Consider the following 57,671-nt stretch of genomic DNA (forward strand, 5'->3'; position numbering starts at 1 on the left):
GCGCCCGTCGTGGGCTGCGACATCGGCACACCGAGCAGGAGCGCGGGGTCGGGCCGGCGCAGGCCGAGCAGCCAGAACCCGCCGTCGGCGGCGGGGCCGAACACGGCGTCGCGGGTGGCCAGCGCGGCCAGCGCGCCGGCCAGGAGCGCCGGGGTGACCTGCGGGGTGTCCATGCCGATCAGGACCACGGGCAGCGGATGAGCCCGGTAGGCGTCCTCGAAGGCGGCGGTGAGCCGCTGGTCCAGCCCGATGCCCCGCTGCGGCAGGACGGCGAAGCCCGGCGGCAGCCAGGGGCCGGTGCCGCCGCGCAGCGCCAGCACCCGGTGGCGCGCCGGGGCGCGGGCCACCGTGCCCAGGGTGTCGGCCAGCGCTGCGGTGGCCAGAAGCGCGGCCTCCTCGGGGCTGAACGGCGGGGTGAGTCTGGTCTTGACCCGCCCGGCCACCGGTTCCTTGGCGATGACGACGATCTGACCGTCACACTCGTGACCGGCCCGCTCCCTACCCGCCCGGCCGTCCTTCCCCGCGCGGGCCGCGTCACGCCGCCCGCCGTCGCGGGCGGGTACGGTCTGCTGTGCCGCGTTCCGGTCGTCACGAGCGTGTGCGCCCCGCCGCGACGCGCTCGGGTCGCCGGTCATCGTGTACCGCCCGGTTCGCCCAGGACCTTGCGCATGTCGCCGACCGCGCGCAGCGTGCCGCGTACGGTGCCGGTGACCTTGGACCGTCCGGCGCGGGGCAGGTAGTCCACCCCGGTCTCGGCGATCCGCCAGCCCCGGTCGGCCGCCCGCAGCACCATCTCCAGCGGGTAGCCGAAGCGCCGGTCGGCCAGGTTCAGGGCCAGGAGGTCCGCGCGGCGGCAGGCACGCATCGGGCCGATGTCGCGCAGCCTCGTGCCGGTACGGCTGGCCAGCCGCCGGCCGAGGAAGGCGTTGCCCAGCCGCGCGTGCAGCGGCCAGGCCGCTCCCGGCACGGGGACCCGCCTGCCGAGCATCAGGTCGGCGTGACCCGAGACGACCGGCCCGGTCACCCGGGGGAGCTGGCCCGGGTCCAGAGACGCGTCGGCGTCCATGAAGCACACCACCTCGCCGGTCGAGGCGAGCAGTCCCGCGTGGCAGGCGGCGCCGAACCCGCGCCGGGGCTCGCTCACCACCAGCGCCCCCAGCTCGGCCGCGACATGCGCCGATCCGTCCGTGGAACCGTTGTCCACCACGATCGGCCGGTAACCGTCCGGCATGCGTTCCAGCACCCACGGCAGGGCCGTCTCCTCGTCCAGGCACGGGAGCACCACATCGATCTCCATGCTTGAGACGCTAAGGTCGGCAGGGCTTGTCAACCCTTACGGAGTGGTGACGTGTCGCGGGAAAATACCAGCTCATCCCTAATGTAGGAGGGTGATCAAACACTTCCGGCGGGGGGTCAGGGGCCTGCGTGCGGCGTGGGCGGGTGCCGTTCCCGGTGGCCGCCGGAGCGGGCCGGCGCTCGCGGTCTGGGCCTCGCTCGTCGTCGCGGCGTTCGCCGCCGGGGCCGTCCTGCACGCGCTGGGCATGCTGCCCATCGACCACCTGCCGCCCCTGCACGGGCACTTCCGCACGCCGTCGGTCTCGCTTCTGCCGCCCCTGCTCCTCGGCGTCCTCGCGGTCGCCGTGCTGCCCGCCCTGACCGCACGGCTTCGCTTCGGCGCGGCCCTGCTCGTCGCGTACGGCACCACCCTGGCCTGGACGGTGCTGCTGGCCGTCTCCGGCGAGGGACTGGCCCACCCGTTCACCAGCCGGTACGAGTACCTGGCCGTGCTGCCCGCCGTCGGGGACGACCCGCTGGGCTGGCTGGCCTCCTTCACCGAGCGGCTTCCCAGCTATCCCACCCATGTGCGGGGGCACCCGCCGCTGCCCGTGCTGGTGCTGTGGGCCCTGGCCAGGGTGGGGCTGCCCGGCCCGTTCTGGGCGGCGGTGCTGGTCGTGGTGGTCGGCTGCTCGGCGGTCGTGGCCGTAGTGCTCACCGTACGACGGCTCGCGGGAGAGGAAACGGCCCGGCGCGTGCTGCCGTATCTCGCCCTGAGCCCAGTCGCGGTCTGGATCGCCACGAGCATGGACGCCCTCTTCGCGGGTGTGGGCGCCTGGGGGGTGGCACTGCTGGTGTCCGGGAGCGCCCGGGGCGGGGCTCGCGTTCTCCCGGGGGTGGCGGCGGGAGTGCTGCTGGGGGCCCTGCCGTACCTCAGCTACGGCCTCGTGCCCTACCTGCTGATCCCGGTGGTCGCCGCCGCCGTCGCGCGGATCTCCCGCGCGACCGCGGTCGCCTGCCTGGCGGGGGCGGCGGCGGTCACGGCGGTCTTCGCCGCGGGCGGCTTCCTGTGGCCGTCGGGAGTGCTCGCCACCCACGCGGAGTGGGCCGCCGACCCCGGCGCGGCCCGGCCCTACCTCTACTTCCTGATCGCCAATCTGGCCGTACTGGCCCTGCTGGCCGGCCCGGCGACCGCCGCGGGCCTGGCGCGGATGACGCCCGGTGGCGTGCGCGCCCTGGTCGCGGCGGCGCTCGTGGCCGTGCTCGCGCTCGACGTCAGCGGGGTGACCAGGGGAGAGGTCGAGCGCATCTGGGTTCCCTACGCCACCTGGATCGTCCTGGCCGCCGCCTGGTCGCCGAGGTCGCCGAGGTCGCAGGAATCGCCGAAGTCACAGGGGGCACCGGGCCGCCGGTGGCTCGCCGTCCAGGTCCTGACCGGACTCCTGCTGCAGGGCCTCGTCATCTCCCCGTGGTGATCCACCGGACTCGCGTGCCGGTACCCGCCGTGACGGCCCGGTGAGCTCGCAAGCGCCCGGGACGGGTCATGACCACCCAGGGTCGGAACATGGACCCGGCATACGCGATGTCTTCGACCCCGACCTACCCGCGATCGACTTCACCGCGCCTTGACCGAGACGGCGTAGACGGCCAGCAGGCCGGAGGCGAGCGCTTGGGATCGTGGTGAGGCGTTTCGGGCGGTAGTCCGAGGCTGGACCATGGGGCACGGCGCTCTCGCCGATCTTGACGCTCGTTGACAGGTCCCTACAGGTGCGCCGGGAAGTCTGCTCGGTTCTCGAGTCTCGGGCTGGGGTCAGCCGGTCTGCCGGTGCCAGCGGTGCAGCAGGGCGGGGAGCTCGCCGAGCAGGAATTCGTAGAAGGCGTGCATCTGGGCCAGGCGCTGATGGGCGGGATCGTCCTCATCGGTGGCGGCGATTCCGGCGGCCGCGGCCTGGAGCATGGCCTGGATGACGGTGTTCTGGCTGGTGAACAAGGTGGCCCAGGCGTCGTCGCGGAGCCGGTAGTGCTCGCGGCGGTTCCCGGGGGCGGGCAGGCGTTCGATCAGCCCGACCGTCAGCAGGGATTTGACCGCGCCGGAGACCGAGCCCGCGCTGACCTCCAGCCGGCCGGCGATCCCGCCGGCGGTGACACTGTCCTGGTCGGTGAACAGGAAGATCGCCAGGGTGCGCGCGGCCATGCGCTGCAGCCCGCCCTCGGTCAGTGTCAGGGCCAGTCGTTCCGCCGCCTGCCACTGCTCATACCGGTCGTCCACGTGCTCGCCTCCTTGAGGAGAACCAGGATACCGAACAACCCGACTCTTCAGAAATTTCTGAAAATTCGGTATATTCCTTATATCGGGCTCTCGCGAGAGGTCCGATGGTGTGCCGGGAAGCCTGGTCGGCGATGTGACCTCCCATCAGCCTCGACAGGAAGTTGGCCGGCCATGACCCTGCTCAGCCGTATGTACGGCGTGCGCCCCGCCCCACGTCACCGGGTGCGTGTCCGGCGGAATGTGAAGACCCCCGCCTCCGACGGTGTGCGGCTGCCGGCCACGCGCCACTACCCGGCAGGCCAGCGGCGGCCGATCGCTCAATGTGGGCGACGGCGTCGTCCGGCTGCAAGAACCCGGCGTCACCCGGGCGGGCGATGTCCGGGGGGCCGACATGGCCCTGTGGCCGATAGCTCACCGCTTCCGGCGCGGCCACCGTATCCGGCCGCAGGTCTCCAGCGGCGCCCACCCGCGCTTCGGCCGCAACCCCGGCACCGGCGAACCAATCGCGGCCGGGCGCGGCCCGCGCGCCTCGGAACGCGAGACCTTCCATAACCACCAGCACCCGTCAGCCCTCCGGCTGCCCCTCACTCCAGGAGCATCGTGAAACTACTCGTTCTCGGCGGCACCCACCATGTGGGCCGCGCCATCGTCGAGGCCGCGCTGGAGCGCGGCGATGAGGTGAGCACGCTCAACCGCGGCCTCAGCCGCGCCCCCGCGCCCGGCGTGCGGGCACTCATCGCCGACCGCACCGACCCCGAGTCCGTACGGCTGGCGCTGGGTGACGGGGAGTGGGACGCGGTCGTCGACACGTGGGCCTGGGCGCCGCGGGTGGTGCGCGACAGCGCCCGCCTGCTGGCCGGCCGGGCCGGGCACTACGGCTACGTCTCCAGCCGAGGCGTGCACCGCTGGCCTTGGCCCGCGGGCGCCGACGAGCAGGCGCCCCTGGTCGACGGCGACCCCGCCAGCGGGGAAGCCGCCGACTACGCCGCCGCCAAGCGCGGCGGCGAGCTCGCCGTTCTGGAATCCTTCCCCGGAGCGGCGCTGCTGGCCAGAGCAGGCATGATCCTCGGCCCGTACGAGGACGTCGGCCGCATCCCGTGGTGGCTGCGCCGCCTGGAGAAGGGCGGGCGCGTCCTGGCCCCCGCCCCGGCCCAGACGCCTCTGCAGTACCTCGACGTCCGGGACCTGGCCACCTGGATGCTGCGCTCGGCCGAACGCGGCCTGAGCGGCGCCTTCACCACGACCGGCCCGCCAGGCGCGATCACCCTCGGCGACCTGCTCACCACGGCGCTGGACGTCACCGGCTTCGACACCGAACCGGTGTGGGCGCCGCCGGAACTGCTGCTGCGGCACGGCCTGCCGCTCGGCATGGAGCTCGGGCTACGGCTGCCCGACGGCAGCGCGCCGAGCGGCATGCACGACGCCGACGTCAGCGCCGCCCAGGCCGAAGGGCTCATCACGCGGCCGCTGCGCCAGACCCTCGCCGACACCTGGGCCTGGCTCCAAGCCGAAGGCGACCCGGTGCCCCGCGCCGATGCGCCCTCCCCCGACACCTGGCTCGACGCCGCCGCGGAACAGCGACTGCTCGACCAGCTCTCCCACTAAGGAACTCGACGACTTTCATGCGCGCCATCATCATCGGAGCCGGCATCGCCGGTCTGGCCACCGCCCTGCGTCTGCACCAGATCGGCTGGGACACCCTCATCGTCGAACGCGCCCCTGCCCGCCGAGGCGGCGGCTACGCGGTCACCTTCGGCGGCATCGGCTACGACGCCGCCGAACGCATGGGCATCCTGCCCGCCCTGCGAGCCAAGTCCTTCGACACCACCGAGCTCGTCTATCACAGGAGCGACGGCTCGCGCCGCTTCGCCCTCGATCGCGCCACCATCGCCGCCACCACCGGGCCGCGCTCGATCACCATCCTGCGCGGCGACCTCGAAGCCGTCCTGTACGAGAGGGTCCGCGACCACACCAAGATCTACTTCGGCGCCACCCTCACCGCCATCGACCAGGACGAGCACGCCGTCAGTGTCGCCCTGAGCGACGGCACCGTCGAGGAGGCCGACCTGCTGATCGGCGCCGACGGCCTGCACTCGGCCACCCGCGCCCTGCTGTTCGGCCCGGAGGAGGAGTTCCTGCTCGACCTGGAGCACAAGGTCGCCGTCTTCATGCTCGACCGGCGGCCCGCCACCATCGCGCCCGGCGCGACCGGCACCCTGTCCTCGCGCGGCCGTACCGCGGCGGTCATCAGCGTCGGCGACGGCCGCAACGTCGCCTTCTTCGGCTACCGCGCCGACCACGCCCGCCCGGACGAGGACGTCGCCACCCAGCTGGAACGCGTCTACGGCGACCTCGGCTGGGTCATCCCCGAAGCCCTCGCCGGGCTCCAGCGGGCCGATTCGGTCTACTACGACACCATCAGCCAGGTCGTGGCACCGTCCTGGAGCAGCGGCCGGGTGGTGCTGCTCGGCGACGCGGCCTGGTGCGTCACCCTGTTCGCCGGGTACGGCTCGGCGCTGGCCGTCGGCGGCGCCGACCGGCTCGGCACCGAACTGGCCGCCCACCCCGGCGACATCCCCGCCGCGCTGACCGCGTGGGAGGCCGCCATCCGGCCCGAAGCCGAACGCAAACAGAAACTCGGCCGTCGCGTCAAAGGCGTCTACGCCCCCGCCAACCCCGTGCTGCTGTGGCTGAGCCTGCTGCCGTTGCGGCTGGCCTCCCTGCCTCCCGTTCGGCGGTACATGACCCGTCGCTTCATCAAGGGCTGAGGTCGTGCGGCACCTGGCCGGGCGCGCGGCCAGGTGCTACATTTCAGGCGACTGTAGGAACGCGCCCCAAGCGGGGACGCGAACGTCGGTGAGCCGGGAAGCCTGGTCAGCCCGCGATCTTGAAATCGCGGAGCTAGGGCCTGTTCCAGGTTCAGATCACTGTTCGGTTGAACCGGCCATCTGATCACCCTCGGACTGGTAAACGTCTTGAGTGACGCGTGGCGATCCGACGGATTCCGAGTGGGAGTTGATCGAGCCGCACTTGCCGCTGGGTGAGCGCGGACCGATCCCTGACCTGCGCAAGCAGCTGAACGGCGTGATGTGGCGGTTCCGTACCGGAAGCCCGTGGCGCGACCTACCCGAGTGCTACGGCTCCTGGTCGACCGTCTATGGCCGCTTCCGGCAGTGGGCGCTCAATGGCACCTTCGAGACGCCGATGGAGCAGATGATCGCCGAGGCCGCCCGGCGCGGGCAGGTCGATCTCGGCCTGGTCAGCGTGGACTCCACCGTCGCGCGCGCCCACCACCACCACGCCGCCGGCATGGCGATCGATCCCAAGCTGCTCCAGGAGTTGGAGAAGGCCGCCGAGGAGGAAAAGGGACTGCGCCAAAGGGACAAACCGCCCCAGTGACGGCAACGGACGACACGGCCGACGCCGAGGCAGAGGCCATGCGCGTCCAGCGCCGCCGGGTGCGACGACGCCTCAAGGTCCGCCTCAAAGCCGCCGCCCTGGGCCGCTCGCGGGGCGGGCTGACCGTCAAGACGCACCTGTCCACCGACCGCCGCTGTCGCCCGCTGTCTTTCGTGGTGACGCCCGGCCAGGCCGCCGACAGCCCGCGCTTCGCCGCTGTCCTTGACCGCGTCAAGGTCCGCGGACCGGTCGGCCGGCCCCGCACCCGGCCCGACGCGGTCGCCGCCGACAAGGCGTACTCCTCCCGCGCCAACCGCGTCTACCTGCGCCGACGCAACATCCGGGCGGTGATCCCGGAGAAGGTGGACCAGGCCGCCAACCGGAAGAAGCGGGGCTCGCGGGGCGGCCGCCCAATCTCCCACGACGCCGGACTCTACAAGGACCGGAACACGGTCGAGCGCGGTATCAACAAGATCAAGGAGTGGCGAGGGCTGGCCACGCGCTACGACAAGACCCCCGCCAGCTACCTCGCCGGACTCCACTTACGCGGAGCGGTCATCTGGCTCCGTAGCCTCCACCCCGCAGCATGATCCGAACTCAGAACAGCCCCTGGTCCCGCTTCCGATAAAAATGCCCTTCTAGGCATTATGACTTAACGTCATGAATCTTGACCTGAAAGTCATCGAGGCGTGCTCACCCAGGTGGCTGCCCGGCCACCGAAGACGACCGGGGCGGCTGGGTGAGCGACGGCGCGAGGCGGGGTGCGGCGGCCGGCCGAACCGGCGTATGGGGCGCGTAACCGGCCGACCGTGTTCGCCGCGGAACCGGGGCCAAGTCCTTACGGGTCGCGAACCCTTCGCGCCGTTCTCCACCCGCCACTGGATCAGGCAATAACGTCGGCGGGATGAGGGTACTGGTAACCGGCACGGCCGGGTTCATCGGAAGTCATGTGGCCGAGCTGCTGGAGGCGGCCGGCCACGAGGTCACCGGTCTCGACCTCCGGCCCCGGGCCGGGCACCTGGTCGGCGACGTGCGCGACACCGAGCCGCTCACCCGTTCGTTGCGTGGAATGGACGCGGTGGTCCACCAGGCGGCGAAGGTGGGCCTCGGAGTCGACGTCTCCGATCTGCCGGACTACGCGTCGATCAACGTGTACGGCACCGCCGTACTGCTCGCGGCCATGGCGAAACACGACGTGGGACGGCTGGTCCTGGCCTCGTCGATGGTGGTGTACGGCGAGGGCGCCTACGACTGCCCGGGACACGGCCGGGTCCGGCCCGGCCCGCGTTCGCGGGAGGATCTCGCCCGCGGCGGGTTCGAGCCCCGCTGCCCGCGGTGCGGAGCGGAGCTGACCCCGGCCGTGATCGACGAGGACGCGCCCCTGGACCCCCGCAACGCCTACGCCACGACCAAGCTCGCCCAGGAGCACCTGGCCGCCAACTGGGCCCGGGAGATCGGCGGCACGGTGGTCGCGCTGCGCTACCACAACGTCTACGGGCCGAGGATGCCCAGGGACACCCCCTACTCCGGAGTGGCGGCGATCTTCCGATCCGCGCTGGAGGCGGGCAGGGCCCCCCGGGTGTTCGAGGACGGCCGCCAGCGGCGTGACTTCGTGCACGTCGGGGACGTGGCCCGCGCCAACCTCGCGGCCCTCGAAGCGATCACCCCCGCGGGAGCGCTGACGGCCTGCAACGTGGCCAGCGGGGAGCCGCACACGATCGGAGAGATGGCCTCCGCCCTCGCGGCCGAGCACGGGGGCCCCGCGCCGGTCACGACCGGCGAATATCGTCTCGGCGACGTGCGGCACATCGTCGCCGCCCCCGACCGCGCCGCGCGTGATCTCGGGTTCCGCGCGGGGATCGGGTTCGCCGAGGGAATGCGGGAGTTCGCCACGGCACCCCTGGGCGTCGGCACCAGTTGACTGACAGCAGCGTCAGCTCGGGTCAGCGGTCGTGGTCGGCGTTGCGCCACCACGTGAGGGTCGCCACCATGCCGGCTGCGCCGGTGGTCAGGACGAGCAGGATGCTGATGGGTCCTGGCGGGTCGTGGTTGGGGCCGGTGATGCCTGCGTACAGGCCGGGGCCCGAGTAGGGGAACCAGGCGCCGAAGCCGAGCGCGGCGACGATCTGGGCGGCGAAGGCCAGCACGAACAGCACGCCGACCGCGGCCAGGTAGCCGCGACCGATGCTGGCGGCCAGCGCCAGCGGCGTGGTCAGCGCGGCCGACAGCGCGGCGGCGGCCAGGATCCGCGCCACCCCGGCCGTGACCGCCTGCACCGACCAGCCGGGCAGGGCCAGCAGCGCGCCGAGCAGCAGGCCGCCGGCGGCCGTGCCGGCGGCGAGCAGCAGTGCCCAGGCGGCGGCGAGGGCGAACTTGGCGGTCACGATGGCGGTGCGGGAGGTGGGCAGGGCGAGCAGGTCCTTGGCGGTGTGGTCGCTGAACTCGCGGCCGAACAGCCAGATGGCAACCATGCTGTAGACCAGCAGGCCGCCGACGGCGACCGCTTGGGCCAGCAGGGCCAGGTAGCCGGGCCAGTCGGCGCTCGCGCCGGACAGCTGGGCCTTGTCGCCGAGCAATCCCAGCGCGCGGGCGCGGGCGGGGTCGGCCAGGATGAACATGAACAGGCCGCACACGAGGGTGACGAGGGTGAAAGCGAGCGCGGTGAGCCAGGGCAGGCGGCTGCGTCGCGCCTTGAGGAGTTCGCTCCACAGCGCCTCACGCATGGTCGGCTCCGACGATGCGCAAGAAGTAGGCTTCCAGGTCTTCTTCCACCAGGTGGAGTTCGGCGGGTGGCACGCCGGCCTCGACCAGGAGGGTGGCCACCTCCTCGGGTCGTGCCAGGGCGCGTTCGTCGGCCAGCAGCAGGCCGGGGTCGGGGCGGTAGCCGTGGTCGCGCAGTACCCGGTGGGCTGTCGCGTCGTCGCGGGTCGTCACCCTCAGGTGGCGGCGCCGGTGCGCATCCAGGCTGTCGGCGTCGTGTTCGGCCAGCATCCGGCCCTGGTGCAGGATGCCGATGCGGCCGTTCAGGCGGGCGACCTCGGCCAGCAGGTGGCTGGAGATCAGCACGGTGGTGCCGTGCTCGCGGGCCAGGCTGGTCAGCAGGGTGCGGATCTCCACCACGCCGGCGGGATCCAGGCCGTTGACGGGTTCGTCGAGGATGAGCAGTTCGGGACGGTGGAGGAGGGCTTTGGCCAGGGCCAGGCGCTACAGGTTGCCCATCGACAGGGTGCGGGCGCGCCGCCCGGCGTAGGGGGTCAGGGCCAGCCGTTCGATGATGTCCTCCACGTGCCGGCCGGGGTGTTTCAGCTGGCGCAGGCGGGCGCACAGGTGCAGGTTCTCGGCCACGGTCAGCTCGGGGTAGGCGGCCGGGGCCTCGACCAGGTAGCCGGTGCGGGCCCAGGTCAAACGCTGTCGGGCTGAATGCTGTCCGGCGGAGACGACCGTGCCGAGGACCCGGGCCGATCCGGCGGTGGGGGCGATCATGCCGAGCAGCATGCGGATCAGCGTGGTCTTACCGGCGCCGTTGAGGCCGAGCAGGGTGTAGATCTGGCCCGCTTGCAGGCTCAGGCCGACGTTGTGGACGGCCAGGACGTCGGTGTAGCGCTTGGTCAGGCCGGCCACTGCGATGACCGGGGCCGCTGAGCTGCCCATAAGGTGCTCCTTCATCGCTGGGTGATGAGCATGAACAGCGCCCAGATGGGCAGCGTGCCCTGCAGGAGGATGTCGCACCAGGCCAGCTGGGGATGGGCCTGGATGGCGTACGACATGGTTTTGATCGGCGTGAGGGGTGGTGGAGGCGCGTGGTCCGGCACGAGCGGCCGGGTGAAGCGGTGAAACAGCACCTGGGTCAGGGTGAGGCCGACCAGCAGGCCGGTGATGAAGCTGAGGTGTTCCAGCCCGACGGCGGCCAGCAGGGCGACCAGGACGATCATGAGCAGCAACAGGACATCGTCGAACCACCGCAGGAAAGCGCCGCCTTCGTGCACGGCGGCGATGCGCTTGATACGGGTGGCACGGGGGGTATCTCTCCAAGTGGTGCGCCACGAGGCGCTGATGTTCCGGATGGGGGTGGAAGACCGCCCATTCTTTCGTCGTCGTAGCGGCGAATCAAAGCTGGAGGAAGTCTAATCCGGGGGTTCGCCGGGGAGGACGGGAGCAGCCTCGACAAAGTCGCGTCGGTTCAGCACTACCGGATGGGCCGGGCGCGGTGAGCGAGACGGGAAGGTATACGCGAGGGTGACTATTCAGGTCACGGCGTGAGTGCGGGTATCCAGGGGTTGCCGAGTAGCGCGTCATGAAGGGCATGGGCAGCGCGCAGGCCGTTCTTGCGGACGGTGGAGATGTAGCCGCGGATGGCCAGGAAGGTCTGAGCGCCTTTGAGCGTGCGGAAGCCGCCGCTGACCTTGGTCTTCGCCTTGATCATGCGGATGGCCTGCTCGGCGACGTTGTTTGAGAACGTGACGGTGAAGTTGGCGGCGAACCGCAGCACCTCACTCTTACGGTCGTGTAGCCGCAGGGCCAGGTTCCGGGCCGGGCTCTGTTTGCCCGAGCCGCGGGGTGGATGCGCGGCCAGCGCGCGTTCGACCAGCTCGTCATAGCGGCGCGACAGATCGTCGAGCTTGAAATCAGGGAGCCGGTCCTGCCCGTTGGTGCGCCGGGCGGCCACCCACCGATAGCCGTCACCGAGCGGCAACACCAGCGCCTCGGCCCATCCATCGGCCCGCGCGGTCGGATCGAACTCGCCGATCCCGGTGGCCTCACGCACGATGTGCGCGTTGCACAAGGCGTGCGTGCAGCCGCCATAGGCCTGATAGGGACGGTAGGCGTCATGGATCGCGACCCCGGTGAAGCGGGGCAGGATGCCGAACGCGGTGATCGATTCGGCGCCGCGGCCGTGCTCGTCGATGTGGTAAGCGGTCAGCGTGGCGGTCGCGGCGACGTGCAGCCAATGGTTCTTGCCGTTCACGCGAGTGACACTCTCATCGAAGTGCGCGACCGGACCGGCCGCGATCGCATCGCGGATCCGGTCGTTGAGCGGGGCCAGGACCTGCGCCATCTTCGTGACCGCCTCGGCGACCCAGCCCGTCGACACCTCGATCCCCGCCAGATCGGCCAAAATCTCAGCGACCCGGCCCACCGGAACACGGTGCTGGGCCGACAGGTAGGCGGCCGGCGACCTCACGCGTGGCCCGTGGACAGCCGGGGCTGTCGCGAACATCGGGCCCTGAGCACGGGTGATGATCCCGCAGCCGGCACACGCGCGGGCGTGCAACTCGTGCGCGGTGACCTCGACCTTGACCTCGACCTTGACCTCGGGGATGTCGAACACCTGCCGGATCACCGGCGTGCCCGCCGGCGCGGCATCGGCCAGATCGGCCCCACAGCCCTCGCATTCAGCCGGAACATGGGGCACGCTCCGCGCCGGGTGGGCGACCTGCGTCAACGCGGTCCCCGGGGTGCCGGGCTGCTTGCCCGCCTTGCGCCCGCTCGTGCCCCGCATCGACCGTGGCGGCGGCTTGGTCAGCCCATCAGCCGACGGCGGCTGGGAGGAGTTCCGCGAGTTACGCCCCAATTGTCGCCGCAGATCAGCGTTCTCGGCACGCAGTTCAGCGTTCTCTGCTTTGAGCTGGGCATTCTCGGTCTCCAGCTCACCGACCCGCGCCTCCAGCACATCCAACCGGGCGGTCAGCGTCACGACCAGAGCCGCGAGCTCGCCGTATGACGGATGCTCACCCCCAGCCGGAATCACCCAAAGATCATCCCACGAGCTCGATCACACCCACGCCACGCCAGCCGCACGACGACAGGGACCTGAATAGTCACGTCAGTAGGACTAACCATGACGGAGAAACCGCTCCTGGCCTGCACTTTCAATCAGTAGAACAAGCCTTTGGCGTCGCACAGCCCGTCAGCGATCATGCCTCAGATGGGTGAGACAAACCACTGAATACCTAAGCTTGAGTGAGACTGCCTCAGCTTGAGTGAGACAGGACATCGGCGAACCGACGAATCCCAGCGACGAAACTCCATGCCTGTGAAGTGGTGGATCCCACTGACATCTCGCTGCAGATTTGCAGACCCCTCACAGACCCTAACTTGCGGGAATTCACATTCCCGGTAGTTACAGCCACATGAGGTAGACGCAACAGATCTTATTTATTGATTTTAAATTTCTGGAAAATCAGAAGTGTTACGCTGAGGCCATGCGAGAGTCAGGCACGGTGACGCCATGTAAGCGCTGCGGGACGCCGATCGAGCAGCAGCCGGGGCGAGGGCGGCCAAGGGCGTACTGCGCGCAAGGTGACTGCCAAGCGGTGGCCAAGCGCGAACGCGAGATGCGGCGGGCGACACCGGGGCTTGAGGGGGCGCTGGCCAGAGCCGAGGAATTCTACGAGCGCATGGAGAAGGGAATGATCGCGGCGATAGCGCCGCTGGCACAGGTACTGTCCGAAGAGCTGAGCCCCGCTGGGGTGGAGGCCAAGGTGAGCGCGGTGCAGGCCGAGGCGCACACCCGGGTGGCGATCGCGCGCACCGAGCGAGAACAGGCCTTCGAGCAGGTACGGCTGGCACGCGAGGCCTCCGAGCACGCCCGGCGCGAGCGGGATGCGATGACGCGCCAGGTGGAGGAGGCCAACGCCGAACGTGACACCGCACTGGCCGACGCGGAGACCGCCAGAGAGCAGGCGCTGGCCGCCCTGCACGAGGCGGCCGTCACCGAGCGCCAGGCCAAGCACGCCGAGCAGGAGGCCAGACGCAGAGCCGAGCAGGCCGAACGGGCCCGCGACGCCGCGGTACGGGAAATGGCCGAGCGGGTGGAGGCCGCCGAGGCCGAGACACGCGCGGCCCGGGCGCAGGCCGTACAGGATCGGCGGCAGGCCGAGCAAGCGCGCCTGGAACGAGATCGGGCGCACCAGGCGGCGGGGGAGGCCGAGGAGGCCAGGGCCCAGGCCGAGCGGGCCGCTGTGGCCGAGGCCGCCCGTGCCCAGGCGATCGAGGCCGAGCGGGATCGGGCGATGGCGCGAGCCGACACCGAGGCCCGGGCGCGTGGCGAGGCCGCGGCCGAGACCTCTGAGGCACGCGCCCAGGCGGCCCGGGCGCAAAAACAGGCGGCCGAGTCGGAGAGGCGGACGGCGCGGCAGCTGGTCGAGACCGACAGGCGCACGACCAAGGAGATCGCCGAGGCGCGTGAGCATGCCGCGGCGCTGGTGAGTAAGGCGCAGGCCGAACGCGACGAGGCGCGAATGCAGCTCGCCATGGAGCAGATGCGGCTGTTCGACCTGCGCGAGCAGGCGCAGGTGTTGCGCGCCGAGGCCGCCCAGCTACGAGAGCGCGCGGTGACCGCGGAGTTGCGGGCCGGCCTGGACCGGCCTGGACCGGCCTGAGTACGGGGTTGAGGAGTCCAGGAACAGCCGTTGGCGCTGAGAACGATCTGGCATCGTGGGTGGGCCGCCCGTAGTTTCCAGTCAACGCCCCCCATCGGCTGCCGCTGACCCGGCCCTCCGCTCCCGAACGTGTCCCCAGCCCCAAAGTAGGAATTGCGCTTGGAGCGGTTGCGCTCATGGGGTGTCGGGATTAGAAGGTTTAACGACATCCCCGCCGCGCCCGGCACCGAGCCCCGGAAAACCGGACTCCGGGTGACGAAACTCCCCTCCAAGCGGATGTTTTGGAGCTTGAATTGACGACAGGATTTCCCGACAGATAGAAGGAGGATCCGGCCTTCCCTGCCGTGCGCACGGCTTCGGGGATCGACACTCCAGGAGCGCTTGGTGCGGATCATCTACTCCCGCGTGTCTACCGCGACCCAGTCGCTGCTGCGCCAGCGGCACATCCTGACCGAGGCCGGCCTCCTGGTGCGGACCGAGGGCGTGGCCGAGGGGTTCCGCCCCGCCGAGGGCGTGCTGTTGTTCGAGGACCCGGCGACGACCTCGAAGATCCCGGCGCTGGAGCGGCCCGCGTTCGCCAAGGTCGCTGCGACTGCGCACCCCGGCGACGTCCTGACGGTGTCGGAGCTGTTTCGGCTCTGCCGCGATCTGGTTGACATCCACGCCGTCCGCGACTGGTGCGCCGCGCGGGGCGTCGCTCTGCGCGTCCTGTCCGGGCCCCTGTCGAACTTCCACGACCTCGCGGCCAATGACGCGACCACGGCGCTACTCATCAACGTGATCACCGCGGTGGGGCAGTTCCAGCGCGACCTGCAGAACGAGCTCACCGCCGAGGGGGTCACCGCGGCTGAGGGCGAGGGGCGTTTCCGTGGCCGCCCGCCCGCGCTGGACGGCGCACGACGCGAGGCAGTGAGAGCGGCCTTCCGGGGTGACGGCGCCTCGATCGCGGCCCTGGCGCGCGCCCGGGGCGTGAGCAGGGCCGCCGTGCGCACCGCGCTGGGCGACTTGCTACCCGACCAGCCTGGCCCGGTCGCCTGAGGATCCACCCACTCAAGCCCGCGCGTCAACCAAGATCGCTATGGCCGCTTTTCGGCCTATCACGGCCGTCCTCTCTGCAGGGGCAGCGGGCGGTTCTCCACGACGCTTTTCATGATCAGGGTGGAGGTGAGGCGCTGGACGCCGGGGAGGGGCGACAGGTGGTCGTCGTAGAGCTGCTGGAAGGCGGTCTGGTCGCGGGTGATGACGCGCAGCAGGTAGTCGGGGTCGCCGAACAGGCGCTGGGCTTGCAGGACGTGGGGGATGCCGGTGACGGCGTGCTCGAAGGCGGTGAGGGTGTCGCGGTCGGCGCTGCGCATGGTGACGAAGACCAGGGCCTCGAAGGTGAGGCCGAGGGCGTGGGCGTCCAGGCGCGCGTGGTAGCCGCTGATCGCGCCGGAGGTCTCCAGGGCACGCAGGCGCCGGTGGCAGGGCGAGAGGCTGAGGCCGATGCGTTCGGCCAGGTCGGTGACGGTGAGCCGCCCGTCGGACTGGAGCTCGGCAAGGATTGCACGGTCGACATCGTCCATGAGGAAGATTCTCCCTCATATCCGTTGTGAGGAGGGAGAACTTGGAAGCCTATTTCAGGTGATTCGACATAACCTTCTCAGCGGGGCTTCTCGTGGTGGGGTGCCCCGTGAAAAAAAGAGGGTGGATCATGCCGGTGGGTGCGGTGGCCGCGTTCTGGGCGGTGTCCTTGCTGTTCGTGATCACGCCGGGGGCGGACTGGGCGTACGCGATCACTGCGGGGCTGCGTCATCGCACGGTGCTGCCAGCGGTGGGCGGGATGCTGGTAGGGCACTTGATCGCGACCGTGGTGGTGGCCGCCGGGGTGGCGGCACTGGTGGCTTCTTCGCCTCTGGTGATGACTGCGCTTACCGCAGCGGGCGCGGCCTATCTGGTGTGGCTGGGAGCAGGCGCGCTGCGCCACCCCTCGACGCCGCGGGAAAGCGAGCAGGACCGGGCGTCCGGCTCGTGGGTCCGCCAGGCGGTCAAGGGGGCAGGTGTCAGCGGCCTCAATCCGAAGGTGTTCCTGCTGTTCCTGGCGCTACTGCCGCAGTTCACCGTCCCCGGCGCGGCCTGGCCGGTGGCGGCGCAGATCATGATGCTGGGCCTGGTGCACGTGGCCGGCTGTGGCGTGGTCTACACCGGAGTCGGCGCGGGAGCGCGCCTGGTGCTGCGTGCTCGCCCGGCCGCGGCCCTGTGGGTGACCCGCCTGTCGGGAGTCGCGATGATCGTCCTGGGCATGGTGCTGCTGGCCGAGCAGTTGGCCGCCTGACGGCCCGTCCACGGCCGAACGAAGGAGAGTGAGTACGGGATGACCGACGAGCAGACCACCCCCGAGGTGCAGGAACGCATCCGGGCCAGCTTCGAACGCCAGGGCCTGATGCGCCACCTCGGCGCACACTTGGCCCACATCGGCCCCGGCCAGGTCGTCATCACCCTGCCCGCCCGGCCCGAGGTCACCCAGCAGGACGGCTACATCCACGCCGGCGCCACCAGCGCCATCGCCGACAGCGCCGGCGGCTACGCCGCCTACACCCTCTTCCCCGACGACACCGCCGTCCTCACCGTCGAATACAAGATCAACCTCCTTGCGCCCGCGACAGGCGACCACATCGAGGCCATCGGCACCGTCCTCAAACCCGGCCGGACCCTGTCCATCTGCCAGCTGGAGGTCTTCGCCGTCGACGGCCAACAGCGCACCCTCGTGGCCGCGGGCCAGCAGACCCTCATCCGCCTACCCCAACACCCCGCACCCGAAGGACGCTGACCCCGGGCGAAGGTTCCTCAGCACAGCCCCGCCCACCTTGGCTGCGAAGGCATCGATGAAGACGGGTCAGGCGGCGAGGCCCAGGTCGATGCGGTGGCCCATGTCGATGTCGATGGTGCCGTAGAGGTTGGCGTTGGACCAGAACAGCGGGGACAGGCCGCGTTTGTCGGCGTCGGTCAGTCGCTGCTGCCAGGCGGGGTCTTTGAGGACGGACTGGACAAGCAGGGTGTTGATGAACACCAGCGCGGACTGCAGCAGGTGCAGGCAGAGCATGGAGACCTCCTGATGCTCCTTATCGCTGCCCGGCAGGGTGCCAGCGCTGCCGTAGAACAGGTCGGTGTTGGCTGAGTTCCAGTTCTCCACGACCTGCAGGCCCTCGTGGATCTCCCGGCGCAGCCCCTCGGAAGCGACGTATTCGGCGACGAACACGCTCTTGACCGCCTTGCCGAGTTCCTCGATGGCCTTGTAGGTGGGGTGCTTGGGGCCGCCGCGGGTGAAGCGGCGCAGCACCTGCTCAGCCTCGGCCGTGCCCAACCGCAGCGCGGTGGCGTACTTGACCATCTGATCGTACTGCTGGGCGATGATCTCCCAGTCGATCGGCTTGTCCGCCACCATGCCCTCCAAACAGGCCGGGACCTGGTCATCGGCGTCCGCCTTCACCAGCTTCTGGTGGGCGATCCTCTTGATCCGCGGCAGCAGCTTGAACCCCAGCAAGTGCGAGAACGCGAATCCCACCAGGGACTGGCCATGACTGTCTGTGTACTGGCGGTCGATGGTGGCGTCGGTGCAGTGCCGCAGCACGCCCTCCATCATCGCGGCGACCTCGGAGGCGTTGCAGGAGCGAAGCTGGGAGTAGACGCACACCGACTTGCGGTCCACGTGCCAGTAGATCATCACGCCGTGGCCGCCGTACCGGGCGTGGTACTCGGTCATCAGGTTCGATGACCACGACCCGAACTTCTTCGAATCCGAGGCGCACGCGGTCCCGTTGCCCCACCACAGCGGGTCCCGCATCTTCAGGGTGGCGTTGACCAGGGTCGCGATCGCCGCGCGGAGGTTGTCGCGGTTGACGAACAGGTGCCGCGTCGCCCGCAGGGCCGCTTCGGTCTCGCCGTGGCGGCCGCCGTCGGCGACTCGTTTGATCCCTACGTTCGTGCCGAGCGCGTACAAGACCAGCAGCAGCCGTTTGCGGATCACCTCCCGCGGAGTCGCCTCCCTCGTGGCGGCCGTGGTGAAGGCGTCGGTGAAGTCAGTGACGAAGTCGGACTCCTTCAGGAAGTCCAGCAGGTCGATGATCCCCCAGCGGGCGGCGACCTCGGTGTGCAGCGCCCGCAGGTTCTCCGGGACCTTCAGTTTGCCCAGGTCGGGGATGTGCCAGCGCGGCTCGCCGCGGTGGGTCTTCACCTTCGTGCCGCCGGCCTTGTTCCTGCTGACCGCCCGGCCGCACGCCGCCATCGAGGCGCGCATCGCCTCCTTCAGCGTGGCGATGAACACGCTGCTGTCCATAGGCTGGCGCAGATTCTCGTAGTGGACGTCCCGGTTGTCCTCGAAATCGGTCGGCAGGTCTTCCTCGGGGTTGCGCCAGCGGCGGGCGCCGGCGACGTAGATCTCGCGGCGGCGCAGCGCGTCCTTCAGCGACACGATCACGCACAGCTCGTAGGAGGCCCGCTCGATGATGCCGTCGGCGTCGACGACCGCTTCCAACCAGCCGTCCGGTACTACCCCTTGGATGGGGACGTTCTCCGTTGCGTCGTAGTGGCGGGTGGTGTTGGGGATGTCGGCGTAGCGCTGCAGCAGGTCCAGGGCATCCATCACCGGCCGGTAGGCGGTGTTGTTGCACTTGAACTCGATCGCGGCCAGCAGCTTGGGCAGCATCCGCCGGTAGTAGGAGGTGTAGGAACTGGTCAGAACTGTCCGTACCCGCGCCCGGTAAGCGCGCTGGTCGGCCTTGGCCTCGGCCACCAGTGCCTGCAGCGTCGCCTCCCCACCCGCAACGGCCGGGAACACCACCTGACGGACCGTGCCCTCCGGGGCCCGCAACGACGCCTCGGCGATGGAGAACAGCTTCTCGGTCTTGCGGTGCACCTTCTTGGCCTCGGCCTCGATCGCCCGCTCGACCTTCCGCTCCGCCCGAGTGTTGATCTTCGAGACCAGGCCGATGAACAGATCGACCAGCGCATCGGTGATCTCCGTCGTCCGCGACCACGCCAATGCGGCCACCAGCGTCAGGCGGATCGGCGGCTGGTTCGTGGCGAAGTCCGACGGATGCGAGGCCATCGCCCGCGCCCGCCAGGAGGCCACCAGCCGATCCGAATACCCGCCGAACAGATCCACTGCCAGCCCCAGAGCCTTGGCCCGCCGGAGCTTGACGATCTCCTCCAGTAGCGTCTCCAGGCCCAGCCGTCCGGGGTCGGACTTCAGCTCCAGCAGGAACCCGTCCTCGCCCGTGGCCAGCTCCCACAGCGACCGCGCCGAGTCCGCCGACAGCCCGTTCAGCACATGCTGGCAGAACTCCCGCTCGAACCGCGCCCGGCCCGCTCCTGCGATCCGGTCCACCCGGCCCGGCGGCTCGATCTTCAACGTCCGGCAGCGAGCCAGCAGCGCCGCCCGCAGGCCCTCGTCGGTGAACACCATCGGGCAGATCTTGTCCGCCAGCCACTCGGCCAGCACGTCCTCATCCGCCCGGGTCGACTCCCGGAACCCCAGCGCCTGACGCACCTGCGCCCGGTGATACTCGATCGTCGACCCCGACCACCGGTACTCCGCGAACAGCGCTGGATCGACCTTCACCTGCCCCGCCATGTAGTCGACCGCGGCCTTCGGGACCTCGCCTCCGTGCCGGGGGAACCGGCCCTCCTGCTCGAAGAACTTCAGCAAGAGGCTGAAGCCCAGACGCGTCGCCCCCGTCTTGTTCCCCACCAGCCCCCAGTCACCGTCCAGCAGCGTCCACGCCGCGATCAGCTCCTCCGGCTCCCACTCCCGACGCACCCGAACCCACCCTCCACCCGACCGTCTCCGACACGAATACGATCAAGCAGAAACCCCGACCAACCAGCCCCATTCACCCACCCGCAACGACTACGAACCGTAATCGTTATCACTCACTTAGCTACTTTGGGGCTGGGGACAGCTTCGGGAGCGGAGGGCCTTTGTGGACGGCTCCGGCTGGCAGGGGGTCTATGAGGCTCTCAGGGCCGACGGCTACAACGTGGCCGTCGTGCAGAACCCGACGCTGTCGCTGGACAGCGATGTGGCCGCCACCCGGCAGGTCATCGACGCGCAGCCCGGCCGGGTCATCCTGGTCGGCCACTCCTACGGCGGTGTCGTGGTCACCGAGGCCGGCAACCACGGCAAGGTCGCCGGGCTGGTGTATGTCGCCGCGTTCGCCCCCGACAAGGGCGAGTCGGTGAACACCCTGATCGCCGACCCGCCGCCGGGTGTTGCGGTCCCGCCGATCCTGCCGCCGGTCGACGGATATCTGCTCTTGGACCGCGACAAGTTTGCCGACGCCTTCGCCGGCGACCTTCCGCGCGCCCAGGCCGAGTTCCTGGCCGATTCGCAGATCCCCTGGGGCCTGGACGCGGCCGGCGGCGCGGTGGCGACGCCAGCGTGGCGCACTAAGCCGTCCTGGTACCTGGTGGCCACCGACGACCGTATGATCCCGCCACCCGCCCAGCGGGCGATGGCCGAGCGCATCGGCGCGCACACCGTCGAGGTCGCTGGCAGTCACGCCGTCTACGTTTCACAGCCCGTCGCCGTCGCCGATCTGATCAAGCAGGCCGCCAGTGGCTGACCGACGCCCGGACACTGCACCCGCCTGGCGCCCGCGGAACAGCCCCGACCGGAGCCCGGTCGGCAAGCGCCGGTCGCCCCCCAGCTTCGCTGCGGGTCCCAGCCCTCACCGTGGGCGCCTCCATGATCAGCCCGAGCTGGTACGGGCAGGGACGCAGGTCACAGATCAGGATTCCTCAGGGTTCGGGCCGCGTGTGCCCGCTGTCGGGTTGCCGATCCGTTGATCATCGGCGTTCCAGCTGGCCAGGAGGCGGATCGCGTCGGCTTCGGGGCTGCCGGGTTGTGGGGTGTAGACGTTGATGATCTGGTTGGAGACGGCGTCGACGCGCAGGGCCTCGTAGGGCAGTGTGATCTCGCCGATGATCGGGTGGCGGAAGGTCTTGGCGCCGGCTCGGGCCGCTCGTACGTCGTTGTCTGCCCAGCGGGTACGGAACTCTGTGCTGCGGGTCGCGAGCTCTCCGATCAGTTCGGTGAGGTCGGGGTCGTGGGGGTGGAGGCCGGCCTCCACCCGCAGGATCGCCACCGTGCCGGCTGTGATTCGATCCCACTCGGGAAACAGATCCCGCGCCCGGGGCTCGTCGAGAAACAGGAACCGGGCACTGTTCGTCCGCCCAGGCATATCGAACACAGGTGCCAGGAGAGCGCGCCCCAGGGGGTTGGCGGCGAGGATGTCGAACCGGGCGTTGAAGACCACTGCGGGCAGATGGTCCAGCGAGTCCAGTAGCACCCGGACACCGGGGGTGATCAGGTCCCTCGCTGCGCTGCGGCGCCGCTGGCGGGTCGCGGGGGACAGCGCGGCGAGCAGCCGGTCGAGGTGGGCGCGCTCATCGTCGTCCAGACGCAGCACTGCGGCAACGGCGTCGACGACTCCGGGAGAGGGCCCGGTTGCCTGGCCGCGTTCGAGCCGCACGTAGTACTCCGGGCTGACCCCGGCGAGCAACGCGACCTCCTCCCTGCGCAGGCCCTTCACCCGGCGGCGGGTGCCCTGCGGAAGGCCAGAGTCGGCGGGCGTGACGCGGGCACGGCGGGCGGTGAGGAACTCGCGAACCGCCGCCCGGGCGGCCTCCTTCTCATCCATGAGATCAAGGGTAGGCCCGGTCCGCGCCCGGAAGGGGTCCCTGCTAGTACCCCTCTTGGCAGTGGCTGTCGGGACGCGGCGGATCGATGTTGGCTGGAAGACGAACGAGATCGAGATCGACTCCCGGATGTCACGGCCGCAGCCCTCTGCATCCCCTGCACCTTCCTTTTCCATAGACACTTTCGAGAAATGAGACTCTGATGCAGCACGCCATGTTGGGGAACCTGCGGGTTTCCCGGATCGGACTGGGCACGATGTCCATGGCCGGCACCCTGCTGTCCGGCGGTGGCCTGGACGACGCCGAATCCGTGCGCGCCGTCCATCGCGCGCTCGACCTCGGCGTCACCCATCTCGACACCGCGGAGAGCTACGGCCCGTACCACAGCGAGGAAATCGTCGGCCAGGCGCTGGAGGGCCGGCGTGACCGGGTGGTCCTCGCCACCAAGTTCGGCATCCTGTCCCATGTCGGGGACGGAACCGACATGTTCGACAGCAGTCCGGCCAATATCCGGGCCGCCGTCGAGGGTTCCTTGAAGCGCCTGCGCACCGACCGGATCGACCTCTACTACCAGCACCGGGTCGACCGCAACACCCCGATCGAGGAAACCATCGGCACCGTGGCGGAGCTGGTCGCCGAAGGCAAGGTCTTGAGCATCGGCTTGTCCGAGGCATCTGCGGACACGATCCGCCGCGCCCACGCCGTGCACCCGATCTCCGCGCTGCAGACCGAGTACTCCCTGTGGACCCGCGACGTTGAGGCCGAGCTGCTGCCCCTGCTGCGGGAGCTGGGCATCGGCCTCGTCCCCTACTCGCCGCTCGGGCACGGATTCCTGACCGGCCAGATCCGCACGCCGGAGGAGATCCCCGAGGGCGACTGGCGTAAGACCAACCCGCGGTTCATCGGCGATGCCTTCTACCAGAACCTGCAGCTCGTGGAGGAGGTACGGGCCATCGCGGCCGAGGTCGACGCCACGCCGGCGCAGATCGCACTGGCCTGGCTGGTGGCCCAGGGCGGGGACATCGCCCCGATCCCCGGCAGCCGGCGCGTCGCACGCGTGGAGGAGAACTCCGCCGCCGACGGCGTCGTGCTGACCGCGGGTCAGCTGCAGCGGCTCGACGCACTCACGCCGGCCACCGGCGCCCGGCACGACGACTTCAACGAATCCACGATCGACCGCTGAACCCCGGCCCCAACACGGATGCCGCAGCGAACCCCGACAACCGACCCGAATGCGGCTCTCGACGCACGAGAGCCTTCGCCTCAAAGGAGAACACCATGTCCGCAGCCACCTCACTGACCGAGCAGAACCGCGCGGTCGTCGAAGGCATGTTCGCCGCAGCGAACAAGGGCGACTTCGAGGGAGTCCTCTCCCACCTGTCTGACGACATCGAGGTCATCGAACCGCTGTTCCTGCCCTTCGGGAAGACCTACCGCGGCAGGGAGGGCTTCCTCGCCCTCGCCCAGGTCCTGCCGAACTATCTTGACGTCTCTTCGATCACGCTCCACTACACCATCGCCGACGGCGACCGCGTCGCGGCATGTGTCGGCATCACGGACGTCAGGACCGGAGAGCTGACCCGGTTCATCGAGCAGTTCACCGTGAAGAACGGCAAGATCGTCGAGAATCGGCTGTTCTACCACGACGCCGCCTCCATGGTCGACAGGCCCAAGGTCGCCTAGCCCGCACGCGAACTCGCTGGCCGCCGCCCGTGCCGCCGCCCCCTTCCCGTCCATCAGACGAGGAAGGGGCCGGGCCGCCTCCCTAACAGGTCCAGGTGCCTACCTCCTGCGGGTGGCGTGGACGCGGGCGTCGGCTCCCCTTCATCTGATGCACGTTCTTTCGAGATTCCCCGACGAGAAACGAGTTCTGTGATGCAGCACGCCATGCCAGGGGGCCTGCGGGTTTCCCGGACCACCCCGCTTCGCAATGAGGAGATCGGCTCATGAGCGGCCAGCGAGCGCTCCAGCACTGGATTGGCGGCGCCGAGGCCGCCGGCGACGGGCAAGAGCGCATCGATGTCGTGAACCCGGCCACCAACGCAGTGATCGCCGACGCGCCGGCGGGTACCGCGGCCGATGTCGACCGTGCTGTCGCTGCTGCGCAGCGCGCGCTCCCGCAGTGGTCGGCAGTGCCGGCCAGTGAGCGGGCCGCCGCGATCGCCAGGATCGCCGACGGCATCAAGGGCACCATCGACAGCTTCGCCTCAACCGTCACCTCCGAGATGGGCTCGCCGATCTCGTACGCCAAGGTCATGCAGGCCGAGCTGCCCTCCCAGGTGGTGAGCAGCTTCGCGGCGGTGGCCGACGGCTTCACCTGGGAGGAGGAACTGGGAAATGCGCTGGTCGTGCGCGAGCCGATCGGTGTGGTTGGTGCGATCACGCCGTGGAACGCCCCTCTTTACCAGACCGTCGCAAAGGTCGCGCCGGCGCTGCTCGCCGGCTGCACGGTGGTACTCAAGCCCAGTGTGGCCACCCCGCTCACCGCCGCCCTGTTCGCCGAGGTGACCGCGGCGGCGGGGATCCCGGCTGGTGTTTTCAACGTCGTGTACGGCGCCGGGTCGGTCGTGGGCGAAGCGATCGCCGGCCACCAGGGCATCGACATGGTGTCGTTCACCGGGTCCACCGGCGCCGGCAAGCAGGTATCGATCGCTGCGACCAACACCGTCAAGCGCGTGGCGCTGGAGTTGGGCGGCAAGTCGGCCAATGTCATCCTCGATGACGCCGACCTGCAACGCGCCGTCGACATCGGCCTCGAGTTCGCTTGGCTGAACGGCGGCCAGACCTGCGCGGCGTGGACCCGGATGCTGGTGCCCGCGCACCGGCACGACGAGATCGTCGAGCTCGCGGTGGCCGCCGCCGCATCCTACGGCGTGGGCGACCCGACCGACCCGGCCACCCGGATCGGCCCGATGTCCTCCACCGCCCAACAGGGCCGGGTGTCCCGCTACATCGAGCGCGGCATCGCCGACGGGGCCACGGTCGCGTTCGGCGGCTCCGGCCCGGTCGAAGGCCTCGAACACGGCGCCTACGTCCGCCCGACGATCTTCGCCAACGTCGCGCCGGACGCCGTCATCGCCCAGGAGGAGATCTTCGGCCCGGTGCTCTCGGTGATCCCCTACGCCGACGAGGACGAGGCCGTCGCCATCGCCAACAACTCCATCTACGGACTGGGCGGCGCCGTGTTCGGCGAGCCGGACCACGCGCTGGCCGTTGCCAAGCGTATGCGCACCGGCCAGGTCATTGTCAACGGCGGCGAATTCAACCTCACCGCGCCGTTCGGCGGATACAAGCAGAGCGGCAACGGCCGCGAGCTGGGCCGGACCGGGGTCGAGGAGTTCCTCGAACTCAAGGCCATCCACCGCTAGGAAGGGCCAAGTGGCGCGGCCCACACGCGAGCCCCGCCACCGGCCACCGACCGGACCGCCCCTCCCGTGACCACACCCAGCCGAGCGAACCGCCCGTCGCATCGCATATCCCACTCCGTAATCGAGGCCAGCGGCATCACGCACGTCGCGAACGGAGAGCTGACCCAACTCATCCAGGCATTCAGCCCAGGGTCGCGTAAGGCACTCCCATTGGCCCATCACCTACAGCGTCTGCTCACCCAGTACACGAACAGCTAGACGTGCTGGAAATCACCGGGCTGTGGCAGACAGGGCGAGCACGCACGCCGGAAACCCTCACCGCGGCGGAGCCGACGGCCACGCGCTGCCTGAGGGGCGCGATGCCCGTTGTGCCGGCAAGGACCTGGGACCCGACCCATCGCATCCGCCCATTTCAGCGGCGAGAAAGACAGCGTCGTGGACAACACTCTCATGCCGTTCATCCGTGAATTCGCCAAGGCGCCAACCGTGGTCGCATCGGTGATACCCAGCAGCAGAGCTCTCGCCCGACAGATGGCATCGCCGATCCCATCAACGGGGCAACCGGTCGTCGTGGAGCTCGGCCCCGGTACCGGCGCATTCAGCCGGACCATACAAGAGCGACTCGACGGTCGAGGCCGCCATATCGCGCTCGACGTCAATGAACGTTTCACCGCCCTGCTGACCCAACGCTACGCCGGCCTCGACGCGGTCACAGCCGATGCCCGTGACGTCGCCGCCATCCTTGCCGACCGCGGCCTCGGTCAGGCCGATGCCATCGTCAGCGGCCTGCCATGGGCGGCATTTCGGCCCGAGCGACAGCGTGAACTGCTCGACGCCATCGTGGACTCCTTGTCGCCACAGGGCGCCTTCACGACCTTCGCTTATATCCATGCCCGCCGGTTCATCCCGGCTCGCCGACTGCGCAGATCATTGACGGACCGGTTCGAGGAAGTCGTCCTCGGGCGGACTGTCTGGGCGAATCTGCCTCCGGCCCTGGTGTATCACTGCCGTCGCCCCCGGCCGCACCAGCAACACCACCGCACCGCCGACATACCAGGCCACACTGCGTCACCGATCGAACCGGTGCCGGCGATGCCAGCGACCGCATGATCTCGCCGCCCGCCCAACGCGCCATGTCCGAACAGGCCGGTGCCACAGTATCCGAGACCGCCAGCAGCCACGCCGCGTACGTATCCTGCCCGGCCGTCGCCATCGCCCATGTCGCCCAAGGCAGCAGCGGCCAGCCCTAGCCGCATTCCGGCCCCCGCGTACCACTTCCCCCGACTTGCCCGGCGCTCCGCCGGGCGAACCCCCGGTCCTGTCCGACCTACCTTGAAGGAGCCTTCTCATGAGCCCGCAACCAACCCGGCGCACGGTGCTCGCCACCGCGGCTGCCGCCGCCGGCACAGCGGCACTGGGGCCGCTCGCCTCACCCGCCTCCGCCACCGACCACACGGCGTCCAGACCCAGACCGACCGTGGTGCTGGTGCACGGCGGCTTCGCCGACGCCACCGCCAGCTGGAGCGACGTCACCGCCCAGCTGCAGGCACGCGGCTACCGGGTGATCGCCCCCGCCAACCCGCTGCGCAGCCTCCCCACCGACGCCGCGTACCTGTCCAGCCTGCTGGACAGCATCGACGGCCCGGTCGTCCTGGCCGGACACTCCTACGGCGGCGCGGTCATCACCAACGCCGCCGCCGGCCACGCTAACGTCAAGGCCCTCGTCTACGTCGCCGCGTTCGTCCCCGACACCGGCGAGGCACTGGGCGAACTCATCGGCCGCTACCCGGGCAGCGAGATCCAGGCCGCCCTCACCCCCGTCCCGTACCCGAACCCAGACGGCACCACCGGCACCGACCTCTACCTCCAGCCCGACAAGCTCCGCCAAGTTTTCGCCGCCGACCTGCCCGCCTCCACCACCCGGATCATGGCCGCCACCCAGCGCCCGTTCAGCGCCGCCTGCTTCAGCGACCTCACCCAGGCCGCCGCCTGGCACACCACCCCCTCATGGGGCCTGATAGCCACCCAGGACAAAGCGATCCCCCCGGCACTGCAGCGCTTCTTTTACCAGCGCGCCGGCGCCCGCACCGTGCAGGTCGCCGCCTCCCACTGCGCGATGGTCAGCCACCCGGACCTGGTCACCCGTCTCATCACCAACGCAGCCAACGCCACCGACTGAACAGCCCATCCATGAACACGCCCCCTCGGAAGCCGACCTGGCGCAAGCCCCCTGGGGGCGGCTCACACGCAGCGGGCCGAGCGAACCGAACTCACTGGGCGAGGATGGGGCTTGAATATCCGTGCGCGCCCGGGCAGGTTTGCGATCTTCAGGCCCGACGAGCGCCGGCGGGCGGCAGTAGGTGCCATCCGCCCTGACGAATCCAACGCATAACAGCGGTTCGGATAATCGACTGCGCCAGCTATGGCGCTCATCCGACGACGTGCAGGCCGCCGCGGCGCACCTCGCCGGCAGCTTCGGCGCCAGGCCGCACCTGATCGGAGGGCGCGACACCGGGCACGTCGCCCGGCGCGTCCACGGCATCGGAACCGTTCTCGAAGGGGCGGGCAGGCCCGTCCCTTCGAGAACGGGCAGCCACAGCTGTACCGAGGGCGGGCTCCAGCGCATGGCCGCGCGCACTCTGGCGGTCTTCCTGTTCACCGATCAGGACAGTGTCACCGCCGGCGAGATCGCCGAGCAGCTGGAGGCCAGCGCGGGTCAGTCTCGGGCGCGATCAAATCGCTGCTCACGGTCGGACTGATCGAACGCCTGCCCGCACCCGGCAGCCGCCGTGAGCACTACCGGCTCCGCGACGACGCCTGGGCCACCCTGTTCACCAACCAGAACACCGTCATCCAGGCCATGCTCCAGGCCGCGACCGCTGGAATCGCCGCCACCCATGAGGGCGACCCCGCCCATCAGCGCCTGGCGCAGATGCACGCCTTCTACCAATTCCTGCTCGGCGAGCTCCCCGCCCTGCTGCACCGCTGGCACCAGCAGACCGGCTGACCCAGCCCGAGACTCGACAAGCGGTAGCCGCGGCAAGCCCGCGGCGAGAAATTCGCGGATCTTCGTGGCACTGCGGGAGTCGTCAGGGGCCGAACCAGATCATGTGGCTGTCGGCCTGACGCTCGAAACGCCTCACCGCAAGCTATTGCTGGCCGGGGGCGCGCAGCGGCCGGAAGTTGCCCTCGCGGACGGCTTCGGGCAGGGAGAAGTTGTAGCGGCCCAGGAAGTTCAGCCACTCAAAACCGAGCGGGGACAGGCGGGCGATGTCCGCGGTGACGACCTTCCTGCCCTCGGCGCGGATCTGCTCCAGCGCCCGAGCCGTGTAGACCGTGTTCCACAAAATGCAGACATTGGTCATCAAGCCCAAAGCTCCTAGTTGATCTTCCTGGCCTTCCTTGTACTTCTGCCGCAGCTCACCCTTCTGCCCGTGGAAGATCTTGCGGGCCAGGGTGTGGCGGGCTTCTTGCCGGTTCAGCTGGGTGTTGACCCGGCGGCGCAGCAGCTCGTCGTTGAAGTAGGAGGCCAGGTAGACCGAGCGATCCAGTTTGCCCAGCTCCATCAGGGCGCGGCCGATCGGGGTGGGGGTGCCGCCGCCGGTCAGGTAGCGAAACAGCTCGGCCGGGCGGACCGCGCCGGTGTGCAGCGAGCCGGCCACGCGCAGCAGGTCGTCCCAGTGGTCGTTGATGAGGCCGATGTTCACCCGGGTTTTGATCATCGTGTTGAGACGGCCGTAGAAGGCGGCCGCATCGGCCCGGTACAGGGTGGAGCTGCCGACGTCGGCCAGGCGTGGGGAGAACTGCCAGCCCAGCAGCCGGAAGACGCCGAAGGCCAGCTCGGAGGCGCCGGCGGTGTCGGAGACGATCTCGGTGGGCCGCAGCGAGGTCTCCTGTTCCAGCAGGCCCTCCAGGATGTAGTACCAGTCCTTGGGAGTGCCGGGGATGACGATGCCGTGAAAGCCCGTGAACTGATCAGAGGTGAAGTTGTAGTAGGTGACGCCGCGCGCGCCTTTGCCCTTGCCGAAGTACTTGGTGTTCGGTCCGGCGTTGATGGTCTTGACCGGGACGACGAAGCGCAGCCCGTCGGCTGAGGCCACCTCCCCGCCGCCCCAGATCTGCACGATCTCCTGCTGGGCGTGGAAGTCGACCAGGGCGGCGTTGGCAGCTGTCAGCGTGGCGGCCCGGATGTAGTTCTGCTCGGCCCAAAACAACCGGTCCAGAGCGAGCGCGGACTCGTGCTCGCTGGCCATAGGCCGCATCCCGACGTTCATGGCCTGGGCGACCAAGACGGCCGCGATCGACTTGACCATGTCCTCTCTTCTGGAGGGCACCTCGCCGGACACGTGGGTGAAGGCATCCAGGCAGCCGGTCCACGAATGCACTTCCAGCAGCACTTCGGGCAGGTCGACGATGGGCATGCGGGCCTCGACGTCGGCGCGCAGCGCGGTCAGTGTGGCGGGTTCGTCCAGCGCCTCCAGCCCGGTCAGGACCAGGTGGTCCTTGCCCTCGGGGGATTTTTCGATGCACAGCCACTCGTTGCGGACGCCCTCCTCCCCGGACAGGCCCGTGGCCAGCTGCTTGTAGGCGAAGTCCAGGGTGCGCGCCCACCGCTGCGTGTCGGCGCCCGGCTCGGCCGACAGGCCCAGGTCACGGCACACCTTGGCGCGGGTCCGCTCCCACGCCGGTCCGGCCAGCAGCCCGGCGGTGGGGTCGCCCCACTTGGGCAGGCCGGGCACGAACACCTCGTGACGGCGCAGGCATTCGCGCAGCCGCTCGACGGTGGCCACCGTGTAGGCCAGCGTGTTGACCTCGCCGGCCTTCTCCCCCCGCTTGGGGAAGACCCGCCGGTGCCAGGCTGAGGTCAGGTGCGCCGACGGCACCTCCTCCGGTCGTACGGGGCTGCGGCGCCGCTCCAGGCTTTTGAGGAAGTCGATCGCCTCCAGCAGCTCAAAGCCGCGGCGCGCGCCCTGACCCGCGCCGGAGCGCTCGGCTTCGGCCGCGCCGGCGTGGAAGTCGATGACCTTCAGCAGCTTGGTCAAGAACCGGCGGATGGTGGCGTAGCGCTGCAGCAGCTGGTCCTGGAAGTCCTCATCGGGCTCCTGAGCCAGCTCGCCAATCGTGTCGGCCGCAGCATGGATGGCCGGCAGATCCATCGCATCCAGCGCGGCCCGCACGTCGCCATCGGGATCGGCGGCCACATCCCGGATCGCCAGCCACACCTCGCGCAGCACAATCGCGGCGGTGTCCAGGTCCTTGAGCGTACGCAGCCGTTCCTTGCCCGCCTTGAACGCTGACGTGCGTACCAGATCGCCCATCGCCAGATCGAACACCTCGATGGCCTCATCGGCCGAGACCGGCCCCATCACCGCGGCGAACGCGACCAGGGTGGCCAGCTTGCGGTCCCCGGCCAAATCCGCGACCGCCTTGGCGCGGGCGGCCTTGGCGAAGCGGGCCAGGGCGGCGACCTTCCCAGCCGGGACAGCCGACAGATCCCACCCCGCCGCGCCCAGCCCGTGCAGCTCCACATGCCGCTCCAGCGCCTTGCCCACTCCCGTGCCGGACACGTCGGTGGGACTTTTCCGCAGCCGGTCCAGCCCCGAGATCCGCCGCCCCTGCTCCACCGTGACCAGCTCCTCCAGCACGCTCTTCTGGCCCGGGCTGGGCAGAGCGGCGAGGATCTTGTACTGGCGTAGTGCGACCCGCTCGCGGATCTCCGAAATCATCCGCTCCACCGTGCTGATGCCGGGCAGCAAGATCTTCGCCTCGACCAGGCGGTGGGTGAGAAGGTCCAGCAGCACGATCGGGCGTTCGTTGTTCGACCAGGCGCGCCGGTAGATCCAGCACGCCAGCGCGAACGCGTGCTCCTCGAACACCTCAAAGCCGTAGACCTCACGGATCTGCTTTTGATGATCCCAGCGCGCCTCCTTCTCCCCGTACCCCTTCAGCGCGGAGGAGTCCAGGCCGAGCTGCTCGGCGACGTAGTCGACCACCACAGCCGGCACATCCTCCGGATCGGGCAGGAAGCAATTCAAAAACCGGGCCGTCCCGAGCTGGATGGCGTAGCCGAGCTGGTTACGGGCGCCGTTGGCCGCCATCGCCCGCCGCCGGTCAGCAGCCTCCAGATGGAAGAACCCGCCCAGCTGGGTGAGGTCGGGGGTCTCGTTGAATCTGCCCCACCTGCTGCGCTGGTCCTCGGTGAGGAAGTTGACCGGCATCACAGACTCCCGACGCTTGTGGGCCAGGCTGGGTCGCCGGCCTGCTATCCGCCGAAAGTGTGACACCGAGATGATCTTCGAGGGGTCCGGCCAGGGCGAATCTGAGATATTGATCATGAAACGTGATGTTCGCCCTCGCCAGGGCAGGGCGAGGCGTTCACGGTCTCCGCAGGGAGGTTCAGGCGCGCCCCGGCTCGGGCGACGGCTCGGCCAGCGTCCGCCGTACCTGCTCGTGCGACATCCCGATCTGCCGGCCGATCCGACGCAGCCCCCACCCCTCATCCCGCGCATCAGCCATCGCCTCCGCCGAGGCCGTCGCCACCACGTCCTCCAGCATCACCCGCAACTCCGCCAGCCTGGCCAGCCTGATCGCCGGCGCCACCCCCACCAGCTCCGCACAGAACCGCTCAACATCCGCCCGGACGAACGCGACACCCTCAGACTCCGCCATCGGGCAAGACTTGCCTGCTCAGACGTCAACTGTCAACGAATGTGACAGTAACCCCGGCTCGCCGTACCGCTCCTACTCGCAGGCCTTCCTGCGTCGCCAGTCGTTCCCGCCGGCCCAGCAGGCTTTGGTCGACCGGTTGTTCACCGAACGCATCAGTCTCCCGCCCGCCCCACCGGCTTTACCGGCTTCGTCCGCTTCGGCCGGTGGGCCGCTCACCCGCCCCGCTGAGCCCGTAGAGCAGGTAGAGGCGGTGGGGCGGGCGGCCGCCGGGCAGGTGCCGCTGACGCTGACGCTGACCGTCCCCTTCGACATCCGGCTGCGCGGCGAACCGGTCGATGCCACCGGCCCGGCCACCGCGGCGGCGACCGAAGCGATCCAGATCGACCCGGACTACGCCGGCCGCCGCGGCTACGACCCGGACTTCCTGCCGGGCGGACATCGGGTGCCGCTACCCACCCTGCATCCCGATCTCGTCGCGCTGGCGGCGCTCAACCGGCCCGCCGATGGGCAGGCGAACGATGGGCGGGCGCACGTGCTGAACTATCACCACTTCAGCGTGGTGATGAACCGGCAGCGGCGGCTGGCCTTCTTCACCGCGGTCAACATCGACGGCGCAACCAGTCGGCGCGTCCGCCGCGACCCCGACCGCTGGATCTTCGACCCCCGACTCTCTGAGAGTGAGCAGGCCGGAGAAGAGGTCTACCGCGACAACCCCCTGGACCGCGGCCACCTGGTCCGCCGCCTGGATCCGGCGTGGGGGGCCGGCCACGCGGTGGCCAAGTCCGGCAACGACGACACCTTCCACTTCACCAACTGCACCCCGCAGCACAAGGACTTCAACCAGAACCAGACCACCTGGGCCGGGTTGGAGGACTACATCCTGGACAACGCCGACACCCGCGACCTGAAAGCCACCGTCTTCACCGGCCCGGTCCTGGCCGCCGACGACGACCCCTACCGCGGTGTTCAGCTGCCCCGCCAATACTGGAAAGTCGTGGCGATGACCAAACAGAACGGTGAGCTGTCGGCCACCGGCTACCTGCTCAGCCAAGACCACCTCATCGACGGCCTGGAGGCCGCCCCCGCGGAGTTCTCCTACGGCGCCTACAAGACCTACCAAGTCCCGATCCGACGCATCGAAGACCTCACCCGGCTGTCATTCGACACCCTCGCCGCCGCCGACCCCCTGGCCCGTAGGGAAGCGGCGGCCACCACAGCCCGGGAGATCACCCACCCCCGCCACCTCACCCTCTGACAACCATCGAATCACTGGGGTCCGACCCCGGCCTCGGATCCCTGCCAGCCGGATATCGCCGACCAGCATCGACGCGGAACACCTGGGCGAGGTCAGCGGCATCCTCGGCCCAGTGCGCCGCATCCACTACTGAGTGTGGGGGCGTGATGTCGTGGAGAGAAGACAGGTGGTAGCCGTCGCGGTGCGCCTGTCTTATGAGGTATCCGCAGGTGGCGGCTGACCGCCGAACGGCGGGCATTTCGCGAGCGCCTCCAGATGGAGGCCGCCAAGATGTTCGTCGACGGGCAGGACCACGGGGTCGTGGCGAAACGCTGCGAGTCGGCGTGCGCTCGGTGCAGCGGTGGCGCCCTCCCTGGCAGGACTGCGGCCAGCAGGCCCTGAACTCGAAGGGGCCAGCCTTCTGGCCCAAGCTAGGCCAACCCCTGTTCTTCGTGCTGGAAGGCCCTCCGCTCTGATCGCATGGATCCGAGTGGAGGGCCTTGACTGGGCGCTTCACGTCGAGGTGTGTATACCGGAACCGCGTGAAGGAGCGTGTCACCAGGTACGGGGCCGAGGAACAACGGGGCAGTCAGTAGCGGTACAGGCTGTTCGAGCAGGTCAGGGCGGCGCCCAACCAACGGTGTTGAGTTAGCTTTTCGGCCCGAACATGGCGGGATAGTTCGGCGCGACAAAACGATCTTTAGTGTTTCCGCAGGTCGCGGTGACCATCCGCACCATGATCCATCTCACCGCTAATGGCCGCCCCGCGTTCCTCGACCCCGGTCCCGGTGGGGATCCCCCACCGGAACACCCGCCGACCAGGATGAACGCCCAGGTCGAGGTGTTCCATATAGCTGTTCCGATGACGGAGGGCTATCGGCAACACCGGAAGGCGTGACTGTCACTCGGCATCGTGACCCGCGACGTGACGCGCGGCCTGGCCGCCACCGAGCAGATCCCGACCGGCATCGTCCACATCAACGACCGACCGTCAACGACGAGGCAACGCCCCGTTCGGCGGCGTCGGCGCCTCCAGCTCCCGCTGCGGCGCCGCGGCCAACATCGAGGCGTTCACCGAGACCCGCTGGATCACGATGCGTGGCGAGCCACCGCAGTATCCGTTCTGACCACCGGGCGAAGCCCCTGAACATGCAAAATATTCGCTCAATAGCAGCCAGTCGGCTTTTCTCGTAGTTTGTCGAGGCGGAGCTATCATTGACATGAAAAGCTAAGGGGGAATTGCCATGGGTAATATCTTGGATTATGTTACCCCGCCGCCTGAGACACTGGACAGAAGGACCCAACACCTGACCCGAGCCGAAATCGACCGGCTACGGGAACTGCTCGCCGCCGAGGATGGCGAGTAATAAGCCGCACCTGGAGCGGGCGGTTGCGTTGGGTGAGGCCAGAAGGCGGGCGGCGGTGGCGCTGTCCGCTCTTGGCCTGCGCGCGGAGCTCGTGGACGCCGGCCGGGGCCGCGATCCGACCGCCTGGTGGTGCGGGCTGCTCGACAGCGCGGATTCGCCGCTCGCGTGCGGGATGGGGAAGGGGCGCCCGGAGGAGGCCCGGGTGGGCGCGCTGTTCGAGGCCATCGAGCACTACCTCACCGGCCCGGCGGGGTTCGACCCCGCCGCCGTGGAACCGGCCGCGCCTGCCCGGATCGCCGCAGGACCCCTGCGCGCGGACGCCTCCGCGTTGTTGCTGGCCCGGATGCCCGGTCGGCGGATGGCGTGCCTGCCCTATCGCCGGCTCGGCGGGGGACGAGGGGCGTTCGTGCCGCTGTTCCTGTCCAACCCCTGGTACGTCGCGGCCGGGGCCGCGCGGTTGCGTGAGCTGGTCGGCGACAACTGCGACTACGTCCACCTGATGCGCTACAGCTGCAACAGCGGCTCGGCCGCCGGAGTGACCGTGGCCGAGGCGCTGCTCCACGCGCTCAACGAGGTGATCGAGCGGGACGCCCTGTCCCTGCTTCTCGTACGGGCTTTTCTGGGCCGGGGCGGTTTCCAGCCCAGGCTGATCGACCCGGGAACGTTTCCACCGGGCCTCGCGCGGGCGTATGCGACCGTCGCAGAGCTGACCGGATCGCCAGCGCACCTGCTGGACATCACCAGTGACGTCGGGGTACCGACCATGCTGGCGTACACGGCCCCCACTGCCCGACATCCGCACCGGCGCGGCGCCGGGACCTCGCTGAGCCCAACCTACGCCGCTTGGCGCGCCCTCACCGAGCTCGTCCAGATCACTCTCGGTGAGAACCTGTCGCCTTCGGGAGCGCCCGCGCGTGGTGATCTGGCTGGGCTGGCTGCGCACCCCGCACTGTACGCGTGCGGCCGGTTCGACCTCACCGGCCCGCTGCGCCAGGCTCAGATGATCCCCTTCCAGACTACCGAGGTGGCCGGGCCTCCCGGCAGCCAACTGCGGAAAGTCGCCGCAATGCTGGCCGCCCGGGGCTATCCGGTCTTCCACCGTACGGTGCGCGCCCTTCCGACCGGGGTCACCGTCGTGCACGTGGTCGTGCCGGGTCTGGAGCGGTTCATGCTCGTCACTGACGGTAACCTCGTGCTCCCGGGTTGCAGAGGGCAGACCGCGGCGGCCAGCTTTTCCGATTTATCACCTTTCACATGGAATTGATATTCCCAGCTTGACGGCGAATGCGCGGACAATAGATATATGTCCGCACAATACTGGCAGCATCGGAAAGCCGGGGCATCGGTAGCGCTAGGCGTTGTGCTCCTAGTCCTGGCTCTTCTGCTCGTGATGGTGGCGCAGACCCTGACGAAGTGGGGGCCAGCGGTCGGAGCCGGCCAGATGGTGGCAACGGCGACGGGCGTGCTAGCGTTGGGCAACGGCCTCATACCATTCCTGTCCTGGTGGCGCAAGCGGGGCGCGCCCGCGCCCGCGCCGACGCCCACCGACATCGCCACCGCGAAGGACGTCCTCGCCGGCTTGGCGACCGAGCAATGGCGCGACGAGACGGTCCTGCGCTCGTTGTGCGACCCCGAGCCCATGCCGCTGCCGTGGCGCTCGACCGAGCGCCGCGAACTCGCCGACCATCCCGAGATCATCGCCAAGGGCACCGTGGCCTTTCCGGGCTTGCAGGTGCACATTGCCGACATGGCGCGCAACTTTCGCGCCCTGCGCTGCCGGCGGCTGGTCATCCTAGGCGACCCGGGCACGGGGAAGACGACCCTGGCCGTGCAGCTCATGCTCGAACTGCTGCGTACGCGGCAACCGGAGGAGCCCGTACCGGTGATGTTGTCGGCCACGCGCTGGAACGACCGTGTGCATCCGCGGCTGCAGGACTGGCTGGCCGCGAGCCTGGCGATGGACTATCCCGCGCTGTGCGCGCAGAGCCTCGGGCCCGACACCCCGGCGACGCTTGTGGCCCGCGGCGAGGTACTGCCCGTCGTCGACGGGCTGGACGAGCTGCCCGAAGAAGCCCGCGTGGGCATGCTGACCATGCTGAACCGGTCCATGTGCGACACCGATCAGCTCATCCTCACCTGCCGTACGGAGCAGTTCGCCAAGTCCGTCCAGGAGATCGACGATGTGCTCACGGCGACCGCGGTCATCGAGCCGCAACCGATGTCCCCCGCCGCGGCGGCCGACTACCTGCGGGCGTGCCTCCCCCCCGTGCCGCAGCCCGTCTGGCCCCTCGTCCTGGAGGCGCTGCGCACGGGCGCCCTGCCCGCCCTGTCCCAGGTCGCCTCGACGTCAATGGGGCTCTGGCTGGTCCGCGCCACCTACATCGCGCCGCGAGTGGATCCGGCACCGCTGCTGGAACTCGGGCGCGGCAGCGCGGCCGAGCTGCACGACCATCTGTGCGACCAGCTCATCCCCGCCCTGGTGAACACGCGCCGGCCTGCCGACGGCCTGGTTCGGCCCTTCCGGCCGCAGCACACCTGGACCTCGGAGCAGGTCCACCGCTGGCTCACATACCTGTCCCGGCAGCTCTCACTCAGCCAGGCGCATGACGTGGCGTGGTGGTATCTGGCCGGCTACATGTCCAGCCTCCCGGTCCGCATGGGGGTCGCCACCGCGATCGGGATCGGGATCGGGGTCGCCTTCGCCCTGGGGACAGGGCAACCCGTGGCAGGCGTATCGGCCGGCCTGCCGTCCGCGCTCGTGATCATGGTCTTGATCGGGCCCTGGTTCACCGAGTCACCGGGCCACGTCGACTTCCACTTCCGCGGCAGGCTCACCGAGCTTCTCTCCGTCCTCAGGGACATGCTGATCGTCGGAGCCCTGGGAGCTCTCGCCGCCTGGCTCATGACTCCCTCTCCCGACATGGATGACAAGTTGACGGCGGCGAAGGAGATCGCCCTGGTGTCTGCCATCTGGTCCGGCGTGCTCGGCCTGATCGGCTGGGCCGAGCGGCCCACCATCACCGCAACGGCGCGATCCCCACGCTCAACCTGGCAGGCCGACAGGACCCTGACCGTCATCCGAATAGTCGGCGGGCTCGTGGTCGGGGTCGCGGTCGGGGGCATCTGGCTGTACACGAAGACCCACTCCCCCAAGGCGATCGTCGGCGGGTTGTTGCTGGGCCTGCTGCTCGGGATCGTGGTGGGCCGGCACCACGCGTGGCTCGCCTACAAGCTGACGGTCCCCCGCCTGGCCACCAAGGGGAGACTGCCCCTGCGCGCGATGGCCTTCTTCGACGACGCTCACCGCCTGGGCCTGCTGCGCACCGAGGGACCGTACTACCAGTTCCGGCACATCGAGCTGCAGCAGCATCTCGCGAACGGGCGGCGTGTGGCGTCCGAAAAGGAGCAGCGGTCCGCTCATTGACCTCATTTCATCCTGGCTTGGGGGCGCGCCAAGACACGCATGAGCATCGTTCCCGGGGAGCCGGCCCGCCGCGTCAGCGGAGATCAGGAGTACTGCCATGGGTAGCCACAGCCCGGCCTGTGGGGGTGTTCACGAATAGGCCTGGCCTTGGGTGGAAGGGAGGCTAAGAAGATCGCTTCCCAGGATGGAAGTGATCGTTTCCCCGGACACGGCTCCGCCTGCTCGTCATACCTCCTTGCGGTGATTTCATGCAGGCAGACACGGCTGCCTGGCCGGAACCGGACTCATCCGCACCCCACCATGACGACATCACGCCTTCAAGGTCAGTCATCGGGCCGAAGCGACCCGTGCCGTGCCTTTCGTGTGGAGGCCAGTGCTCCGGCCAGGCCGCTTACAGCGCAGACCAGCATCAGCCCTGCGTACTGTGGCAGGGAGTAGGCGAATCACGGCTGGCCGGTTGCGGCCTTGCCGAGCGCGGTGAGCGATGCGGCGGCGATGCCCGTTCCGAGCAGCGTCCCGGCGCACGTCACGGTCAACGTCTCCCAGCACACCATTCTGGTGAGCTGCTGCGGCTTGGTCCCCAAGGCGCGCAGCAGCCGGATCTCCTCGGTTCGTTCGGCCATCGTCATGGCCGTCGCGTTGAGCACCGAGATCACGGTGTAGGCGGGGGGCAGAGTGTGGCGGAACGGAAACGTACGTTAAGCCCGTTCATGCAGGTCAGCCGTCGCGCGTGAGCGCAAGGCGGCTGAGGTCCTTGGCATACATTCCCGTTCCATCGCATACCGCTGGCGCATCCTAGGAAAGGCGCCCGTGGCCACCACGGTGCACCCCTCGGACCAGCCGCTGCCCTGCGGTTCCGTGACGGCCGTCACCCGCGTAGTCCGGGTCACGGAGGCTTAACCCCGCCGCAGCTACTCCCTGGCCGGCGCCGAAGGCGTCGAGCTGACCGTGCAACGCGCCGAAGACGGCGAGGTCTCCCCCTACCTCACCCAGCACCTGCGGATCGGCGACCAACTGGAGATCAGCGGCCCCATCGGCGGCTGGTTCATCTGGCGCCCGACCTGCACCACACCGGTGTTGCTGGTCGCCGGCGGCGCTGGCATCGTGCCACTGATGTCCATGATCCGCGCCCGCCGCAAGGCGGGCGCGGACACCCCGTTCCCCCTGATCTACTTCTTACGCTCACCGGAGCAGCTCTACTACGCCGACGAACTGATGCGCCCCGGCAGCGGAGTGCGGGTCAGCCTCCTCTACACGCGCAAGGCACCCGACGATCATTCACGTCCACCCGGCCGCCTGATCGCCACCGATCTCGATCCGCCGGGCAGCGCCTGCTTCGTGTGCGGACCGACCGGCTTCGTCGAGGCCGCCGCCGACCTGCTCGTCCATCTCGGCCACGATCCTGCCCGGATCAAGACCGAACGATTCGGCCCCAGCGGAGACTGACATGAACGCCGGCTCCCTTGCTACGCCTGGTCAGGCATCGACGCCGTCGCCGCCCATGTCGCCGTGGGGCGCTCACTCCGGCGAGCACTCCAGTGCCCCGCTACCTGGGCCAACTCGCTCGCGTGTACTTGGTGACAGCGTCCTTAACGACAGGCCCAGTCCCGGTTCGCGGCCCGGGCGCAGTGCGGCCCAGTCGCCGGTGCAGGGCGCCAGGAGCGGGTCGGGTGAATACAGCGCCGTGAAGGCGGCCCGCACCGGGCCGGACTCGGTGACCGCGTCACACAGGCCGCGATCCACCCGTGCGATCCGGGCCGGTACCAGGCCGGCCTCGTGGTGTTCGGCGAAGGCGTTGTCGAGTGTTTCCGTCCATCCGTACCGGGTCAGGCCGATGTCGGATGGATCTGTGAAGAGGTTTGGCAACGTGAGGCACCTTGCGGGAAGGGGCCCCGACGAGACGCAGACATCACCCCCGCCGTCCTAAGCCGGACGGCTACGGCGAGGGGAAGAAGTGGGTCAGACCGGGGCCCGGGACGTGAGAAATGTCCGGGCGCTGCACACGGCAGCGGTCTTCACCGCGGTCATCAAACCTCACCTCCCTCTCATCCGGAAATCCAACAGCCAACGATCAGCAGCCTAGCACCCCCAGCAGAACGCCCTGTCACGGGTTCCTATGCTGGAGGGTAAGGAACCTCGGTGTTCTGGCTCTTGTCGTAGGCCATCACGGGGCGAACTCGCCAGCGGAGGACGGCCCAATTCTTGGCCTGCCCGTTGTGCTACAGGGCGCTCTCACCGATCGGTGAGTAAGTAGTGTTACCCACCGCGGCGTAGCGTTTGACCAGCTTGATGGAAACGAGAACGTACGCCAGCGCCCACTGTGCAATGTTGGTCGCGCTATAGCTGAGCTGGGCGAACGGCCTTAGCGCACGTTTTCGTCTCTCCACATTCCGAGGACCGGAGCGCGGCGCAGGGCCTGTCAGGGCGTCAGCCCCAGTTGGCGTAGTTGCGCGGGCCGCAGCGGCCGCCATCCGCTGGTGTCGAGCTTGGCCAGTTCCGCCTCGACGTCGACGTTGATGACGCCGAAGAAGTTGATGTTGTCGCTGTGGCCGGGCGAGATGTGCGAAAGGATCTCGTCCGGCACCTCCCGGCCCTGCGAGCGCAACTCCAGCACCGCTCTGGAATAATATTCCGTCGTCCACGCGACCACCGAGTTGGTCAAAACGGTCAGGCACCACGCCTGCTCGGTCTGCTGCTCCAGATGCGGGCGGGTGATGGCGCCCTGCTGGGCGTAGTGCAGGTCTCGGCGCAGCGCGTGCAGGCTTTCCCCCTTGTTCAGCTGCCGGGAGATCTTCCTCCGGAAGGCCGGGTCCGACAGGTATTTGGCCAGGTGCACGGTTCTTCTCAGCATGCCCCACTCCTTCAGCGCGGCCGCCAGGGTGTTCTGTCGGGAGGCGGCCGACCACTTGCCGACGATCAGCGAGGCGGTGGCCTGGCCGTACTTCAACGAGCCGGCCATCCGCAGCAGGTCCGGCCAGCAGTCGGCCACCAGATCCTCATTCCAGCGCGCGCCCAGCAGCGGCCCGGCATGCGGGTAGCGCCTACTGATCTCGGTCGGGGTGTCGTCGCGCACCAGGGTGACCCGGGTCAGATCCCGCATCCGCGGGGTGAGGGCCTTGCCGACCAGGTCGAACAGGGCAAAGTTGATCAGCGTGGCGCCGTGTGTATCGGTCGCGTGCTCGACGATCGGCAGGTCGGTCGCATTGCCGAGGAAGTCGTCCAGGACGAAGTGCGCCTCCCGCGCCGTCGGCACGATGATCTTCGTGCCGTAGGTCGACCACTGATCCGAGACGTGGGTGTAGGTCGACAACACCTGACCGCCGTGGATGACCATGTTCCGGCCGGTCAGAGTCTTACCCCGGACCGGGAAGCGCTGGCCGTCGGATGAGCTCATGGTGCCGCCGCCGAACACCTTGGCCAGCTCCAACTGATAGTGGTGGTCGACGATGACCGTGTTGGCCTCGCGCAGCGTCTCCTCCCGCACGTACCACTCCATCGTCCAGGCCAGCACGTCGTAGGACACCCCACACGCTTCTGACATCCGTGCCAGGCCCAAATTCGTGGCCATCGCGATCAGCACAGCAAGGATGTTGCGCTTGGTCTCCGCCGACTTGGCCAGCTTGCGCCCGCCAGCGTGGGTGAAGCAGTCCAGGAAGCCGGTGCGGGCGTCCAGCTCGATCAGCAGCATCCCGGCCAGCTCGTCCTTCAGCGCCTTGGCCTCGGCCGGTACGTCCTCGGCCGACAGTGGCGGCACCACCAGATGCTCGTCCTCATCCAGCCGGACCATGCCGGTGTCATCCGGTGCGGCGCCGGCCAGGAGCTTCTCCAGCTCTTGCAGGGCCTCGTGCAGTTCCTCCTTGCCCTGCTCCAGCGCCTGGGCCGCGTTCGGCGGCTTGCGCACTAGGCGGCAGTACTCGGCGCGCTTGGGTGCCCACTGCTCGGGCGTGTACAGGTAGGTGGCCGGATCGGCGTAGCGGCGCGAGCCGGGCACGAACACATCCCCGCTGCGCAGCCCATCGCGCAAGCACAAGATCACGCACAGTTCCCAGAAGTGACGATAGGCGGTGTCCTCCCCGGACTTGCGGGCCTTGGCCAGGTAGTCGGCGTACTTGGCGGGCACGAAGCCGGTCGGCGCCCCCGCGGGCACCCTCCGGCCGCCGAGCCGGTTCATCTCCTTCAAGATGGCCACCGCCTCCATCAGCTCGCCCGTGCCCGGCCCGCCCTGGAAGTCGATCGCGGCCAGCACGTTCGGGGTGAACTGACGCAGATAGGTGCAGGAGGACTCCAGCTCCGACAGCCGGCCGTGATCGCGGGGCAGCGGCTTCCACGCATCAGAGGTGATCTCCCGCAGCCGCTGCATGCCGATCCGCTCGCGTAGCATCCCGCCCACCTCATCGTCGGGGATCGACGGGTCGGCCAGCACCGGCAGGATCACGTCCATCACCAGTTGCCGGGCCTCGCCCCGCTTGGCCCGCTCGACCAGCGCCTCATCCGTCTTGGACTTCGCCCGCGACTCACGAGCCGACACCGCCTGATCGAACAGGGCCACCACCTCATCGAGCTGGTCGACCGCGGCCTGAGCGACGAACGCCAGCAGGATCGGGAACTTACGCTCCTTGCGCCGCTCCAGCCCCTGGTTGGTCGAGCGGCGTGCGACCTGGGCCAGGAACCGGCGGCGCTCGTTCGGCAGCACCGACACATCCATCTGGTGGGCGTCGATCGCGCGCAGCCAGGTCAGCTTGTCGATCGCCGTCTTCACCGAGGTCGCCGACGCGTCCCGGGCCGGGCTGACCAGCCACTCCAGCCGGGTCATTCCCAGCCCCGCATCGACCAGCAGCATCCGCTCCAAGTCAGCGCGGAGCTCTGCCGTCAGTAGGTGCCCCACCAGCTGCGAAGTCAGATCGGAGGCGCCCTTGCGGGCCGTGCCGACCATCCTGGCCAAGATGAGCGCGCCGGGCCGGATCACCTTGGCCGCCATCAGGTACTCGCGCGCCAGGTTGAACAGCAGCGTGGGCGAGTCGTGCTCCATCGCCCGTTTTCTGAGTGATCTTGATGTCTTGGAGGGGCTGGCCTTGGGGTTCATGTGGCGTGCATGTTCGCCACGTGGCTCGGTCAGCTCGGGGCTGGCCCAGTTTCCTCAAGGAGTTGGGCTTCGAGCTGAGAGAGTCGGCGGTCGGCGAAGCGGGCGTTGGATCGGGCGGCTTGGAGACGCTCGCCGAGGGTTCGGTTCTCCTGCGTGAGCTGGCGGACTCTCTCTTGGAGGGTGCTGTTCTGAGCCTGGATCCACGGCGTGAATTCTGGTGATCATTCTTCGGTTCGATTCCTTCACCAGGACCGTTTTGCCTGACGGGGGTCTGATTTGGGGTGTGGAGAACCCGCCGTGCGCGGGTCACGGATTGTCCAGGCGTTCACGGGCTCGGGGGCGGGGTTCGTGCGCGAGGGCGCGGGTGACCGTGGAGGTCGAGGGAAGAGCGGTGGCAGGGCGGGGACGGGTCAAGCCGCGCGGATCGGTGGCAGCCGGTGGACGGCTTGGAAGAGGTTCATCCATGCGTGCCGCCAGTGCCAATACCGGGGAAGATGCAGGGTGAGGTGGCCCCGGCCGTGCCGGGCGATGCGGGCGGGCACGCCGATGAGATGGCGGCGCAGGGTGGCGCCGCGCGCCTTGGCGTGAAAGGTTCCGGCCAGGCAGCCGGCCGCGCGCAGCAGGTTGTGGCAGATCGCCGCCAAGGTCAGCCAGGCGGCGTTGGCGGTGAACACGCCCGAGGGCAGGTGCGCTAATGGCCCGTCGATCAAGTCCGCGTTGACCTGCTCGATGACCGCGTGATCACGGTGTTGTTCCTCGGCCTGCCCGAGGGCGTACGGACTGTCGGTGAAGATCGCGTGATAGCGGTAGAGCGGGAACGGTTCCTCTGGCCGGAGCCCGGTCTGCGAGTTGAGCCGTTTGACCCGGCGCACGATCAGCCGGGCGGTGATGGCCTGGCCCTTCTTCGCGGCGAACGCCGTGTAGGCGACCTCCGCGATCTCGGCGTCGGAGATCCAGCCCCCTGCTTGTTCGTCGAAGATGGCGTTGGGGTATTTGATCGCTGTCCAGGCGGTTTCGTCGATCGCCGCGATCGCGGCTTTGATCTTGGGGTCCATTTTGGCGGTGACGGAGAAGCGCACGTCGTTCGTGTGGCAGGCGTTGATCACGCCTGCGGTGTAGAACGCCGAGTCCCCGCGCATCATCAGGGTGGCGCTCGCGCCCGCTGATCGTGCCGCGCCGATCGACTCACGCACGAACCAGGCCGCGCCGCGGGCGGAGTTCGCGCTTCCGCCGCGCAGCCGGGTGCCGGTCACCACCGGGGCGGCCAGCGGTGTGGACAGTGTGGAGGCCAGCACGTTCAGTCCGCGCACCAGCACGCCCTTGCCGCCGATCTTGGTGTGGCCGAACCCCGATCCTTGCTTCTTGTAGCCGTAGGTACGTCGCTGCATCGAGTCCACATCGAGGAAGGCGAGCACGTCCGCGCCGGGCGGCAACGGCGTATGGGCGGCCGGCCGGGCCGGCAGCAGGCGGGCCACTTTCTCGATCTGCCGGACGTTGCCCCAGGCCAGGCACCGCAGGAACGATCCCAGCGTGGACGGTGCGCGGATACCGGTAAACAACGTGTCCATGCCGCCGTGGCGCAGTGCGTCCAGATCATCGATGCTGTCGGCCCCGCAGGCCATCCCGGCTACGATCGAGCCGATCTTCGCCGCCGGGTTCACGCCGTCCCGGCCGGTGGGAGTGACGTGCTCGCCCGCCAGGTCGCTCAGGCCGCACCGCTCGGCCAGCCGCATCACCGGCCCCAGCCCGCCGTACGCGACTACACGCTCCTCATCGAAGATCGCATGGGTCTTGGCAGAGTCGTGGAACAATTGCACTTGAGAGGTGTCCTCTCGATCAAGGTGACGGAAGCCTGAAGAACTCCCATCATCCCAGGTCGGAGGGCACCTCCTCTCATTTCAGGATCTTCAGTTCAGAATCGGCTCGGTGGATCCAGGCTGAGGTTCCCCCCGTACGACAGCCACCGATGGTGTGGGATCACGAGGTTGCGTCTGAGGGCTTGTAGAGCTCTTCGAACGCGATTGGACTGTTCATGTCGATGCTGGAATGACGCCTATACGGGTTATACCAGCACTCGATCCATTCAAACATCGCGCTGGCCAACTCGGCTCTTGTTGACCATTTATTAACGTCGAGCAGTTCGAGCTGCATCGTTCCCCAGAACGATTCCATCATGGCATTGTCGTAGCATTATCCGGCTAATGATCTCGCGTTCTGGTGTTGGCCGGTTAACGCTTTCAGCTCGTGCGGGCGGTGAGCCGGCGGAGTTGTTCTTCGTGATGCCGGACGCGGGCAGCGATGGCATCGAGAGCGGCTCGGAGAGTGGCGATCTCGTCGGTGAGGCCGGTGAGGGTTCCGCTGGTGGTGGTGCGGTGCCGGTGCTCGTCGATGACGGCCCGGAGGGTGGGGTTGCGGTAGAGGGTGGTGCGGCCGAGTCCGGTGAGGGCGGCGACGGCGGTGAAGGTGACGGGGTGGCCGTCGTGGTGGAGTCGGGCGCAGGCTCTCTCGACCCGGTTGAGGGTGTTGCTGCTGGTCATCCGGTTTGGGCCTCGCTGATCAGGTTGTCGAGTCGGGTGATGAGTCGGCGGTGCCGTTCGGCTTCGGTGATCCAGCCTCGATTCTCGGCGTCTTGGGCGAGAGCTTCGGCATCAACGCGCTGAGCGGCGAGGATGGGCAGTGAGCTGGGTTCGGCGTGGAAGCTGGGGCAGTGCTCGCAAATGTTGGCGTAGGTGCAGGCGCCCTGGGCCGGCGCGCGGAGACAGAACCCGCCGGACATCCTGGACTTGATCAGCGGGGTGTCCTTCCAGCCCGCTCCGCCGGTGATGTCGGCCAGAGGCAGGCTGATGCGGCCGGTAGCCGGGATTCGGGCCTGCTGTTTGGCCAGGTCGAGGGCGCGCTCGTATTCGGCGCGGACGGTGGTGTCGAATAGTCGTCCGTAGCGCAGGCTCATCTCGGCGGAGGCGTGTCCCAGCAGCGCCATCAGTGCTTGCAGCGAGACTCCGGCGTTCACCAGAGCGGTGGCGTAGGTGTGCCGGAGCTGGTGGGAGGTGATGTGACCGAGCCCGGCCTCTTGGGCGGCGCGATGGAGTTCGGCACGCACCGCTTGCTGTCCCAGACGCCGTCCCAGGTGGGTGAACAAGAACTGAGCCGGACGCCGATAGCGGGGATGCGGCATCGGTCTGCCGTGCGAGCGCAGGTCGATGATCTGATCGATCAGGTCGAGGATCTCCTCATCAAGGGGGACCATCCGCTCGGTCTCCAGCTTCCCGAGCGGGATCTTCAACCAGCTGCCGTGGCCGGGAACCTCGTGGACACAGTCCAGCTCCAGATCGAGCAGTTCCCCGATCCGCAGTCCGCAGGCGCGTTGCAGCCGCAGGGCGCAGGCGGCCAGTTCGTTGCCGGGGCGGTCCCGGAGAACCTCGGCCAGGCGACGGTCGGCATCGACGGGCAGGTAGCGGGGCAGGACCTGCGGAAGCTTTGGGTTGTCGTCGCGGAACACCAGCTTGCGGGCGGGGGCCTCGGCCCAGCCCCACTCGGTGATGTCGGTCAAGAACCCCATCACCGCGAGCACCCGCCGGGACCGGTCCGCGACGGTGATCAGCTCGTCGTTCTTGGAGTTGACCGCGTCGACCAGCGACGTCAGGTAGGGCTCGATATGCTTGCGCCGCTCCAGTGAGGAGATCGAGTCCAGGGCGGGGTCGGTCTGGGCGAGGAACACCCCGAAGTGTTTGAGCCGGGTCGCGATCGCCGAGACCGTCTTGGGCTGGCAGGTCGCACGTTTGCGTTCCAGGTAGGCGATCATCGTCTCGCGGATCGGGGCCCGTACTTCGGCCAGTCGTTGCTCGAATGGGACCGGCCCGCCCGAGCGGGGCAGCTCGTCGACGATCCCGAGGTGGAACAGGACGCGCTGGGCATTGCTGACCGCGGCGAGGTAGTGGTGGTGGCCCTTGCCGGTGCGGTCCTGCCGGTCGGTGCAGGCCGTGGTGAACTCGGCCAGGTCGGCCAGTGTGAGCTCCTCCAGCCGGCGGCCTGCTTGGATGAGCAGCCGGGCCGGCACCTGGGAGCCGGTGGCGAACCGGACCCGTGCGGTGAACCCCAACTCGGCCGCCCCCGTCATGAACCGATCCAGATCCGCGCCGATCGGCGAGTCGGTGACCTCCCGCCAGATACTGGAGAGCTTGCGTTCCAGCAGATAGTCATAGCCCGGCCGCAGCCCGCCGTGCAGCATCAGGAACGTGATCAGCGGCCGGGTCGCGCTGTTGGCGGCAAGCCGGACCGCCAGCGGCTCGGCCGTCCAACGCTCAGGAGCGGGCCAGCGCCGGAAGAACGCGCGAGAGGCTCTTTCGTAGGAGACGTTCCCCCGTCCGGTCTGCCGCAGATACTCCAGATAGGCGGCGTGCAGGTCAGGGCACTGCTGGTCAGGGTTGGGCGCGCATGCGGTCACGGGCGGCATCGAACTCGGCTTTCACGTGGGCGGGAGCCAGATGGATGTAACGGGCGGTGGTGTCGACGTGCGCGTGGCCGAGCAGGGCCTGCATCACCGCGAGATCAACCCCGGCTTCGGCCAGGGCCGTGCCGAACGTGTGCCGCAGCGCGTGTGGGTGCCCGCCGACGATCCCGGTGAGCTCGCGGTGATAGCGGAAGATCGTGCGCAGGCCCGCCGCGGTCAGCGGCCTGCCTCGGCTGGGGCCCTTGGCCACCAGGAACAGTCTGGCGTTGTCGGAGTCGGGGCGTTCGGCCAGCAGATAGACCTGGATCACCGAGGCGACGTCGGCGTCCAGCGGGACCCGCCGCTCCCGCTCCCCCTTGCCGACCACCTTCAGCCACCGGCCGCCGATGTCGGCATCGGCGGCATCCAGGCTGAGCACCTCGGCAGAGCGCAGTCCGCAATACAGCATCAGTCCCGCGATCGCCTTATCCCGCCAGGTGTGAAAGCTCGCCAACAGCGCGGCCGCGTCGGACTGAGACAACGCCTTGGGCAGGCGGCGTGGTTCGCGAAGCCGCAGCGAGGAACGGTTCTTCGGCCGGCGGACCGTGTGCGCGAGCATCCCCGACCGCTCACCGGGCACCCGCCAGCGGGCCTCCCGGCCCTTCGGGACCGGGTTTTTGGCCTCCGGGTCGCGCATCGAGGCGAACGCGAACAGCCCCGAGATCGCCGCCAACCGGCGGTTGATCGTCGTGGCGGCGTACTGATCCATCCGGCGGCCCGACAACGCGACCACGTTCGGACCGGGACGGCCGGGGACCTTCGCCTCCCGGCAGGCCCGCAGGAACTTCAGCAGCACCTCCGTCGTCACCTCGGGCAACGGCAGGTCCTCGGCGGCGAGCCACCGGCAGAACGCCAGCAGGTCATACCCGTAGGCACGGACTGTCTTCGGCGAGTAGTTCCGGTCGGCCAGATGCGCCAGGTACTCATCCACCAGCACGAACCGCGCGGCGGTCGGCCCAGCCAGCTCCCAGCCGCCGTCTCGTTCCTCAAGCCGAAGTCCGGACTCTGTGATCACGAGAAACAGATGTACCGGCGATGACCACAGCAAGCCAGCAAGAACCACGCTTCGGCGTGTCGCTGACCTGGGGAAACGCAAGAGTTAGCCGGTTAAGAGGGAATCTCCGACGGTTCCCATCGAGCCGAGGAGTTCAGCATCGCGGAGCCGTTTCCCATACGAGAACGATGTGTACTGTGTTCCGTGGTCAGAATGCAGGACCGTCTTCTTGCTGGGCGGGTTACGGCGGGCGACGGCCATGACCATCGCGTCGACGACCAGAGCGCTAGTCTGGCTTATGTCGATAGAATGGCCGATGATGCGACGAGAATAGGCGTCCATGACAGCGGCGCAATACAGTTTCCCTTCGTCAGTGGGGTGCTCGGTGATGTCGCTGACCCACAGCCGGTCCGGCGCTTCCACGGTGAAGGCCCGGCGGACCAGATCCTCCTCGGTGGCGGCGTTGACGAGGTTGCGGCGGCCCTTGCGCCGGTAGATGCCCTGGATGCCGGCCTCGCGCATGAGCCGTTCGACGTGCTTGCGGTTGATCTCCAGGTCCAGGCCGAGCGTCAGCTCCGCGTGGACCCGCGGTGAGCCGTAGCTGTAACGTGACGTCTTATGGATGTCACGGATCAGCTTCAATAGTTCGGTGTTTCTTTGGTCGCGTGGAGACTGCGGCCGGCCAACCCAGTCTTTGTAACCCGATCTGGAAATGTTCAACACCCGGCAGGCCACCGCGACAGGAAAGTCATCATCGGCGAGTTCACGGACCAGCGCGTACCCTATTTTGGGAGCACGTTCTCCCGGGCGAAATACGCAGCAGCCCGCTTGAGGGTCTCATTCTCCAGCTCAAGCTGCCGGGTTCGACGCCGCAGATCGGAGAGTTCCTTCTTCTCCGCGCTGGTCAGCTTCGCGCCGCCGTTGTCATCGGTGTCGGCCTGGCGCATCCAACTCCGCAGACAGGAATCGCTGATACCCAGGTCTTTAGCAAGGACAGAGACCGGTTTATCACCCTTACGGGCAAGCTCGACGGCACGCTGACGGAACTCGATCGGGTGAGGTGCAGGCACGAAGCACTTCCTTCCCAGCCGACACAGGGTCAACTCAGGTGAGGTGGCCGTGCTACGGGGGGAAGCTCAGACCTTGCCCGCCGAGTCGGGCGCCGCGTCTCCAGGCCCGGCGGCCGCCATGAACTCCACGAGGTTGCCGCCGGCCTCGCGTTGCTTCGTCCACTCGGCGCGGTGAGCATGGCAAAGCTCCTGGCCCAGCCCCGGTGCTCGCTCGCATTGATCCACGGCGCAGATCCACCGGTAGGTCGGGTGGTCTGCGGGGATCCGCACGATCTCGTCCCTGAACACCGGGTCGAAGTTCGGGGCGTTAATGAGAGCGGTGAGCAGTTCCAGTCGGTCACCACTCGCCCTGTCTTGTCGGCTGACGATGGGCAGGAGCTGCTCGGCTGCGGTCACGCGAGGCCCCAGACCTTGCGCAGCGCGCCGTCGAACACCGGGTCGTGGATGTCGACGTGGGCGTAGATCTCGTCGACCACCGCCGTGGACGCCCACCCGCCAGCATCCCGGGCCACCAGCAGGTTCCCGCCGGAAGCCTCGAGTACGGCGGTGGCGAACTCATGCCGGAATCCGTGCGGGCGAATCCTGCCCAGCTCCGCTCGTTTACCCGCCCGGCTCAGCATGCCGCGAGCCCCGGCCGTCGTCCAAGGCTCCCCGTGATCCGGCCCGTGCAGCTGGACCAGTAGCATCCCGTGCGCGGCCCCGGCCGGGTACTCGCTCGTCATGTACTCGAAGTAGGTGTGGATCATCGCTGGGCTGACTCTCTTGATCAGCCCGCCGCGCACGATCCCGTCCTCGACCGACCAGGGGTACTTCGTCTTGGCCCGGGCCTCGTTCGGGTTGAGCTCCCGATGACAAACGTGAACATGCGGGGAGTGGCACTCGCCGCAGCCCGCTCGGTCACGAAGATGCAGGTCCGCCAAGTGGAGTCCGCACAACTCGCCAATCCGGAAGCCGCCGTCCGCGAGCCACGTGACCGCCAGCCAATCACGAGCCGTGCGCACCGCCTCAAGCAGGCGATCACGAGCGCCTTCCGGCTGCATCTTGGGGTGTCGGCGGCGTACCCTGCGTGGAGCCAGCGGGTTGGCGGGCAGATTCTGGGTCACGTGCCCGAGCAGCGCCCGATTGCGATCGGCCTTGGTCGGCAGCCGAGTCCGCGCAAGCTGCGCGCCGAGTTCTTCGTTGATCCCCAGACCAGCCTGGTGGAGGTAGAACCCCTTCACTGCCGACGCCGCGGTCGACAGAGTCTCCGGTCCGTAGGGTTTCTTGCCGACCCGCCAGGGCTCGCCGTACGGGCCTCGCGCCTTCGCTCCGATCGCGGCCATGTACCGCTGCAGATCCGACAACGACACCGCTTCCAGCGCCAGCGCCTCCCGCTCCAGCCACCGTAGATGATCCACCAGCAGGTACGCATACGTCCGCTGCGTCCCAGACTCCTCGTACGTCCGCAGGAAACGATCAGCCTCCGCATGGACCGCGCCCTCCGGCCACACGATCGTGTACGACCGTCCCCCGTCAGAACGACGAACGTCCTGAACCCTCAAACTCCCAAGCACAAGCCGCATGCCGAACTCCCGACAGCACGTCACGAACGCCAAGAGCTTGGAAGGTTAACCACTCACAGAGATCGACATAGGCCGGTTCATCGAACGTCGCGTACCAGTCTGGTTACGGTCAGTAAACGCCCGGTCCAGCAGGAACTGCTCCAGCTCCTTCATCGCCTGGCCCTCTGCGGGAGCGCTCTTCCACTCCAGGTACCTGGCGACCTGCGCCAGGTGGTCCGAGCGGGTCTGGGCCCGGTGCCCGTACAGTCGCAGCGCCGCCGGTGGTACGCCCAGCCGCTGCGCGACCCGGGCCACGGCCGCCGGCGGCGCCGAGGCCACATCGTCGGGCACGAATCCCAGCCACGGCAGCGTACACAGCTGGACCAGCATGCCCAGCTGATCCACCGAGCGCCGCCCACGACCGGGGTCGACGAACGCCACGTCAGCCGACGTCGGCGTGAAATATCGGATCAACTCATCGCTGCTGATCTCCGGGAACGAACGCAGTTGCTCCAACTGCTCCTCGGAGAACATCTTCTCGGACAACGCACCACCCCACCTGCCGTACCGGACAAAACCGGAACGAACGTAGCGGCAGTGATCACCAACCGCCACAGGCGGTCAAACACCTCCGTTATCACAGGTCAGAGGCTACTTCGTTGGAAATTTCTTCATTACTACCGGGACCCCAGGAGCGGCTGGCGCGACAGGTCAGTTCGTGATCAGAATGGGCAGGGTCAGGGCGATGAGCAGGACCAGGGTCCAGAGCGCGGGGGCCGAGCCGAGGGTCTGCTCGCGCAGGGCGGTCCTGCGTTCGGCGTCGGCCTGGCCGCGGGTGAGCCACCACGGGCTGGCCCGCTGTTCCAGCCGCTGGTAGAGAGCGCCGAGGACAGCGCCGTAGGCCAGGTGACCGATCAGGACGGGGAAGGCCCCGGCCAGGTCGGCAGCGGTCCACCGCGCGGGCCCGCCCAGCAGGACCGGCGTCAGGGTGAGGGCGCCGAGGATCCACCACAGGAAGCCGTAGGAGACGCCCCAGCCGAGCCCGGACGTCAGGTCGAAACTCCTGCCGCGAAAGAAGGTCGCGTAGGAGACGCCGACGGCCATGGCGATCACCAGGTGGGCCAGGAGGCCGGGCATGGCGGTGGTGGCGCCCACCAGGCGGGCCACGGTGGGCAGCAGGCCGCTCGGGAACAGCACCAGGGCGAAGACCAGGCCGCCGGCCAGGCCGGACACGGCTCCGTACCCGGCGGCGCGCAACCTGCCGGGACCGAACGTCTGCGGGCGCAGCCGCCGGACGTCCTCCTCCAGCAGAACGCGCGCGAGGCCGCCGAGCCAGACGAAGAGGGCGGCGGTCCCGGCCCCCAGGAGCAGGTGGGCGGGCAACTGGGGCACCGCGTCCCGCACGCCGGTGAGGGACCACTTCAGCGTCCCGTCCGAGATCAGGGAGGGGATCGTCAGGGCCACGAGGATCCACCAGGCGAAGCCGTAGGCCATGCCGCGGATCAGCGCGGGGCCGGTGCCTTCCGGCCGGTCGCCGAAGAGCAGCGGGTATCCGGCTCCGAGGAGAAGGCCGGTGGCCGGCAGGCCGTAGGGCACCGCTTCGGCCATGACGCGCAGGCCGACGACCAGTACCAGGGCGGTGAGGGCCCCCGCCGCAAGGCCCCGGACCACGCTCGCGACCCGCGGCCGCCGGGCCCCGGGCGCCTTCGAGCGTCTCAGGAACGCGAACGCCGCCGCGGTGACCGTGCCGTACACAAGGTGGCCGATGAGGCTCGGCAGCAGGTTCTGGCCGCTGGCCAGATCCCAGGTGACCGGCTTGCCGAGCAGGATCGGCAGCAGGGTGAGCGGGCCGAGGAACCACCACAGGGCCCCGTAGACCAGGCCCCAGAACAGCAGTTCGCTGGCGTGGGTCCGCTGCCGCACGACGAGGATCCCGAAGCCCGCTCCGATGATCGCCGCGAACAGCATGTGCACGGTGAAGGCCACCGGGATCGAGTCGGTCCTGACGATGGCGGCGACCGTGGGCAGGAAGCCGATCAGCGCCATGACGACGCCGAAGACCAGCCCACCGGCCAGTCCGGCCACGGCTCCGGGCAGCACCCCGGACGGGGTGCCTCGGCCGCTCCGCGTCAGCTCGCCGGTCGGCTCACTCATGGTCTCCTCCGGGAAGGGAAGGTGCGGGCCCCTCGGGCCTCCCGGGCTCCCCGCCGCTCCCGGGTTCACCGGAGCCGGCGGGAGGTGCGGGTGTCGTGCCTAGGCGGGAGGGAGGCGGGGAGGGGGTGAGGGTGATGTCGCGGGGGAAGGCCAGGTCGATCAACCAGTCGGCCAGGACGCGCACCTTCCGCTCCCCTCCGGGAAGCTTGGCCAGGTAGATCGCCCGCCACATGATCCAGGCGAGCAGCCCTGACAGCCGGTGGCCGCGGATCTCGGCCACAGCGGTTCGGTGACCCAGCGCCACCAGGATGCCGAGACCCCGGAAGCGGAACTCCGCGGGCGGGCGGCCACGGAGTACGGCGGCGATGTTGTCCGCGGCCGTCCGCCCTTCGCGCAGCGCGTGTTGCGCGGTCGGAGGGCAGGGCAGGCCGTCGGTGCCTGGGATGCGCGCGCAGTCGCCGATCGCCCACAGGCCGTCGATCCCGGTGACCCGCAGGAACGGGTCCGCGACGACGGACCCGCCGCGGCCGTGTTCGGCGGGCAGCGCCCCGGCGAGAGGGTGCGGGCGGTTGCCCGCCGTCCAGGCGAGCGTGCAGGTGGGGATCGTCTGCCCGTCGCTCAGCCGTACCGCACCGGGGCTCGCCTCGGCGACCCGGGTCTTCAGATGGAACTCGATCCCCCTGCCGCGCAACTTCTCCAGCGCGTACGCGCCGAGTTCGGCGGAGAGTTCCGGCAGGATGCCCTCACCGGCGTGCACGAGGACGAAACGCGGTTCGCGGTCGCGGATGTTCGGATACTGGTGGAGCACCCCGTGCACGAGGTCGAACAGCTCGGCGATCAGCTCCGTCCCGGCGAAGCCGCCGCCGGCGACGACGATGGTCAGCAGTTGCGCGCGTCGCACCGGGTCGGGTTCGAGGTCGGCGTCCTCCAGCGCGCCCAGCACGTGGTTGCGCAGGCGGGTAGCGTCGCCGATCGTCTTCAACGCGAAGGCGTGCTCGGCCAGGCCGGGCAGGTCGAAGTAGTGCGGCACGGAGCCGACGGCCAGGACCAGATGCTCGTAGGGCACCGCCGCCATGCCCTCCTCCCCGGTCGTCACGTGCACGACGCGGCGTACCGTGTCGATCGCGTCCACGTGCCCGTGCAGGAACGCCGTGTGTGACAGGGCGGCGCGCACCGGGGCGCTGACGTGCCGGGGCTCCAGCGCGCTGGAGGCCACACCGGCCAGCATCGGCGTGAAGAGCAGGGCGTTGGTGTCACTGATCAGGGTGACCTCGGCATGCAGCCCCCGGGCGGCATGGCGGTCCAGCCTCCGCGCCGTGCTCACCCCGCCGAAGCCGCCGCCGACGATGACGACCCGGGGCGGCGCGACCGGCGCGGCGGGCGCGGATCGCGTCGCCGCCAGGCGGTGGGCGGTGAGTGCTCCGTACAGCAGTGCCCCGGTGATCCCGCCCAGGAGGACGTTCCCGACCAGGACGTGGAAGGACCGGTCTCCGGAAGTGATCGTCCAGGTGGGGATCTCGCCCGCGAGGAGAGGCCGCAGCGTCAGGTGCCACACCACCCAGTCGAGCAGGCCGACGAGTATGCCGCAGGAGAAGGCCGTGGCCAGGTCCCGTGCCCGCTCCCCGGCGACGGCTCCCAGCACGGCGCCGAGGATCACCGCGTGGACGACGAAGGACGCCCAGCCGGCGGGGCCCACCATGCCCTGGTAGGCCATGAGGGAGCCGATGATCAGGCCGCCCGCGAGCCCCGCGACCGCGCCCAGCAATACCCGGGTCCTTTCCCTCGGCCGGGTGCGCAGGCGGGACACGACCATCGCGCAGGCGGCGGCGAGCGCGATCACGGCCAGGACGGCGGCCAGGTTGCGGCCGTAGTCCAGGGGCAGCAGCGAGGGGTTGTCGGCCCTCCTGCCGATGCCGAGGACCGCGGGAAGGGCCACCAGGCAGAGGATTCCCGCGGTGACCAGTGCGGCGCGCACCGGTGACAGGAAGGGCTCGCGCAGCCAGGCGGTGGCCGCGCCGGCCAGCAGGACCAGCGGCACGATGAGCGCGTCGTGGGCCACGATCAGGCCGCCGAACCACAGTGCCCAGCCGAGCGGATCGGTCCGGTCGGCCTCCAGCAGCAGGCCGGTGAATCCCGTGATGATCAAAGCGGCGCCCACGCCGTACGCGGACCGGCGGCGGATCCTCCCGTTCATGACACCACCACCCTGGTGACCCACTTGGTCTGCAGGACTCCCGGCCGGTTGGGCGCGATCAGCCGGAGCGGGTAGCCGTGGTCGGGGTCCAGGGGGCTGCCGTCGATCCGCAGGGCCAGCAGGGTGAGCGGGTCGTTCCAGTGCGGCGCCCGCACCTCACTGGAGTTGTAGGCGCCGGACCGTTCGAGCGACTCGACCACCAGGACGGCCTCCGGTGCGACGCCGGCGCGCTCGGCGAGGTCGCGCAGCCGCACCCCGCCCCACTCGGCCTCGGCGCTCCACCCCTCCACGCACGAGATCGGCAGCCGGGCGGTGTGCTGCGGCATCGCCGCCAGCTCGGCGAGGGTCAGTGACAGTTCGGCGCGCACCGCCCCCGTCATCGCGAGCCGGAAGTCCGGGCGGCGGATCGTCTCGGTCACCCCGGCCGCGACCGCCGTCCTATTCACCGGGACGCCCTGCGGGCCCGCCTGCGGGGCCCGCGGCGCCAGAACCGCCAGCTTCGACAGCGGCGCGAACGTCTCGCCGACGGTGACCATGACGGTGAGCCCGCAGGCGGCGGCGACCGTGCCCAGGAAACGGCGCCGCGACCGGGTCACCTCCGGTGCCTCGACGCGCTCGCGGGTCCACAGGTTCGCGCGGACCTTCGCCCATTCGTTGACCACGTGGATGAGAAGGGCGCCGTAGAGCACATACGACGTCCAGTAGTGCGCCGCGGGGAAGGAGAACGGCCACAGGTAGGCGTAGGAGATGTTCAGCAGGCCGGTGACGAGCTGGAACAGCGCGCCACCGACGAGTAGGAGCACCAGCCCCCGCTCCACGGCGTGCGAGAGGGACCGGAAGGGCGGCCATTGCCACAGCCTGGGGTAGACGCTCCACAGCTTGGCCAGGAGCAGCGGGATCGTGGCCAGCCCGCCGATGACGTGCACCCCCTGCGTGACCCGGTACAGGTTGACCGGCCGCGAGGGCCACAGCATCCACGGCGGCGGATGCTGCATGAAGTGGCTGATCAGGCCCGTCACCAGGGCGACGGTGAAGCTGATGCCGAGCCATATGCCGAGCTGGGCGGCCACACGCTCGGAGTGCAGGGGGCTGGTGAAGCGCCCGGGCAGGCTCCGGACGAGCGCGGTGGCCGCCTCGACGGGCCTCCTTCTCGCGGGAGGGTCGTTCGTGACGGGGTCGTTCATGACAGGGTCACGAACCATCGCCCGGCCTCCTTCCAGCGCTCGGCGCCGGGGAATCCACAGCGCCGGGCGAGCGCGCCGATGTCGTCGGCGGAGACGGTCGCCCAGGCGAACCAGTCCTCCGCCCGCTCGTCCTGGCGCAGCCGTACGCGTTCCACCGTGCTGCGCGACCCCGGTGGGGAGAGCTCGGCGATCACCGCACCGCCTGGCCTGAGCAGCTCCCGCAGGCGCCGCAACAGGGCCTCCGGGTCACCGCCGATGCCGATGTTGCCGTCAGCCAGCAGCGCCTCGGACCACCGGCCGGTACCGGGAAGGGGGTCGAAGACGCTGCCGCGCAGGGCCAGGCCGCCGGCGCGCCGTGTCAGGCTGACGGCCAGCGGGGTGACGTCGATGCCCAGGACGGGAACGCCCATCCGGGTGAGCGCCACGGTCAGCCTCCCGGGCCCCGAACCGACATCGAGGGTGGGCCCGCCGCATCGGGCCAGGATGTGCTCATCGCCCTCGATCGGTCGCAGCCAGCGTTCGGAGACGAGCGGCCGGACGCGGCCGTCGGCATACTCGATGTGCACGCTTCCTCCTCGCAGGGAATCCTCATAGAAGGCGCCGATCACGCGACTTTCCCGCCCCCACAGAAAACACTGGAAAAATCATTGAGGCGTACGGTATTTCCCCCGAATAATGCATTCTCGGAATGCGATTCCAATGAATCGTTAAGGCGACTTTCGGCGATCATGGTCTGACGTTACCGCGACAGGACGCCGCAAACTCTTACAAACCCATGACGGACCTTCTTCTCCCCGCTGTGCGCGCACGCACCGAAAGCGCCACGAAGATCTTTCTTCATGGCGCGAAAAACATGTACTGAGCCGATCATAAGTTTTGGTACGTGCTGGGTGGCGGT

Annotated in this window: 52 protein-coding genes and 1 pseudogene (1 of these 53 running past the window's edge); 23 read left to right on the forward strand and 30 right to left on the reverse strand. The window is 69.1% G+C overall.

Annotated elements, in window-relative coordinates:
* Both OIE13_RS12110 and OIE13_RS12115 read right to left on the reverse strand, forming a co-directional pair.
* A protein-coding gene (locus OIE13_RS12110) for a TIGR04282 family arsenosugar biosynthesis glycosyltransferase (protein ID WP_326640022.1) crosses the window boundary here: on the reverse strand, positions 1-635 show its 5' portion. It extends 235 nt beyond the left edge of the window; only the first 635 of its 870 coding nucleotides appear in the window; it begins with the start codon at positions 633-635; the stop codon falls past the left edge of the window.
* Positions 632-1,297 (reverse strand): glycosyltransferase family 2 protein, encoded by a 666-nt coding sequence (locus OIE13_RS12115; RefSeq protein WP_326640024.1) that lies wholly within the window; start codon positions 1,295-1,297, stop codon positions 632-634. The genes OIE13_RS12110 and OIE13_RS12115 overlap by 4 nt, the downstream gene beginning before the upstream one ends.
* Before the next feature lie 91 nt (positions 1,298-1,388).
* Here OIE13_RS12115 and OIE13_RS12120 point away from each other — a divergent pair, with 91 nt between their 5' ends.
* Positions 1,389-2,750 carry a hypothetical protein gene (locus OIE13_RS12120; RefSeq protein ID WP_326640025.1) on the forward strand — a complete coding sequence of 454 codons (1,362 nt, stop codon included), beginning with the start codon at positions 1,389-1,391 and terminating at the stop codon, positions 2,748-2,750.
* A 335-nt stretch (positions 2,751-3,085) separates the two neighbouring features.
* On the opposite strand, the gene OIE13_RS12125 is transcribed toward OIE13_RS12120, so the two are convergent.
* The gene (locus OIE13_RS12125; protein ID WP_326640028.1) at positions 3,086-3,544 is read right to left on the reverse strand and encodes a GbsR/MarR family transcriptional regulator; all 459 of its coding nucleotides are present in this window, start codon (positions 3,542-3,544) and stop codon (positions 3,086-3,088) included.
* A 322-nt stretch (positions 3,545-3,866) separates the two neighbouring features.
* Here OIE13_RS12125 and OIE13_RS36645 point away from each other — a divergent pair, with 322 nt between their 5' ends.
* The 5 genes and pseudogenes from OIE13_RS36645 (at position 3,867) to OIE13_RS12145 (ending at position 8,864) form a co-directional block, all read left to right on the forward strand.
* Positions 3,867-4,148, forward strand: a complete 282-nt coding sequence (locus OIE13_RS36645; RefSeq protein WP_442811596.1) for a CocE/NonD family hydrolase C-terminal non-catalytic domain-containing protein — start codon at positions 3,867-3,869, stop codon at positions 4,146-4,148.
* The gene (locus OIE13_RS12130; RefSeq protein ID WP_326640029.1) at positions 4,145-5,149 is read left to right on the forward strand and encodes a reductase; all 1,005 of its coding nucleotides are present in this window, start codon (positions 4,145-4,147) and stop codon (positions 5,147-5,149) included. The genes OIE13_RS36645 and OIE13_RS12130 overlap by 4 nt, the downstream gene beginning before the upstream one ends.
* A 17-nt stretch (positions 5,150-5,166) precedes the next feature.
* Complete coding sequence (locus tag OIE13_RS12135) at positions 5,167-6,312, forward strand: FAD-dependent monooxygenase (RefSeq protein ID WP_326640031.1); 1,146 nt, start codon at positions 5,167-5,169, stop codon at positions 6,310-6,312.
* A 211-nt stretch (positions 6,313-6,523) separates the two neighbouring features.
* Positions 6,524-7,533 (forward strand): annotated as a pseudogene (locus tag OIE13_RS12140) (IS5 family transposase).
* Positions 7,534-7,847: 314 nt separating this feature from the next.
* The gene (locus OIE13_RS12145; RefSeq protein ID WP_326640032.1) at positions 7,848-8,864 is read left to right on the forward strand and encodes an NAD-dependent epimerase/dehydratase family protein; all 1,017 of its coding nucleotides are present in this window, start codon (positions 7,848-7,850) and stop codon (positions 8,862-8,864) included.
* Positions 8,865-8,886: 22 nt separating this feature from the next.
* Here OIE13_RS12145 and OIE13_RS12150 read toward each other — a convergent pair whose 3' ends face one another.
* From OIE13_RS12150 to tnpC, 5 genes are all read right to left on the reverse strand, one after another.
* Positions 8,887-9,666 (reverse strand): ABC transporter permease, encoded by a 780-nt coding sequence (locus OIE13_RS12150; protein WP_326829999.1) that lies wholly within the window; start codon positions 9,664-9,666, stop codon positions 8,887-8,889.
* Entirely contained in the window at positions 9,659-10,144 is a 486-nt protein-coding gene (locus OIE13_RS12155) for an AAA family ATPase (protein ID WP_442816064.1), read from the reverse strand. Before OIE13_RS12155 ends, OIE13_RS12150 begins: the two co-directional genes overlap by 8 nt.
* A 3-nt stretch (positions 10,145-10,147) precedes the next feature.
* On the reverse strand, positions 10,148-10,594 hold the full coding sequence (locus OIE13_RS12160; RefSeq protein WP_326830001.1) for an ABC transporter ATP-binding protein: 447 nt from the start codon (positions 10,592-10,594) through the stop codon (positions 10,148-10,150).
* A gap of 11 nt (positions 10,595-10,605) precedes the next feature.
* Positions 10,606-10,929, reverse strand: coding sequence for a hypothetical protein (locus OIE13_RS12165; RefSeq protein WP_326640038.1), 324 nt, complete (start codon positions 10,927-10,929; stop codon positions 10,606-10,608).
* Between the two features lie 263 nt (positions 10,930-11,192).
* On the reverse strand, positions 11,193-12,692 hold the full coding sequence (gene tnpC, locus OIE13_RS12170; protein WP_326640040.1) for an IS66 family transposase: 1,500 nt from the start codon (positions 12,690-12,692) through the stop codon (positions 11,193-11,195).
* A 565-nt stretch (positions 12,693-13,257) separates the two neighbouring features.
* On the opposite strand from tnpC, the gene OIE13_RS12175 reads away from it, so the two are divergent.
* A complete protein-coding gene (locus tag OIE13_RS12175; protein WP_326640042.1) occupies positions 13,258-14,325 on the forward strand; it encodes a hypothetical protein in 1,068 nt (355 codons plus the stop codon).
* A 384-nt stretch (positions 14,326-14,709) separates the two neighbouring features.
* The gene (locus OIE13_RS12180; RefSeq protein WP_326640043.1) at positions 14,710-15,363 is read left to right on the forward strand and encodes a recombinase family protein; all 654 of its coding nucleotides are present in this window, start codon (positions 14,710-14,712) and stop codon (positions 15,361-15,363) included.
* Between the two features lie 59 nt (positions 15,364-15,422).
* On the opposite strand, the gene OIE13_RS12185 is transcribed toward OIE13_RS12180, so the two are convergent.
* Entirely contained in the window at positions 15,423-15,890 is a 468-nt protein-coding gene (locus OIE13_RS12185) for an Lrp/AsnC family transcriptional regulator (protein WP_326640045.1), read from the reverse strand.
* Positions 15,891-15,997: 107 nt separating this feature from the next.
* Here OIE13_RS12185 and OIE13_RS12190 point away from each other — a divergent pair, with 107 nt between their 5' ends.
* Positions 15,998-16,639, forward strand: coding sequence for a LysE family translocator (locus OIE13_RS12190; RefSeq protein WP_326830002.1), 642 nt, complete (start codon positions 15,998-16,000; stop codon positions 16,637-16,639).
* A gap of 39 nt (positions 16,640-16,678) precedes the next feature.
* Entirely contained in the window at positions 16,679-17,134 is a 456-nt protein-coding gene (locus OIE13_RS12195; RefSeq protein WP_326640049.1) for a PaaI family thioesterase, read from the forward strand.
* A 66-nt stretch (positions 17,135-17,200) separates the two neighbouring features.
* Here the strand turns inward: OIE13_RS12195 and OIE13_RS12200 are convergent, their stop codons facing one another.
* Positions 17,201-20,122, reverse strand: a complete 2,922-nt coding sequence (locus OIE13_RS12200) for a Tn3 family transposase (protein ID WP_326830003.1) — start codon at positions 20,120-20,122, stop codon at positions 17,201-17,203.
* Positions 20,123-20,285: 163 nt separating this feature from the next.
* On the opposite strand from OIE13_RS12200, the gene OIE13_RS12205 reads away from it, so the two are divergent.
* Complete coding sequence (locus OIE13_RS12205; RefSeq protein WP_326830004.1) at positions 20,286-20,927, forward strand: alpha/beta hydrolase; 642 nt, start codon at positions 20,286-20,288, stop codon at positions 20,925-20,927.
* 165 nt (positions 20,928-21,092) lie between these two features.
* Here the strand turns inward: OIE13_RS12205 and OIE13_RS12210 are convergent, their stop codons facing one another.
* Positions 21,093-22,004, reverse strand: coding sequence for a helix-turn-helix domain-containing protein (locus OIE13_RS12210; protein ID WP_326830005.1), 912 nt, complete (start codon positions 22,002-22,004; stop codon positions 21,093-21,095).
* A 200-nt stretch (positions 22,005-22,204) separates the two neighbouring features.
* Here OIE13_RS12210 and OIE13_RS12215 point away from each other — a divergent pair, with 200 nt between their 5' ends.
* The 7 genes from OIE13_RS12215 to OIE13_RS12245 all read left to right on the forward strand — a co-directional run bounded on the left by OIE13_RS12215 (position 22,205) and on the right by OIE13_RS12245 (position 28,377).
* On the forward strand, positions 22,205-23,185 hold the full coding sequence (locus OIE13_RS12215) for an aldo/keto reductase (protein WP_326830006.1): 981 nt from the start codon (positions 22,205-22,207) through the stop codon (positions 23,183-23,185).
* 95 nt (positions 23,186-23,280) lie between these two features.
* Positions 23,281-23,685, forward strand: coding sequence for a nuclear transport factor 2 family protein (locus tag OIE13_RS12220; protein ID WP_326830007.1), 405 nt, complete (start codon positions 23,281-23,283; stop codon positions 23,683-23,685).
* Positions 23,686-23,948: 263 nt separating this feature from the next.
* Positions 23,949-25,370: an aldehyde dehydrogenase family protein gene (locus OIE13_RS12225; RefSeq protein ID WP_326830008.1), complete on the forward strand. Its 1,422-nt coding sequence runs from the start codon at positions 23,949-23,951 to the stop codon at positions 25,368-25,370.
* Positions 25,371-25,805: 435 nt separating this feature from the next.
* On the forward strand, positions 25,806-26,480 hold the full coding sequence (locus OIE13_RS12230; protein ID WP_326830009.1) for a class I SAM-dependent methyltransferase: 675 nt from the start codon (positions 25,806-25,808) through the stop codon (positions 26,478-26,480).
* A gap of 238 nt (positions 26,481-26,718) precedes the next feature.
* A complete protein-coding gene (locus OIE13_RS12235) occupies positions 26,719-27,549 on the forward strand; it encodes an alpha/beta fold hydrolase (protein ID WP_326830010.1) in 831 nt (276 codons plus the stop codon).
* 262 nt (positions 27,550-27,811) lie between these two features.
* Positions 27,812-28,129: a hypothetical protein gene (locus tag OIE13_RS12240; RefSeq protein ID WP_326830011.1), complete on the forward strand. Its 318-nt coding sequence runs from the start codon at positions 27,812-27,814 to the stop codon at positions 28,127-28,129.
* A 101-nt stretch (positions 28,130-28,230) separates the two neighbouring features.
* Complete coding sequence (locus tag OIE13_RS12245; protein ID WP_326830012.1) at positions 28,231-28,377, forward strand: hypothetical protein; 147 nt, start codon at positions 28,231-28,233, stop codon at positions 28,375-28,377.
* Positions 28,378-28,519: 142 nt separating this feature from the next.
* Here OIE13_RS12245 and OIE13_RS12250 read toward each other — a convergent pair whose 3' ends face one another.
* Positions 28,520-31,588 (reverse strand): Tn3 family transposase, encoded by a 3,069-nt coding sequence (locus OIE13_RS12250; RefSeq protein WP_326830013.1) that lies wholly within the window; start codon positions 31,586-31,588, stop codon positions 28,520-28,522.
* Between the two features lie 178 nt (positions 31,589-31,766).
* Positions 31,767-32,039 (reverse strand): hypothetical protein, encoded by a 273-nt coding sequence (locus tag OIE13_RS12255; protein WP_326830014.1) that lies wholly within the window; start codon positions 32,037-32,039, stop codon positions 31,767-31,769.
* Between the two features lie 250 nt (positions 32,040-32,289).
* Here OIE13_RS12255 and OIE13_RS12260 point away from each other — a divergent pair, with 250 nt between their 5' ends.
* From OIE13_RS12260 to OIE13_RS12270, 3 genes are all read left to right on the forward strand, one after another.
* Positions 32,290-33,294 (forward strand): DNA/RNA non-specific endonuclease, encoded by a 1,005-nt coding sequence (locus OIE13_RS12260; protein WP_326830015.1) that lies wholly within the window; start codon positions 32,290-32,292, stop codon positions 33,292-33,294.
* A gap of 1,335 nt (positions 33,295-34,629) precedes the next feature.
* Positions 34,630-35,904, forward strand: a complete 1,275-nt coding sequence (locus tag OIE13_RS12265) for a YcaO-like family protein (RefSeq protein ID WP_326830016.1) — start codon at positions 34,630-34,632, stop codon at positions 35,902-35,904.
* 198 nt (positions 35,905-36,102) lie between these two features.
* The gene (locus OIE13_RS12270; RefSeq protein ID WP_326830017.1) at positions 36,103-38,064 is read left to right on the forward strand and encodes an NACHT domain-containing protein; all 1,962 of its coding nucleotides are present in this window, start codon (positions 36,103-36,105) and stop codon (positions 38,062-38,064) included.
* A gap of 443 nt (positions 38,065-38,507) precedes the next feature.
* Here OIE13_RS12270 and OIE13_RS12275 read toward each other — a convergent pair whose 3' ends face one another.
* Positions 38,508-38,711 carry an ABC transporter permease gene (locus OIE13_RS12275; protein ID WP_326830018.1) on the reverse strand — a complete coding sequence of 68 codons (204 nt, stop codon included), beginning with the start codon at positions 38,709-38,711 and terminating at the stop codon, positions 38,508-38,510.
* 271 nt (positions 38,712-38,982) lie between these two features.
* Here OIE13_RS12275 and OIE13_RS12280 point away from each other — a divergent pair, with 271 nt between their 5' ends.
* Positions 38,983-39,510: an FAD-binding oxidoreductase gene (locus tag OIE13_RS12280; RefSeq protein WP_326830284.1), complete on the forward strand. Its 528-nt coding sequence runs from the start codon at positions 38,983-38,985 to the stop codon at positions 39,508-39,510.
* Positions 39,511-39,582: 72 nt separating this feature from the next.
* On the opposite strand, the gene OIE13_RS12285 is transcribed toward OIE13_RS12280, so the two are convergent.
* Both OIE13_RS12285 and OIE13_RS12290 read right to left on the reverse strand, forming a co-directional pair.
* Complete coding sequence (locus tag OIE13_RS12285; protein ID WP_326830019.1) at positions 39,583-39,930, reverse strand: hypothetical protein; 348 nt, start codon at positions 39,928-39,930, stop codon at positions 39,583-39,585.
* Positions 39,931-40,483: 553 nt separating this feature from the next.
* Positions 40,484-43,147: a Tn3 family transposase gene (locus tag OIE13_RS12290; protein WP_326830020.1), complete on the reverse strand. Its 2,664-nt coding sequence runs from the start codon at positions 43,145-43,147 to the stop codon at positions 40,484-40,486.
* 62 nt (positions 43,148-43,209) lie between these two features.
* Between OIE13_RS12290 and OIE13_RS12295 the strand changes: the two genes are divergently transcribed.
* The gene (locus OIE13_RS12295) at positions 43,210-43,368 is read left to right on the forward strand and encodes a hypothetical protein (RefSeq protein ID WP_326830021.1); all 159 of its coding nucleotides are present in this window, start codon (positions 43,210-43,212) and stop codon (positions 43,366-43,368) included.
* Positions 43,369-43,557: 189 nt separating this feature from the next.
* On the opposite strand, the gene OIE13_RS12300 is transcribed toward OIE13_RS12295, so the two are convergent.
* The 14 genes from OIE13_RS12300 to OIE13_RS12365 all read right to left on the reverse strand — a co-directional run bounded on the left by OIE13_RS12300 (position 43,558) and on the right by OIE13_RS12365 (position 57,339).
* The gene (locus tag OIE13_RS12300; protein ID WP_326643688.1) at positions 43,558-44,964 is read right to left on the reverse strand and encodes an IS1380 family transposase; all 1,407 of its coding nucleotides are present in this window, start codon (positions 44,962-44,964) and stop codon (positions 43,558-43,560) included.
* 160 nt (positions 44,965-45,124) lie between these two features.
* The gene (locus OIE13_RS12305; protein ID WP_442816052.1) at positions 45,125-45,322 is read right to left on the reverse strand and encodes an IS3 family transposase; all 198 of its coding nucleotides are present in this window, start codon (positions 45,320-45,322) and stop codon (positions 45,125-45,127) included.
* A 62-nt stretch (positions 45,323-45,384) separates the two neighbouring features.
* Positions 45,385-45,684, reverse strand: coding sequence for a DUF6262 family protein (locus tag OIE13_RS12310; protein ID WP_326828514.1), 300 nt, complete (start codon positions 45,682-45,684; stop codon positions 45,385-45,387).
* Positions 45,681-47,591: a tyrosine-type recombinase/integrase gene (locus tag OIE13_RS12315; RefSeq protein WP_326830022.1), complete on the reverse strand. Its 1,911-nt coding sequence runs from the start codon at positions 47,589-47,591 to the stop codon at positions 45,681-45,683. Before OIE13_RS12315 ends, OIE13_RS12310 begins: the two co-directional genes overlap by 4 nt.
* Positions 47,566-48,651: a tyrosine-type recombinase/integrase gene (locus OIE13_RS12320; RefSeq protein WP_326828512.1), complete on the reverse strand. Its 1,086-nt coding sequence runs from the start codon at positions 48,649-48,651 to the stop codon at positions 47,566-47,568. Before OIE13_RS12320 ends, OIE13_RS12315 begins: the two co-directional genes overlap by 26 nt.
* An 84-nt stretch (positions 48,652-48,735) precedes the next feature.
* Positions 48,736-49,365 carry an IS3 family transposase gene (locus OIE13_RS12325; RefSeq protein ID WP_326828511.1) on the reverse strand — a complete coding sequence of 210 codons (630 nt, stop codon included), beginning with the start codon at positions 49,363-49,365 and terminating at the stop codon, positions 48,736-48,738.
* Positions 49,366-49,412: 47 nt separating this feature from the next.
* Positions 49,413-49,700 (reverse strand): transposase, encoded by a 288-nt coding sequence (locus OIE13_RS12330; RefSeq protein WP_326828510.1) that lies wholly within the window; start codon positions 49,698-49,700, stop codon positions 49,413-49,415.
* Between the two features lie 66 nt (positions 49,701-49,766).
* A complete protein-coding gene (locus tag OIE13_RS12335) occupies positions 49,767-50,096 on the reverse strand; it encodes a hypothetical protein (protein WP_326830023.1) in 330 nt (109 codons plus the stop codon).
* Positions 50,093-51,262 (reverse strand): tyrosine-type recombinase/integrase, encoded by a 1,170-nt coding sequence (locus OIE13_RS12340; RefSeq protein WP_326830024.1) that lies wholly within the window; start codon positions 51,260-51,262, stop codon positions 50,093-50,095. The genes OIE13_RS12335 and OIE13_RS12340 overlap by 4 nt, the downstream gene beginning before the upstream one ends.
* A gap of 45 nt (positions 51,263-51,307) precedes the next feature.
* Positions 51,308-51,787, reverse strand: coding sequence for a DUF4158 domain-containing protein (locus OIE13_RS12345; RefSeq protein ID WP_326830025.1), 480 nt, complete (start codon positions 51,785-51,787; stop codon positions 51,308-51,310).
* Positions 51,788-51,952: 165 nt separating this feature from the next.
* Positions 51,953-53,395 carry a hypothetical protein gene (locus OIE13_RS12350; protein ID WP_326640018.1) on the reverse strand — a complete coding sequence of 481 codons (1,443 nt, stop codon included), beginning with the start codon at positions 53,393-53,395 and terminating at the stop codon, positions 51,953-51,955.
* A complete protein-coding gene (locus OIE13_RS12355) occupies positions 53,388-55,589 on the reverse strand; it encodes an NAD(P)/FAD-dependent oxidoreductase (protein ID WP_326830026.1) in 2,202 nt (733 codons plus the stop codon). Before OIE13_RS12355 ends, OIE13_RS12350 begins: the two co-directional genes overlap by 8 nt.
* On the reverse strand, positions 55,586-56,791 hold the full coding sequence (locus tag OIE13_RS12360; RefSeq protein WP_326640014.1) for a molybdopterin-dependent oxidoreductase: 1,206 nt from the start codon (positions 56,789-56,791) through the stop codon (positions 55,586-55,588). The genes OIE13_RS12355 and OIE13_RS12360 overlap by 4 nt, the downstream gene beginning before the upstream one ends.
* Entirely contained in the window at positions 56,770-57,339 is a 570-nt protein-coding gene (locus OIE13_RS12365) for a methyltransferase domain-containing protein (protein WP_326640013.1), read from the reverse strand. Before OIE13_RS12365 ends, OIE13_RS12360 begins: the two co-directional genes overlap by 22 nt.
* Positions 57,340-57,671 lie beyond the last annotated feature (332 nt).

The organism is Streptosporangium sp. NBC_01810 (assembly GCF_035917355.1).
GTDB lineage: Bacteria > Actinomycetota > Actinomycetes > Streptosporangiales > Streptosporangiaceae > Streptosporangium.

Bases quoted from the DNA above. Each gene is read 5' to 3' on its own strand.
- OIE13_RS12150 (WP_326829999.1), bottom strand. From the start codon at position 9,666: ATGCGTGAGGCGCTGTGGAGCGAACTCCTCAAGGCGCGACGCAGCCGC.
- OIE13_RS12350 (WP_326640018.1), bottom strand. From the start codon at position 53,395: ATGAGTGAGCCGACCGGCGAGCTGACGCGGAGCGGCCGAGGCACCCCG.
- OIE13_RS12225 (WP_326830008.1), top strand. From the start codon at position 23,949: ATGAGCGGCCAGCGAGCGCTCCAGCACTGGATTGGCGGCGCCGAGGCC.
- OIE13_RS12135 (WP_326640031.1), top strand. From the start codon at position 5,167: ATGCGCGCCATCATCATCGGAGCCGGCATCGCCGGTCTGGCCACCGCC.
- OIE13_RS12310 (WP_326828514.1), bottom strand. From the start codon at position 45,684: ATGACCAGCAGCAACACCCTCAACCGGGTCGAGAGAGCCTGCGCCCGA.
- OIE13_RS12185 (WP_326640045.1), bottom strand. From the start codon at position 15,890: ATGGACGATGTCGACCGTGCAATCCTTGCCGAGCTCCAGTCCGACGGG.
- OIE13_RS12195 (WP_326640049.1), top strand. From the start codon at position 16,679: ATGACCGACGAGCAGACCACCCCCGAGGTGCAGGAACGCATCCGGGCC.
- OIE13_RS12290 (WP_326830020.1), bottom strand. From the start codon at position 43,147: ATGAACCCCAAGGCCAGCCCCTCCAAGACATCAAGATCACTCAGAAAA.
- OIE13_RS12305 (WP_442816052.1), bottom strand. From the start codon at position 45,322: ATGATGGAATCGTTCTGGGGAACGATGCAGCTCGAACTGCTCGACGTT.
- OIE13_RS12360 (WP_326640014.1), bottom strand. From the start codon at position 56,791: ATGGTTCGTGACCCTGTCATGAACGACCCCGTCACGAACGACCCTCCC.
- OIE13_RS12220 (WP_326830007.1), top strand. From the start codon at position 23,281: ATGTCCGCAGCCACCTCACTGACCGAGCAGAACCGCGCGGTCGTCGAA.
- OIE13_RS12215 (WP_326830006.1), top strand. From the start codon at position 22,205: ATGCAGCACGCCATGTTGGGGAACCTGCGGGTTTCCCGGATCGGACTG.
- OIE13_RS12250 (WP_326830013.1), bottom strand. From the start codon at position 31,588: ATGCCGGTCAACTTCCTCACCGAGGACCAGCGCAGCAGGTGGGGCAGA.
- OIE13_RS12340 (WP_326830024.1), bottom strand. From the start codon at position 51,262: ATGCGGCTTGTGCTTGGGAGTTTGAGGGTTCAGGACGTTCGTCGTTCT.
- OIE13_RS12265 (WP_326830016.1), top strand. From the start codon at position 34,630: ATGGCGAGTAATAAGCCGCACCTGGAGCGGGCGGTTGCGTTGGGTGAG.
- OIE13_RS12245 (WP_326830012.1), top strand. From the start codon at position 28,231: ATGCTCCAGGCCGCGACCGCTGGAATCGCCGCCACCCATGAGGGCGAC.
- OIE13_RS12235 (WP_326830010.1), top strand. From the start codon at position 26,719: ATGAGCCCGCAACCAACCCGGCGCACGGTGCTCGCCACCGCGGCTGCC.
- OIE13_RS12115 (WP_326640024.1), bottom strand. From the start codon at position 1,297: ATGGAGATCGATGTGGTGCTCCCGTGCCTGGACGAGGAGACGGCCCTG.
- OIE13_RS12255 (WP_326830014.1), bottom strand. From the start codon at position 32,039: ATGGCGGAGTCTGAGGGTGTCGCGTTCGTCCGGGCGGATGTTGAGCGG.
- OIE13_RS12355 (WP_326830026.1), bottom strand. From the start codon at position 55,589: ATGAACGGGAGGATCCGCCGCCGGTCCGCGTACGGCGTGGGCGCCGCT.
- OIE13_RS12210 (WP_326830005.1), bottom strand. From the start codon at position 22,004: ATGGATGAGAAGGAGGCCGCCCGGGCGGCGGTTCGCGAGTTCCTCACC.
- OIE13_RS12145 (WP_326640032.1), top strand. From the start codon at position 7,848: ATGAGGGTACTGGTAACCGGCACGGCCGGGTTCATCGGAAGTCATGTG.
- OIE13_RS12160 (WP_326830001.1), bottom strand. From the start codon at position 10,594: ATGGGCAGCTCAGCGGCCCCGGTCATCGCAGTGGCCGGCCTGACCAAG.